The organism is Gordonia sp. 34D (assembly GCF_056682775.1).
In genome coordinates this window covers 3,790,075-3,847,745 of sequence record NZ_CM155293.1, presented here as the reverse complement: position 1 = coordinate 3,847,745, position 57,671 = coordinate 3,790,075, and the positions used below count along the sequence as shown (strand labels likewise).

The following is a 57,671-nucleotide window of genomic DNA, read 5'->3' as shown; positions in this document are numbered from 1 at the left end:
CCTGGAAGTCGGCGCGCCCCACATATTCGAGATCACCGGTGTTCGTTCGACGAACGAGGTCACCGGTGGCATACATCCGGGTGCCAGGCCCGCCCTGTGGCGCTGCCACAAATCTGCTCGCGGTCAATCCACTGCGGTGCAGATAACCCAGCGCAAGCTGATCACCGGCAAGGTACAACTCGCCGACGACCCCGACAGGTACCGCATGGAGTCTGGCGTCGAGGACGGTTGCGGTGACGCCGGAGATCGGGCTGCCAATGGTGACCGTTTCGTCGCGGCGCACTGGGCCCGCGGTAGCCCAGACCGTTGTCTCCGACGGTCCGTAGAGGTTAACCATCCGATGTCCAGTCGACCATCGAGCTGCGAGCTCTGGAGGACATGCTTCACCTGCCACCGTCACGGTACGCAACGACGGCAAACTGTCGGGATCCATGGTCGCCAACACCGTCGGCGTCAGCACCAGTTCGGTCACCGCTCCATCGGCGATGACCCGCGCGAGATCTTCGCCGCCGTAGACCGAAGCTGGCGAGACGATCAGCGCCGCACCGCGCGCGTAGGCCCAGATCATTTCGAAGAACGCCGCATCAAAACTCGGGGACGCGACGTGCAGGACCCGACCGTCAGGCTTCGTACCAAATACTTCCGTTTGTGCTGCAACAACGTTCGCAATGCCTCGGTGCGACACCGCCACGGCTTTGGGCAGTCCAGTAGAACCGGATGTATAGATCAAGTAAGCAATGTCATCGAGCGTCGGCTCACCCAGGCGATCAGCAGCGGTCAAAGGCGCCGATGACAGATCGGGCAATCGCTGGGCGAGTTCGGTGCCGTCGATGGAAATCCACTCGCCGACATTGAGTCGCGGCAGATCCGCTTCGGTTGTCAGGCCGAAGTCGGTACCGGCATCGCGCAGCATGTGCATGACGCGATCGTCGGCCAGCGCCGGATCAACAGGTAAGTAAGCAGCACCAGTCTTCACCACGGACCACACTGCCAAGACTGATTCGACGCTGCGACTGATTCCGAGTGCGATCACTCGTCCCGGCCCCGCACCGCGCGTAATCAACTCCCGTGCGAGTTGGTTGGTCCGGGCTTCGAACTCCCGGTATGTCAGGGTGGTGCCTTCGCATTGGAGCGCCACCGATTCAAGGTCGAGGTGCCGCCGATCAAGCAACTCGATCACCGTCTCGGGGTGCGCCGACATCGCGACGTTCCCGAGCACCGGCAACGGATCCGAGGCAATCGCGAGGTTAATGTCACCGACCGCAAGGGTGGGCTGATCAACGATGGCCCGCAAGATCACGACGAGTCTCGCTGCGAATGAGGCGACGGTTTGCTCGTCGAATAGGGCTGTCGCGTAGTTGAAGAGGCCGGTGACATCCGATGTGCCATCGGCACGTTGGGACCGCGACCAGCCGAGTGACAGATCGACCTTGGCGGTCTTGTCGGGCGGATCGAGAGGGGTCACGGTGACGTCGGCAAGTTCCAGCGCCTCCAGGGCAGCACCGCGACTGCCGTTGCTCGCCTGGTAGGTGAGCCCGACTTGGAATAGCGGAGGTATCGAAAGATTGCGCGCCGGTGCCAAGACATCGACTAGTTCTTCGAACGGCACATCGGCTTGTGAGAACGCTGCCACGTCGACATCACGAATTGACCGAAGGAGACTTGCCGACGGCTCGTTGGGATCAATCCGTGTGCGCAAGACCACTGTGTTGACAAACATTCCGATCAACTGGTCCACTGCCGCGGCTCCGCGACCGGCCACTGCGGCACCAACTGCGATGTCGGTTTCACCTGACAATCGAGCCACGAGAATGCTCAGTGCGGCGTGCACCACCATGAACTCGGTAATCCCATGCTCGCGAGCCAACTGCTCAATCGCCGCAGCGAGTTCGGCATCGATGGCGAATACGTAGTCGTCACCGCGCGGATCTATAGTCGCGGGTCGCGGCCTGTCGGTGGGTAGCGCGATGGCGGCGGGTAGCCCCTTGAGTTGCTGTGTCCAGTACGCCAACTGCCTGCCGACGACCGATTCAGGATCGGTAACCGTTCCGAGGGTCTCCCGCTGCCACAGTGCATAGTCGGCCACTTGCAAAGTCATTGGCTGCAGCATCGAAGACTGCCCTCGTGAACGCGCTTCATAAGAGGCAAGGAGCGCTTCGATCAACGGACCCAGCGATTCACCGTCGCTGGCGATATGGTGAACCACAATCGCGAGCGTGTAATCGCGTTCGCCTGTCAGAGAATCATCACGGAGCAGGGCCGCTCGTATCGGCCACTCATCAGAGACATCGAAGCCGAGAGTCAGCAACCGTCGAAATTCCCCGGGGTCACCAGTAACCGTCCAGGCAAGTCGGTGATCGACCTGTTCAACGGGCGAGATGACTTGCCGAGGCGTCCCGTCGGGGTCGGCGACAAACACAGTTCGCAGGACCTCGTGCCTGCGGACCACATCGGCAACGGCCCCGGCGATTGCCACCTCGTCAAGATCGCCGGTGAGCGCCAGCAGGATCGGGATGTTGTACGCGCTCGATGTCGTGTCGAATTGGTTTATGAACCACATCCGCTGCTGGGCGAAGGTCAATGGCAATACATCCGGGCGTGGGACGACAGCTCGCAGCCGATGGCGCGCGCGGTCGTGTTCGCCGGTGCCATCGAGCAGTGCGGCAAGTTCGCGGACGGTCGTCGACTCGAAGACGTCCCGGACTCGGACCTCCGAATCGAAGGTGTCACTGACGCGCGCCGCGACCCGAGCGGCGCTGAGCGAGTTGCCCCCGATCTCGAAGAAGGATGCGGTCACCGACACGGTCTCGAGTCCCACAATCTCGGCGACGATGTCGGCGATCAGCTGTTCAGCGACGGTTGCCGGCGCGACAAGTTCCGCGACAGCGAAATCTGGAGCGGGCAAGGCCCGACGATCGATCTTCCCCGCAGCGTTCAAGGGGAGCTCATCGAGGAGCATCCAACCGCTGGGCCGCATGAAGGCCGGTAGGACCTCGCTGGCGTATGCCTTCAGCTCATCGAGATCCAGCGAACTGCCCGATACATAGGCAACGAGTTGCTGGCCGGCAGGCAGGTCAACAACGGCCGCGGCGGCGTTCCCGACGTGGGTGTGACGTGCCAACGTCGATTCGATCTCGCCCAGCTCGATCCGTTGTCCGCGTAGCTTGACCTGGAAGTCAGCGCGCCCGAAATACTCGAGTTCTCCGGCCTCGTTCCAGCACGCCAGGTCACCTGTCCGATACATTCTGGCCCCCGGCTCACCGAAGGGATCAGCGATGAATCTCTCGGCAGTGATCGTTGACCTGGCTTGATAGCCGCGTGCCACGCGGACGCCGCCGTGGTAGAGCTCGCCAACTACTCCCACGGGTACCGGCCGCAAGCGGCTGTCGAGGACGTGGGCTGACGTGTCCAGAACTGGTCGCCCCAAGGGAATCGCACCGGTAGATTCGACGACGACGTGGACCGCCGAATAGATCGTGACTTCGGTCGGACCGTAGAGGTTAAATAGTCGAACATGCGGGAGTCGCTTATGAACTGCGGCCGCCAGCCCAGGTGATAGCGCCTCACCGCCAACAGCGAGCGTTCGCACCGATGCGAAGTCCGCTAGTTGCTCATCTGTCGCGAGGTCGAGAACCGCAGCGAGGAGCGATGGCACCAACACGACATTGGTAACGCGCTCGGCACCGATCAGTGACAGCAGGTACAGCGGGTCCCGTTCCCCGTCCGGGCGCAGGATGACCGAACGTCCCCCTTCGGATACCGGCCGGAGGAAGTCAATGATTGAGGGATCAAACGTCGTCGCCATCGCTGACAGCACCGAGTCCCGCGGCCCAAATCCAAACCGAGCAAAGTCGTCGTCAATCATCGACCGCAAGGAACCGTGGGTGACGGTGACACCCTTTGGCTTGCCCGTCGACCCCGACGTAAACACCGTATACACCGCGGTCTCGGGCGTAATTGGACCGAGCCGCTCCGATGCCTCCAGCGGCGGCACAGGAAGCTCGGGCAACGGCGAATCGGCGTCAATTCGCAATACTTCGACGTCGCCCAAATTCCCGGGGAGCGTCGCGTCTCTACCGGTGATGACCACCTTCGCACCAGCGGTTTCCACGACGTATTCGAAGCGCTCCACTGTCGCTGCCGGGTCCACCGGCACGTACCGTCCACCTGCGTCGAGAATCGCGTGGAAGGCCACGGTCAACTCGATCGACCGTGGCAATACCACCGCTACTGCATCTTCCGGTCCGATCCCAGCGCTAATCAAGGCGCGGGCAACGAGCGTAACTCGCTGGTGCAACTCCCCGTAGGTCAAGGTGCGGTCGCCGTAGGTGAGGGCAGGCATTCCCGGAGTCATTAGCGCATGCTCGGTTAGCATTTCGGAAACGACCTGGTGCTGGTCGAATACACGCATCGCGGCGCGAGCACTGGTCGCGCCCGACAACAGTGCCAGACGCCGACCTTCGGTTGGAAGAACAATCTCCGCATCGCCGACTGCCGCTTCCGGCGTGCTCGTTAGCTGGTCGACAAGCTGAACAAATCGCTGCGCGGTCCGTTCAATTGTTGCCGCATCGAAGAGATCGGTCGCGTAGACGATCGATGCCTCCCAATCAGCGTCCCGCGCAGGTGCCACCGCGAACATCAGATCGACCTTTGCCGGCACATCTGACTGCTCGATCGCTGTCACTCGGAGGCCAGCTCCGCCAGCATCGGTCCCGGCATCAACCTCCGTGCCAGCCAACTCCGCTACCACGCTTCGCTCAACCGTGAGTGCCACCTGAGAGAGAGGCGCAAACGATTCGGAACGGACTGGGTCGACGGCGTCGACAACAACCTCAAACGGCACATCGGCGTGCGCATAGGCGGCCAGGTCGATTTCTCGGACACGCGACAGCAGTTCCGTGAACGATTCCTGCGTATCGATCTCAGCTCGCAGTATCAGCGTGTTGACGAACATGCCAACGAGATCATCGAGCACTCGATCTCCGCGTCCGGCGATCGGGGTGGAAACGGCAATATCATCGGTCGATGACAGCCGTGCCAAGAGCACCGACAAGGCCGCGTGCAGAACCATGAACTCGGTGGATTCCGACGCCGCCGCGATCCCGCGGATCTGCCCGGCGACGGATGAGGGAATCTCGAATCGGTGAGCGGCACCCCGCTGAGTTGAGACGTTCGGCCGCGATCGGTCGGTCGGCAGTTGCAAGACGTCCGGAAGTCCCGCCAACTGCTGAGCCCAGTACGCAAGTTGCCGACTAAATTCGGAGTCCGCATCGTCTGAGCTACCGAAACTTGACCGCTGCCACAGTGCGTAATCAGCGAACTGAACGGTTAACGGAGGCAGGATACTGGGCGAGGCACCGGCAACTCGCGCGCTATATGCGCCGACCATGTCCCGAACGAATGGAGCCATCGATTCACCATCAAACGCAATATGGTGCAGGACGACGAGGAGCACGTGCTCGGCAGGTCCGCTTGACTGCAGACGGACTCGGACGGGCCATTCGGTCGTCACATCGAAGCCTGCTGCAGCATCTGCAGCTAAGGCATCTGCGGTGTCAACAACTCGCCAATCGAGCCGATCTGCAATGTCGGCGACGTCAGCGATCGCCTGGTATGGAACTCCACCTTGCTCCGGGAATGTTGTACGCAGTACCTCGTGACGCGCCACCACGTCGCCTACGGCAGCCCGAAGCGCCTCCACGTTGAGCGGTCCAGTCAGGGCAAGCGCTAGCGGCACGTTATATGCGGGCGATTGGCTGTCGAATCGATTGATGAACCACATGCGCTGCTGAGCAAAGGACAACGGGATGAAAGCCGGTCGCGGCGATACTGCGACAACCGACCCACCGAACGCCGTCGAACGGGACGCGTTCCCGATTCGCTGCAAGAGCGCACGAACTGTCGGAGCTTCGAACACATCCCGCACTGTGACATCGGTGTGCGTGACAGCGGCGACCCTCGCTGCCAATCGTGTGGCGGACAGTGAATCACCGCCGACCTCGAAAAAGCTCTCAACGGCACTCACCCTGTCGAGGCCGAGCAGATCGGAATAGATCTCCGCGATCTGTTCCTCTGCTTCGCCTTCAGGTGCCACGAAGTCACGCCCCGAAGCGAAATCGGCCGTGAGCGCGGGGAGTGCAGTGCGGTCAAGTTTGCCCGACGCGGTCAATGGCATCGCGTCCAAGACCAGGAAGGCCGCGGGCACCATGTATCCGGGTAGCCGTTGCGACAGGTACTCGCGCAGCTCCTCAATCCCGAGATCGATACCGGCCTTCGCCACCACATACCCGCTTAAATGCGAGACTCGACCGTCGTCGGTTACTGCGATTACCGCAGAAGTTTGAACCCCGGGGTGGCCGTCGAGAACGTGCTCGATGTCGCCGAGTTCGAGTCGCAGGCCGCGCAATTTCACCTGGAAGTCGCTGCGCCCCATGTGTTCGAGGACAAGGCCTTCATCAGCAACCTCGATCCACCGAACGAGGTCGCCGGTGCGGTACATCCGCCGTCCGGGGTTGCCGAACGTGCTCGCTACGAACGACGCGGCAGTCAGTCCGGCGCGGTGCAAGTAGCCGCGAGCCAAAGCTGGCCCCGCGATGTACAGTTCCCCGACAGCACCGATCGGCACCGGGGCAAGCTGCGAGTCAAGGACGGCCAGCTCGACAGCGCCAAACGGTCCGCCGATATCCATCTTGCTTCCGGGATGCTTTGCCGAGCTGCCCGTGCCAACAATGGTCGTTTCCGTTGGTCCGTAAACATTGTGCAGGTGCGCACGCTCGGCCCAAGTATTGATGAGATCGAGCGGCACATTCTCACCGCCGACAGCCAGGATTCGAAGAGGTGTCCGTTCTGGCCGAAGGGTCTCTGCGACGCGTGGGGTCAGGAATGCATTCGCGATCCGGCGTTCGGTGAGGAAGTCCTCCAACTCGACGCCGCCGACAACCGACTGCGGCCTGATGTGGAGAGTTCCACCTACCTGGTAGGAGGTCAGCATCTCAAGTAACGAGGCATCGAAACTGGGTGAGGCGAACGAAAGCATGGCAGAACCGTCGACGACGCCCGTGCGATCGACATACGAGGCGGAAAAATCCGACAGGCCGCGATGGGTGACGGCAACTCCCTTGGGCTTCCCCGTCGAACCCGACGTGTAGATCACGTAAGCAATCGAATCGAGGTAGCGCCGCCCAACGATCTCTTCACGGCTCAGCTGGGCCGGCGAAGAACTCGAAAGCTCTGACCTGAACTCGACACCGTGCAGGTCAATCCATTTCGTGGCTTGATGCGGGAGCGCACTGAAGTCCGAGTTGGCAGTGAAGCCGAGCCGCGCGTTCGAATCTTCGAGCATGAACGCAATCCGGTCTGCGGGATACTCAGTGTCGACGGGCAGGAATGCTGCGCCAGCCTTCGTAATCGCCCAAATGCACAGATGCAGTTCCAGCGACCTATTCATCGCCACCGCGACTACATGCTCGGGCTTCACGCCGCGATTGATGAGTTGTCGGGCAAGGCGATTCGAAGCCTCGTCGAGTTCCCGGTAAGTCATCGCCGCGCCGTGGTCATCAACTACCGCGACGCGATCCGGACACCGGCTTGCGACGCTTGCCAGGAGGTCAGCGAGTGTCGATGGTTCAACCAGTGACGGTGACTTGACCGGCATCAAACGCGCACGATCGGCCTCGCCGAGGATTGTCAACGACCCGATGAGTTGGGCCGGTGATTCGACGAATTCGCCCAAGACCACCCGCATCGAGTTGACTGCGGCTTCGGCCAAGCCTGCGGGGAGGAGGTCGGGCCGGTACTTTGCCGTCAGAGTAAGTTCACTACCTCGGCTCGCAGCGGCGATGCTCAGCGGATAGTGGGTGGAGTCATTAGTCACCACGGACTTCACGGACAAACCGGCGAGCTCGCCCGCAGACGCGAGCGAATCCGCGTCGACTGGATACGACTCGTAGACAACCAGGGTGTCGAACAAGACAGGCTCGTCCAGCGCAGCCGAGATCTCCGGTAGGCCGACGTGCTGATGATCGAGGGTCGTGAGCTTTCGCTTCGCAAGTGCTGCCAACGCATCGGTCACCGAAGCACGGTCGTCAATGTCGACCATCACCGGGATCGTGTTGATAAAGAGGCCGACCATTTCGTCGATCCCCTCGACCTCCGGGGTGCGGCCGGAAACTGTCTCGCCGAACGTGACCGACCGCTGTCCGGTATAGCGACCGAGAACGACCGCCCACGCCAACTGCAGAATGGTCGCGACGGTGCTCCCACTCGTCCGAGCGAGTTGTTCCAGCCCGGCGAACTCATCCGGCAGCAAGACGATTGTGTGATCGATAGAAGCCTGCTTGCCGGCTCCGCGCTGCCCAGCCGCGACCAGCGTCGGCTCCTCGAATCCGTCAAGCGCCTTCTGCCAGGCACGCACTCCGGCATCACGATCTTGTTGGCTTAGCCACGACAAGTAGCTATCAAAGTCAACGCCGCGCCGTAGTTGCGCGACATCGGCTCCGGCGTATGCGGCAAATAGTTCGGCCAACAAGATTGGTCCCGACCAGCCGTCGAGAATGATGTGGTGGTTGGTCACAACGAGCGTCGCGCCCGCCGTCGTTTGAATGAGCACGAAGCGGATCGCGCCAGGCTCGCGCAGATCGAACGCTTCGGCAGCGGTCAGGTCCGCGACTTCGCGTACCTTGCGCGCTGCGGTGGCGTCATCGAGCGTCCGCAGGTCTACCTCTCTCCAGCTAAGGCGAGCTTCGGGCGAGATGACGGCAACCGAAGTCCCGAGCTCAGTGCGAACAAACGCGGCGCGAAGCAGGGCGCGATTAGCCAGCACCGTTTCCGCAGCGGCACGAAGGCGTACGCCGTCAACGGCGCCTTCGAGGTCGATCCGAACTTGCGAGAGGTAAAAATCTATCGGGTCGGCATCGGAGTCCTGGTCAGATGTTGTTGCGAGTTCGGACTCGAAAAGCAATCCGGCTTGCAGGGGTGTGAGGGGCCAGATATCCCACCGCGGATATGCGTTGTCGAGAATGTCCAGTTCGCGCTGGGATAGCTCGACCCCGGTGATGTCGGAGGGGGTCCTTCCGACAGCGACTCCAGATGAGACTTGCTCAGCAGTGCTTGTCAGTTCACGCATCCAAAGCTGCGCGATCGTTTCGGCGTCCTCCGCGCTGACTGCCCCTGGAATATAGGTCAGCTCACCTTCCAGAGCATACGATTCGCCCACGATATGGACCGAGAGATTGGCGGCCAGGGCAGCCGCAGGTACGAGGCCGCCGCTCAATGACCCCGGCAAACGCTCAGACTCGGTGACCGGACTAAAAGGCGGAAGCGGTTCTCCAGCATCTGCGTCGGGCGCGCGGCGCACACCCAGGAAATTGAATACGATCTCAGGCAGCGCCCGGGTCTCCGCACTCGGCACGGAGCGCTGCATTGTCGACTCGTCCAGCCACAGTGCCCCGAAGCCGATGCCTTGGTCGGGAGCCGAGGCAATTTGCTCCTTGACTGCCTTAATCGTGCTGACAAGCGATTCCGGCTCGAGATCGCTCGACGGAACACGCACCGCTGAAACCGCGGTAAACCAGCCGACCGTCCGCCCCAGATCGGCACCGGGGGCAACGTGCTCGGCGCGTCCGTGGCCCTCGAGAAGGATCGGCACTCCATCTACATTGCGCTTCCCACCGATTGACCGTCCCCATAGGGCAACCGCGCGGCCCAAAGTGGCAACCAGCGCATCCTGGACCGTGCCGCCGAAGGCTGCGGGTACGGTATCGGCGAGTGCCCGCGCGACGTTCGAATCGAGTCTGATCGCGAGGGTTCGGGCATCGCGTTCTCGATCGATAGCGGGGTCGATTCGTCGGCGCAACAAGGAGCGGTTCGCTGAGCGCGCCCGTTGCTCCCACAGCTCCGCCTCGTCCATACGCAATACGGCCTGCTCTTGGAGAACCGTTGCCCACCGACGCGCTGTGGTGACTTCTGGCGCGAGGGCGAGTTCGGTGCCTGCAGTCGCCTGCGCCCAGGCGGTGGCCAAGTCGGCAACTATGACCGACCAAGACACGGTGTCGCACGCGAGGTGATGCGCGACCACGACGATGCGATTCTCGTTTGGCACCGTCACCGCGGCAAACATCGCCCCGACAGCGGGATCGAGCAATGCCAAGGCTTCTCGATGCCCTGAGAAGGTATCGGTGGCTCCGAAGCGGAGGGACGCGCTGCAGTCGAAGTCGGCTGCGCCCGCCGTAAGAATTTGCTCCCCTTCCACATCGTGGAGCGTCGCGGTCAACATTGGGTGGTTCTCAACGACCGCTGAAATCACCCTGCCGACAAGGTCAGAGTCCGCGTTCGCTGGGAGTTCGAGAATCGCAGCCTGCGAGTAGTCCGCAAGATCCGCCAGTTGCGGGCTGCGCCTCATCAACCACTTCATGACCGGCGTCATTGGCACCTCACCGACACCGCCGCCCGGTAGTTCGGCTAGAACATCGTGCACGATCAGCCGGTTTGCCTGAGCTAGTCCGCGAGCCGTCCGGTACTCAAAGATATCGCGAGGCCTCAAATCGAATCCGCTAGCACGCAGCGCCGATGACAACGAAATCGACATGATTGAATCGCCGCCGAGTTCAAAGAACGAGTCGGTCGCAGAAATCTTTGGCACGCCAAGCAACGAGGCAACGATTTCGGCGATACGTGCTTCGTCTCCGGCGAGCGGTTCAACGAACTCGCTGTGCCCGGACAACTCCGGCAGTGGCAATGCTCGCCGGTCAAGCTTGCCCATCGAGGTGCGCGGCAATTCCTCCAAGATGACGATCGCAGACGGAACCATGTAGTCCGCCAGTAGTTCTCGAAGGCGACGGTCAATGGACTCGACGTCCAGTTCACCAACTGCACCATCAGCTGATTCGGCGACGACATAGGAGACGAGGAGTGCGCGGCCGGCAGGCCCCGGAACGCCGACAGTTACTGCTTGGGCTACGCCGTGGCACGCGATCAACGCCGCATCAACCTCGGCAAGTTCAACCCGCTGCCCACGTACCTTGACCTGGAAATCCGTGCGCCCCGCGAACTCTAGGTCTCCATCTGTCCCCCAACGAACCAAATCCCCGGTGCGATACATCCGGGCACCTGGCTCACCATAGGGATCCGCGACGAAGCGTTCAGCAGTGAGGTCGGGGCGCAGAAGGTACCCGCGCGCAAGCCCATCAGCAGTCACGTAGAGTTCGCCGACGACGCCGACCGGTACGGGCTGCAGTCGAGCGTCCAGAACCAGCACCGCCACGTCGTTGATAGGGCGACCAATGGTCACTGCACAACCCGGCCGCATCTGAGAGTAGGTCGCCCACACCGAAGTCTCTGTTGGTCCGTACAGGTTGAACATCTGGCGGCCGCCGGTGGCCCAGCGGTCAACAAGGTCTGGCGGGCAGGCTTCACCCGCAGTCGTCAAGCGACGAAGCGATCCTCCGTTTGTGGTTGGAACTGTCGCCAACGCGGTGGGAGTAATCACTGCATCGCTCACACGATGACGGTCAATGAGATCGCCGAGGTCGGGGCCGCCATAAACGTCCGAAGGCGACACCACCAGCGGCACCTGTTGGGCCCGAGCCCAGATCATCTCGAAGAAGGCCGCGTCGAAGCTTGGTGAAGCGACGTGAAGAACACGAGCATCCACGTCGCCACGGGTCAAATTGCCCTGCGCCTCGATCAGCGCGGCAAGCCCTCGTTGAGGCACCACGACGGCTTTGGGTCGACCGGTCGAACCCGAGGTATAGATGACATACGCGGCATCATCCACGTGGGGTGGACGCACCAACTCGTCCACTGCGATCGAGTCGGGTGACAACTCTGCCATCTGCGCTGCGATGAGCGGATCGTCTAAGACCGTCCACCTGGTCGAAATCTCTTCGTCGGACTCGTGGACAGCCCCCGCCGCATCACCAACCTCCGAGAGAGTCAGCCCAATCCGAGTCCCGGAATCAGCGAGCATGTACCGCATCCGATCAGCCGGAAGCCGGGGGTCGATCGGCAAGTACGCCGCGCCGGTCTTAATCACTGACCACACCGCGATCACCGATTCTCGAGAACGGGGCACCCTGATGGCGACGACGTCGCCGGGCCCCACTCCGTCGGCAATGAGCCACCGCGCCAGCCTGTTTGTCGCCGCCTCAAAAGCCAGACCGTCGACTTCACCGTGCTCATCGATAATTACCGGGATACTCGGTGCCAGCCGCCGGTCAGCGAGAATATCTATCAGGGTGGAGGGCCGTGCCACTGACGGACCTCGCGCTGGAACCAACTCTCGGCGGGCAACCGGGCCCAGCAGATCAATATCACCAACTCGACCGTCCGCATCCGATGCGATCGCTTCGAGCACCCTCAGGAAAGTATCTCGGAACCGCTGAGCCGTCGATTCATCGAACAGAGCGGTCGCATAGCTCATGTGTCCGGTCAGCCCGACACTGCCTGCTGCGGTCCGGCGCTCTACGAGACCGAATTCCAGATCGAAACGCGCAGTACTGGTGGACAGGTCGTCTCCACGCACTCGCAAATCCCCGACTACGTACTCCTGGCCGTCGAAACTGGCGTCGCCGTCACGACGCTGGTATGTCATGCCCACTTGGAACAGCGGCGCATAGGCCGTCGAACGGTCCGGTGCCAGCAAGTCCACCAATTGCTCGAAGGGCAGGTCAGCTTGTCCAAATGCTTCGATGTCCGACGCGCGAATAGCATCTAGCGCCGCGGTTGCGGGCTGTCCCAATCCGATCTTGGTACGCAGGACGACGGTGTTGACGAACATACCGATCATGTCGTCTAGCTCGGGGCGACCGCGACCGGCGACCGCAGCGCCGATACTGACATCGTCGGTCGAGCCAAGCCGACCCAAGGTCACTGCCAACGCCAGATGGACCACCATGAATGGGGTCGCTCCGCGGCGGGCAGCTAGGTCAAGGACGCCCTCGACGGTCGCTGCGGGCACGTCGATTGGCAGTTGCCCGCCGGACGGGTCGAAGACCGCGGGACGCGGACGGTCGGTCGGTAGCGCGAGCAGTTCAGGGGCACCTGCCAGCGCGCCCCGCCAGTAGCTCGCTTGCTGAGCTGCAGCGGACTCGTCAGAGGCAGGATCGCCCAAGAAGTCGCGTTGCCACGCGGCAAAGTCCGTGTACTGCACTGGCAGGGGCTCAAGGTTGGGTGCGGTCCCCGCCGAGCGCGCCGTGTAGGCCACCAGGAGGTCACGGGCAAAAAGTGGCACCGACTGACCATCAAATGCAATGTGGTGCACCACCACGAGCAACGTGTGCTTGGAAACTCCGTCGGTCGCCAAAGCCACCCTGAGTGGTAGATCGGTAGTGACGTCGAAGCCCGCCATTCCCGCTGCCCGCGCTCCTGCTTCGGAGGAAAACACGCCCCAATTCAACGAGCGAACAGCCTCAGTGGGAGGGATGACGCGCTGGTGGGGGTGCCCGTCGCCATCCGGATCTACGGGGAAAACCGTACGTAGGATCTCGTGTCGCTCGACCACGTCGGTCAACGCATCGCGGAGTGCGTCAACGTTCAGTTCCCCGTCAAATTGCAACACCATCGGGATGTGATAAGCCGTCGAATCGGTGTCGAACTGGTTGATGAACCAGAGTCGCTGCTGCGCTGGCGACAGGTGGGGGCGATCTCCATGATCGCGCCGTTCCAGTACGTTCGCTGCTGTCCGAGGCCCGACGCGCACCGCCAGTTCACGAGGCGACGGGGCATCGAAGAGGTCCCTGATCGGTATGTCTGATTCCAACGCATCACCGATTCGCGCGATGACACGCGTCGCTGATAGCGAGTCGCCCCCAATATCGAAGAACGATGCGGTCGCGGACACTTCAGGAATGCCGAGGACGTCAGCAAATACCCGCGCGATTGCGTGTTCGGTTACGCCGACGGCAGGGACAAATTCCTCGGTGGTGAACACTGGCTCGGGCAGTGCTTTGCGGTCGAGCTTTCCCGCCGAGTTCATCGGGATGGATTCGATTTCACTCCACACGGTCGGAACCATGTACTCGGGAAGTTCGCGTTCGGCAGTCGCGCGCACAGCGTTGACGTCGAGCAAATGTTCGGGGATGGGTGCGAGGTAGGCAACCAGGTGTTGCCCGCCGCCCGGCGCGGTGGCGACAGTAACTGCCGCATGCATCACGTCATCAATGCTGGTGAGGACGGATTCGATCTCGCCCAACTCGATTCGCTGGCCGTGGAGTTTCACCTGGAAGTCGGCGCGCCCCAAGTACTCGAGTTCGCCGCTTTCGCGAGATCGTACAAGGTCGCCGGTGCGGTAGAGTCTCGCGCCCGGTTCTCCGAACGGATCAGCGACAAACCGCTCAGCCGTCAGATCTGCCCGCGCCGCATAGCCGCGAGCCAATTGAACTCCACCGAGATACAGTTCGCCCACCACTCCCGGAGGGGTGATGTGAAGGCGACTGTCAAGAACGTAGGCCGTCGAATTCCACATCGGCAGACCGATCGGAACCGTCAAGGGCAATGCCCGCGCGTCCTCACCTGAGAACTCCACCTGGTGATAAGTGATTTCGACGGCGGCTTCCGTGGGACCGTACAGGTTATAAAGCACCGCCTGCGGCAATGCGGCGCGGACCTGAGCGGCCAAGGTCGGAGGCAACGCTTCGCCGGTCGTCGAGACGATGCGCAGCCCATCCAGCTTCGCCAACCGATCCGGACCGAGGACATCGACAAACACCGACAAGACCGACGGTACGAAGTGGATCATCGTCGCACCCGATCGCATCACCAGGTCGGCCAAATACAGCGGTTCTAGGTGACCGCCGGGACGCGCGATCACGACGCAGGCGCCCGACAGAAATGGCGCGAAGAGTTCGGGCACCGAACAGTCGAATGTAAACGGCGTCTTAAGCACCACCCGATCACCGGGCAAAGTGTCCAGGCCCCAGCGCAGTCGATTCACGACCGCAGCGTGCGACAGCGTGACTCCCTTGGGCTTACCAGTGGAGCCGGAAGTGAATAGTGTGTAGATCGCCGAGTCCGGCGTCAGCACTCCGTTAAGTTCGTCTGCGGCTACCGCAGGGATATTCCGGCTGGGAATGTCGGCCTCGGCATCAACCTCTAGGATGCTGACACCGCCGGTCGCTGCCAGCACTCCCCGCACAACTCCGGCGACATTGGAATCGGCAGCGAACACCGCGGCTGCTACGCCGGCCGTCTCCGCCATGTATTGCACGCGGTCGGATGGCGTGTCTTCATCGATCGGCACATACTGGCCGCCCGCCGTGACGATCGCGTGTATCGCGACGACCAGTTCGATCGACCGAGGAATTACCACTGCGACTGCAGTCTCCGGCCCGACACCCGCCGCGATCAACGCCCGCGCGAGCAACGCTACCCGCGCGCCAAGTTCGTGATAGCGGACTTCCCGGCCTTCAAACATCAAGGCCACGGCATCCGGTGTTTCCGCCACCTGCCGCGCCAAACAATCCCCGACCAGTTCCGGTGTGAGATCGACCCGCGCTCCTGTTGCGGCGCGCAAAGCCTCCGACTCGACCTTGTCGTTAACTACCCGGACATCCCCGACTGGCAGTGAGTCGTCAGCGAGCAAGGTTCGTGCCACCCGCTCGAACGTCTCGACAAATCCGGTGACGGTTGCGCTGTCAAAGAGATCGGTCGCGAATTCAACAACACCGGTCAGCGACACCCCGTCGTTGGCGGCGCTATCGCTCTGGAGGAAGGTGATCGCCAGGTCATGATCGGTGAGTTCGCGGTACTGCTCAATCCGTTCCACGCTCATCCCGGGGAGTTTGATGTCAGCGTTTCTGGTGTCCTGTAGAACCAGCAGGACCTGGAAGAATGGTGAGTGCGCCGTGCTGCGAACAGGATTGAGATCCTCGACGATCAAGTCGAAGGGCACGTCGGCGTGTCCAAAAGCGGACAGGTCGGCCGCCCGGACGTTGTCGAGAAGTTCTGTCAAGGTATCCGCGGGATTAATCTCCGTGCGCAGCACAACTGTGTTGACGAACATTCCGATGAGGTCGTCGAGCGCGGTGTCACCACGCCCGCCAAACGGAGTGCCAACGGTGATGTCCTGACTCCCCGAAAGCCTGGACAGTGTCACTGCCCACAGTGCGTGCAACACCATAAACAACGATGTGTTGTGTACTCGGGCAGCCACCTCCAACCTTGAGCCCAGTTCTGGGTCAATATCGAAGGTGACGGCTTGCGCCCTGTGGCTCTGGGTGCCGGGCCGGGGGCGATCGGAAGGCAGCGCAAGGACCTCGTCCGCGCCTTTAAGTCGGTCACGCCAGAACTCCAGTTGGCGCCCCGCCAGGGAACTCGGATCGGATGGATCGCCGATTGACCGATGCTGCCAACTTGAATAGTCGGCGTACTGGATTGGCAGGGCGGCCCACGATGGTGCTACGCCTGTACTTCGGGCAGCGTATGCCGTCATTAGGTCACGGGCCAGTGGGGTTAAGGAAGCACCGTCGACGATGATGTGATGCGCGACCAGAATAAAGAGGAATTCGGAATCTTCCGGCGCGTTCGGTCCGCCCTTGTCTTCGACCCTGAGAAGTGTGGCCGACAACGGTGCTCTGCGGCTCAGATCGAAACCCTGTCCGAGAACGCGGTTTAATTCAGCGTCGACACGGTCCGCCGCGACAGACAGCGGTGGCAAGATCTGTACGTCCGCACCGTGCGCGGGGTCATCGACGCCAGCAATAACCTGCTCCGGCACCCCGTCGGAAGCGACGAATCGCGTGCGTAGCGATTCGTGACGTCCAATAACGTCCTGCATCGCTTGGTCCAGCGCGGCAACATCGACATCGCCGCGCAGTCGCAGCACCAGCGGAACATTGTAGGCCGGGCTTCCCGGTTCAAACTCAGCGAGGAACCACATCCGGCGCTGTTCCAATGCCAGTGGGATTGGGCTGTCATCGATGGCTCGGGGCTCCAGTTGCGGGCCATCGTCCTGGCCGCGTAGGGCCAGTACTGCACAAAGTTCACGAATCGAGGGATTATCAAAAATATCTCGGACCCCGACTCGGACACCGAGCGCTCGGGACGCACGAGCCGCCACCTGTGTCGCCGCTAGGGAATTTCCACCGAGGTCAAACATCGACGCGGTGACGCTCGGATCGTCGACACCCAAGACCGCCGCGAAAATCTTAGCGACTACGACCTCGATTTCCCCCTCCGGTGCTGCGTACTCACTGCTACTCGTCAGGACCGGTTCCGGAAGTGCCCGCCGATCGAGCTTGCCGTTAACCGTGAGGGGCAACTGATCCAGCACGACAATGGCGTCGGGAACCATATAGCTGGGAACATGCTCACCTGCGAGACGTCGAATCTCGGCCGGTTCAAGATCATCGGCTCGGACCGCTGGGACCACGTAACCGACAAGTAAGTCTCGTCCGAGACCGTCCGCTTCGGAAAGCTCGTCCCCGCCACGGCGAGTCTTCACTGCGACCGCGGCGGCGGCCACACCTTCGGCGTTCAGGAGTGCAGCCTCGACCTCCCCCAACTCGATACGGAAGCCTCGCAACTTGACCTGTGCATCGCCACGACCCAGATATTCGAGATTTCCCGATCGCCACACTCCGAGATCTCCGCTGCGATACATCCGTGTGCCATTGCCAGCAAACGGGTCGGCGACAAAGCGCCCCGCGCTGAGGTCGAAGCGCCCCAAATACCCGCGAGTGACCTGGCTGCCACCGATATAAATTTCGCCGGGAACGCCCTCCGGTACCGGCTTAAGCCTCGCGTCGAGCAGATAAAGCGACAGCCCCGGAAGTCCCACGCCCACATCGGATGCCGCTGTCGCTGCCACCAATTCCGAGTCAAGCGCCCGAAAGGTTGAGTGGACAGTGGTCTCCGTGATTCCGTACATATTGACTAGAACAGGACCATCGCCACCGGAAGTCGCGGCACGGTCGGAATACCAACGACGTACTTGTTCAAAGTCAAGTGCTTCACCGGCAAAGATCATGTATCGCACTGACGCCGAGAAATCCCGCGAGCCTGGCCTGACAGCAGCGGCAAGCTGGTAGTACGCGGAAGGTGTCTGCGAGATGACCGTGGCTTGTTCATTGATGATTAGCGCCGCGAAATCGTCGGGGCTGCGCGTGGTAAGAAAATCCACCACCACCAGCCTCCCGCCGAACAGCAGGGCACCCCACATCTCGAAAACCGAGACGTCGAAGGCGTACGAATGGAACATGGTCCAGACATCTGTGTCGCCAAAGTCGTACTTCTCGTCCGCAGCCTTCATCAACGCGACAACGTTGCGGTGCTCAACGACCACGCCCTTCGGGCGTCCCGTCGACCCCGAGGTGTAGATCAGATACGCCGCGCACGACGGATCGATTGTCGCGGGAAGCTCCGATCCCGGCTGAACACCTGAACTGAATGCCAGCTCATCAAGGGTCACCCGCTCGACATCGAGGAACCCCAGCTTTTCGACGTCTTCGGGTTCGACGATCACCAGGACGGGTCTGGCATCTTCGACGACGAATCCGAGCCGGTCTTCGGGGTGAGCCGTGTCCAACGGCAGGTACGCCGCACCTGATTTGAGTACGCCCAGGATTGCGACAAGCACGTCGACAGTCCTACCCAACGCCAAGCCGATAACGTCTTCAAACCCGACCCCGCGCGCGGTGAGACCGAGTGCCACCGCGTCGGATTGGCGATCGAGTTCTCGATATGTCAGCTCGTGACCGGTTGCGTCGGAGACTGCCACACCATCCGCGTTCGTGCGAGCGATGGAGCGGAAGATACCGGGAAGTGAGGCCCATTCCCTGGTGCCTGCGAGCACGCTCGCCCGCTCACGGATTGTCGCGACTGCATTCTGCACGGCGGCGGCGACCGCGTCCGGCCCGCCAACAGTCCCGAGAGCAGCGGCGGCCGCAGCACCTACTGCTGCCTCTGGATCGAGCCCCTGCGCCTGGAAGATCTGCGCTGTCGCAGAGACTTGCGCGTTCAGCGTGCCGAAGCTGACAGGGCCGGCACCTGATTCGAACGCAACCGCCGTGGCGTCGATCGCAGCCCCCACCGCGACCAGGTGCGGAGTCGATGGCCGAAGGCCCCAGCCCTGCCGCAAGGTTGCTGCTATCGAATCAGCCGACACTGACGTTCACCGCCTTCCGCACGACTTTGACGGTCGTGCTTGTACTTACCCAGTTGGCTAGCGCACCCCGCAGCGACTACTCCTCCCCCAAGGACTATCTCAACTCAGGGGATCCCCGTTACCGAAAGACCACCCCCATCAGTTCCCCGCAATCCCAGGCCCAAAACAGTTTCGGCGTTTGTCCGGATCTGCTCGAGAATTGCGGCAAATGCCTCGGCACCGGCGGCCGCGAGAGAAGGCAAGGAACTCATCAGCACCATCGTCAATGCCGAGTCTGTGTCGCCGACGACTGCTGCCATCGCGGTCAGCGACGCGTGAATCTGCTCAAAGGTCAGAGCGTTTCCCGAATCAGATGCTGCGGCAGTGCCCGGCGCAATTTCGGTCGCCCGTGAAATCAATTCGGGGAGCGACAGCATGACGGGTTCTACGTCGACGACGTCGGCGATGTCGCGTTCATCGTCGAGGCGGATGTCCACATCCCCGACCGCCAGCGAGTCATCGGCCACCAATGCCTCGAGGACTCGTAGGTAGCGCTGGGCGAGCTTCTCGACCCGGTCGCGATCAAACAGATCGACCGCGTAGGAGAACCGCCCTTCCAAGTTGCCTGTCGAGTCGCTTTGAGGCCGCAGCGTCAATTGCAGGTCGACTTGTGCCGCAACCTCCTCCGGATCCCGGCCGACGATCCGCAGATCCGCAAGTTCCAGATCGGGAATCACGAAATTCTGGAATGAGAACATCACCTGGAAAATCGGATTGTGTGATGCTGCCGGACGTCCGACCACTCGTCCAACGATCGCCTCGAATGGCACATCGGAATGCGCCATGTCGCTGAGGTCGTCGGAATGAACCTTGCGCAGCAGTTCACCGAGGGTGTCGTCCGGCCGCACTCGAGTGTGAAGCGGAACCGAATTAACGAACATTCCAACGACGTCGTCGAGGACGTGTTCACTGCGTCCGGCGTGGGGCGTGCCGATCACGATTTGTTCCTGACCGGTTATGCGGTGCAGCAATATCGCGAAAGCCGCATGCAGCACCATGAACATCGTGGAACCGTCGCGTCTGGCAATCGCGTCAATTCCTGTCGCGAGCGACGCCGGGATGTGGACCGGTACCTGACCGCCAGTGAACGTCGGCGATTTGGGCCGCCGACGGTCAGCCGGAATACCGAGGACTTCGGGCGCATCCGAAAGCCGTTCGTGCCAATACTCAAGTTCTGCTTCCTGACGGGTGCGACCACCAGCGTCCGTCGTCGCCAATCGGTTGGCATGCCAAACCGCATAGTCGACGTATTGAATTGGTAGCGGCAGCCACGTCGGCCTGTCGCCCGCGGCTCTAGCGGCGTAAGCAGTCATGAGGTCGCGAGCCAGCGGTGCCATTGACGCACCATCTGCGGCAATGTGATGGACGACGAACGCGAGGACGAAATCGGCCTCGCCTCCGCTGTCCTTCGTGACTACCGGCAACAAGTCCAGTCGCACCGGTGGTTGATCGGCCAGAGTAAAGCCCCGAGAAGCGAGGCCGTTGACCGTCTCCGCGACGTTTTCGACATCGTCGGCCACCCGCAACTGAACAGTGCGCAGTGCTTCCTCCGGTGACATGATTCGCTGGACGGGCAGACCATCGACGCTCGGATACACCGTGCGTAGTGCCTCGTGCCGCACAACGAGATCGGCGACGGCGGCACGCAACGCCTCCACCTGAAGGTTGCCCCGAATATCAAATATCAAGCCGATGTTGTACGCCGCAGAATCCGGATCGGCCTGGTTTAACAGCCACATCCCTCGTTGCGCCGACGAGACCGGCAGATCCTGTGCACGACGCTCATCGGTTAGTGGGGCAATCGGGGAAGTGGATCCGTCCTCGTTCAGCATCGGCAGCGAGTCCACGGCAGCAGCCAACTCTGCTGGCGACGGGGCTTGGAAAACATCCCGCACGGACACGTGTCGATCGAGTACCGCGGACAGCCTCGACACCAGTTTGGTCGCGGAAAGGGAGTTGCCCCCGATTTCGAAGAAACTGTCGGTCACGCTGATCTCAGCTAGTCCCAGGATCTGCGCCATTAGGCCCGCAACCACGGACTCGGTGGCATTGCGTGGCGCGACGATCTCGACATCCGAAGATAGATCTATCGGCGGCAGCGCCCTTCGATCGATTTTTCCGACCGAAGTCACCGGCAACGAATCCAGGACCGTAATCGCCTGGGGTGTCATGTACTTCGGTAGCTTGGCGCGGGCAAACTGCATCAACCGATCCGCATCAGCATCGGCCCCTCGTCGGAGCGAAACGTACGTGGCGAGGACAAGTTGGCCGTCGCGTCCGGGCACTCCTAGGCTCACTGCGGAATCGACCTCGGGATGCGCAGCGATGACTGCATCGACTTCGCCCGGCTCGATACGCAAACCGCGGATCTTCAATTGGAAGTCGATCCGCCCGTTGTAGACGAGCCGACCGTCGTGGAGGCGAGTGACACGATCGCCCGTCTGATACATCCGTTTGCCCGTCGCGAATGGATTGGCCACGAAGCTGCGTGAGGTCAGGGCCATGCGACCCAAATAGCCGAGCCCCAGCTGATCCCCAGCGAGGTAGAGATCACCCGGTACTCCAATCGGAGTGGGCAGCAACGCCGAATCGAGTACGAGCGCCTGAACACCGGGCAGAGGCAATCCGATGGTGACACGATCGTCGGGCACCAGTGGGCCGTCGGCGGTAGCCCACACCGTTGCTTCGGTGGGCCCGTACAGGTTAAAGATTTGGCCGTTTCCGCGCCCCGCCCACTCTCGAGCGAGCTCTTCTGGGATCGCTTCACCGCCACTAAGTACCGTCGTCAACGACGGAACATCCTTCGGTTCGACTGTTGCCAACACTGCTGGAGTCAGCAGCGCGTGCGTGATCCTTCGTTCCGCGATGAGCTCCGTCAATGCTTCACCGCCGTAGACGTCAGCCGGTGACACCACCAGTTCCGCACCTGCCGAAAACGCGAGCATTAGCTCAAGAACTGAAGCGTCAAAACTCGGCGATGACACGTGCAAGACTCTCGCACCCGGTCCAGCTCGGAAATTAGTGCGCAGATTTACCGCAAAATTGGCGAGGCCGCGGTGGCCGATCACCGTCGCCTTTGGACGGCCTGTCGACCCCGAAGTGAAGATCAAATAGGCAGCATCGTCGATTTGTACCGGGCGTACACGGTCAGCATCTGTGATCCTGGCTCCAGATAGTTCAGTCCAAGCGGCCGATATTTCGGGGCCCTCGAAATCCAGCCACGGCACCGATCCATGTGCCTCGGCCAATGTCGCGCCTTCAGCACAAATGCCCAGTACCGCACCCGAGTCGACGATCATTTCGGTTTGCCGCGCTCTGGGCTGCAATGGATCGATCAGGACGAAGGCCGCACCCGCAGCGATCACTGAAAGTGTCGCGAGAACCGACTTATCCGAGCGGCTGATTGCCACCGCTACGACGTCGCCCGGCCCGATCCCGCGATTAATGAGCACCCGCGCCAACTGATTGGTAATGCGGCCGAGAACTTCGTAGCTGATCGACTGTCGACCGTAGGTGATGGCGGTTGACTTTGGGTTTGCGGCGATGGCACCTCGTTCCAGAATCGTCGCTAACTGCGCCGGTTCGGCTCCCCGAACGACTTCCTGGAGCGCCGATTCCAGCTGCAAACTGCCCAGCGACCGGTTCTCATTGGCGGCCATCTCGCCGAGCACCCGCACGAAAGACTGGCCAAGCAGGTCGATGGTCGAGGCGTCGAACAGATCGGTTGCGTAGCCGAACTCGACAGCAATCTGGGGTGTGTCGTCACCATCCTCAGCAGGCAGGACGGTGATCGCGACTTCAAGGTCAGTCTTAGCGACAGGGAGTCGAAGAGGTCGCGCCGTCGCTGCTACGGAGTCGCTCATCGGGTCGTCCAGCCACGTCATCGCTACCTGAAATAGCGGTGTGTGCGCCAGCGACCGCTGCGGTGACGCATCGGCGACGACGTCTTCGAAGGGCAGTTCGGAATGGTCGAGTGCCGCACCGAAACTGCGTCGCCCGACGATGAGAAAATCCGCCACACTCAACCCGTGGGCCAGCCGACTGCGCAGCACCACGGTGTTGACAAACATGCCAACCATGTCATCGAGTTCCGGTGCACCTTGCCGGCCGTGAACGGCAATCCCGATCGCGACGTCGTCTGTTGACGCCATGCGCCCCAACACCACGGCCAAGGCTGCATGTGCGACGAGGAAACCCGTCGACCCGGTGCGGTCGGCGAGTGCGAACACGCTCTTCGATACATCGCGGGGAAGCACCCGGGTTCGGTAATTTCCGTGTCCGGAGGCAACTTGTGGCCGCAGGCGATCCGTCGGCAACTCCAAGAGTTCTGGCAAGCCCCGCAACGTGCCACGCCAGAACTCAAGGTCGCGATATGCACGCGACGAGGGGTCAGAGATGTCACCGAACTCAGCCCTTCTCGCCATGGCGTAGTCCGCATAGTGCCCGGTGAGCGGACGCCATTCCGCGGCCCGTCCCTGCTCGCGTGCGGCGTATGCCAGCGAAAGATCGCGCGTTAGCGGTACCAGCGACGCCCCGTCACCGGCAATATGATGCAAGACGATCAAGAGGGTGTCGGCCGACGCGTCACCAGAACAAAAGACCGTCGCCCGAATCGGCAGATCCGTGGTCAGATCGAAACCTCGTGATGCTTCAGCGACCAGTGCCCGGTCGAGGCCATCGGACGGGACCTCGCGCACGCTCACTAAGTCTTCAATCCCGATACTCTCGACGGGGAGAATCTGCTGCGCGGGCACTCCGTTGACTGCGGGGAATGTCGTCCGCAATGGCTCGTGTCGACCGATGACATCTCGGAGCGCGGCGCGCAAGACGTCGACCTCAATCGAACTCTCGAAGGTCACCGTGCCGGCCATGTTGTAGGTCGCCGAATCCGGGTCGATCCGGTTGACCAACCAAAGCCGCGATTGCGAAGGGGAAAGGGGAATCTGCGCGGGGCGAATTCCGTCGATCGCGTCCCCGAATAAGCCACTGGCGATCGAGTCGTCACGAGATTGGTTCGCCAGATCTGCGAGTGTTGCACCATCGAAGATCTCGGTAAGCCCGAAATTCATGTCGAGTTCACGCCGCGCGCGGGAGACCAGTCGTGCTGCCGACAGTGAATCACCCCCGAGCGCGAACAAGTTCTCGACCACACTCGGAGTCTCATTCAAACCCAGCAGCGTCGACACAAGGTCAGCCAACGCATGTTCGGCAGCATTCCGCGGGGCGACGTATTCTGCCCGACTGGATGTCAGCGAGGGTTCTGGCAGGGCGTTCCGATCGAGTTTGCCATTGTCCGTGACGGGAAACTCGTCAACAACAACAATGGCAGCAGGCACCATGTGCGAAGGCAATTGGCGGCGACATAGGGCACTCAACTCCTCAAGCCTCGTCTCGGTTTCCGACCGCAGGCGCACGTATGCCACCACAATCGGCCCGCCGGTCGGTCCGGTTCGGGCCAACGCTACGACCGCCTCAACCTCCGGACTGTCGCGCAAGACCCCTTCGATTTCGCCGAGCTCAACGCGCTGGCCCCGAATCTTAATCTGGAAGTCGGTTCGGCCGAGGTACAGGATGTTTCCATCCGCACGCCTGCTCACCAGGTCGCCCGTGCGGTACATCCTCGTCCCGCTCTCGCCGTACGGATTGGAGACGAACCGGTCGGCTGTCAGGTCCGGCCTCGTGATGTACCCGATAGCTAGCTGGTCACCCGCTAGGTACAGTTCGCCAGCCACTCCTACAGGTACTTGGCGCAGGTGATTATCGAGCACCAGCACCTCAGTGTTCGGCACTGGTTTACCAATCGGGATCTCATCGTCACCCGGTACAACCACGTACTCGGTGACATCAATTGCAGCCTCAGTTGGACCGTAGAGGTTGACGATCCGCGCCGCCGATCGCTCGGCGATGGCATTCGCCAATGTCGGGCTCAAAGCCTCACCCGAGGCGAAGACTGTGGCTACGTGATTAGGCAGGACCTCGCCGCTGTCCGCGAAAAGTTCCAACATCGACGGCACGAAATGCAGCGTTGTAACCCCGCCACGGCGAATCAGCTCGACTAGGTACGTGGGGTCGCGGTGACCACCGGGGCGAGCGATGACCATGCGCGCCCCCCTGGTAAGCGGCCAGATGAGCTCCCAAACGGACACGTCGAAGGTGAACGGGGTCTTGTAAAGTACGCCGTCGCTCTGCCCGATGGGGTAGTGGTCCTGCATCCATTGCAGCCTGTTCCGCAACGCTCCATGGCTGACCTCGACGCCCTTGGGAGTCCCTGTAGAACCCGAAGTAAAAATGACATAGGCCCCAGTTCCTGGATGAACTGGGCCGATCTCTCTTGAACCACTGTCGCCCACCTGATCGCCGATCGAGGCCAGGTAATCGTCGTCGATGATGACCGCCGGCGCGACGGTGCCGATAATAACCGCACGCCTGCCGACCGGTAGTTCGACGTCGACCGGGACATACGCCGCTCCACACGCGATAACCGCATGGATTGCAATAACCTGCCCGATTCCCCGCTCCAGATTTACCGCCACGCGGCAACCGGCGCCTACCCCGTCGGCACGGAGACGCGCCATCAGCGTTTCGCGACGTTCACCAAATTCTCGGTAAGTTAGCTCGGTATCGTCGGACTGGAGCGCCACTAGATCCGGATAAGCTGCAATTGCTTGGTCGACTAATTCGAGGACTGTCTTGACTGAGTCCTCGCCTGAGGTTGTCTCCCCGCGCCCCATGGCACAGAGATCCGCCGATTCCTCCGGCATGAGCAGGTCGATCTCACCAATCGGACGATCGAAGTCGCCTAGTAGCCGCGGGATGAAAGCGATGAACCTACCAACGTGGGACTCCAACTCTGCGTTGTCATACAGATTCGGATTGCCGTGCAAATCTACTGCCAGTTGCGCACCCGGCGCGGATTGGTACAGGTTAAGCCGCAAATCCTCCAGGATCCCTGAGGACAGAATATGGTAGCTTACCTTGGCCCCGCTCAGCTCGATTGGCTTGTCGAAAAACATCATGTTGACGATCGGCCCGAACGATGAGCTGTTGCCTTCGCCCATGCCTGCGTCTAATCGAATGTCCTCAAATCTGTACCGCTGGTGACGCAACGCCCCGATCATCTCGTTCTGAACTTGGCGCACCAAGTCACCCATCGATACCTGTGAGACGTCGCGCGCGCGAACCGGGAGCATATTGGAAAGCATGCCGCCAGCATTCTTAATGGCTGCGGTCGCACGGCCGGTGACGGGCAAGCTCATGACGACATCATCGGTGCCTGTCATCCGCGCCATGAAGGCTGCGAAGGCCGCCACCAACAGCGCGGCAACAGAACAATCCGAGTCCTTGGCGAGTCGCTCAATCTGCTCTTGCAGTTCGGCACTCAACCAATCCCCCGCCACCACATTCTGAGGAGCCAGCGCTACCGTCCGATCGTGGCGGGCAAGGCTCACGCGCTCCGGAAGTCCAGCCGCGTGTTCCATCCAGTACTGGCGGTCGCGCTCTCGACGAGGACCAGATCGATACGCCTCATCGTCTGCGACCAATGCCGCCAGATCGGCGTGCCGCGTCGGCGAAAAATCCACCCCGGCACGTGCGGCGTTGTAGCGCTGCAACGCCGAAAGCAAGCTGGTCAGGGACGAATAACCGTCGAGCAGAATGTGGTGACCCCGCACATAAAGCAAGGTGTGATCGTCGTGGACCCTGAGCAATGCGATTGATGCCAATGGCCCAACCAGTAAGTCAACATTGGCCTGGTAGTCGTGATTCATCCATGATTTCGCGGCCGACATCGGATCTGGCGCATTCCGGAAGTCGACTCGCCGCACTGGCATGTCCATGGTCGGATCCACAACCTGCATTGGAATTCCGTCAATATCGACCAATCGGGTATATGGCGACTCGAATTCTCGACACGCAGCGATGACGCAATCCGCGAGCAAATCGGAGCGGAGGGAGACGCCTTCGTCGTCCCGAATGCTCAGGTAGTAGGCGATGTTTACCGAATAGTCGGGCGACAGACTCTCGGCGAACCACATCCCGTGCTGGGCGGCGGTCAACGGCAACATTTCGCGTTGACCCCCTACGACTCCAGCGATCTTCACAAAATCAACTCCCCGTCCTGGCAACTCTCTCCGTGTTAATTGCCGACCGCCCCCTGAACCCCAGCAGCACCTTAAGACCAATCTAATATAGCTGCAGCGCGTCTTCGCGACATCGCAACGATGCCTTTACCCATCGTTCACCGTGCCGCCCTCAACGAGCAAATGTGCATGTCAGTGACCTGTCGCAGCCTTCCGATAGCCGCGTAAAGCGGGGTAAAGACTGCAGGCAACGAGGACAACGGTCCAAATTGCAACCTTCACCAACGCGATTGTTATGGGTCCACCCACCGCGAACGACCGCATGAGGTCGATCGCGGGAGTCATCGGCTGGTTCGCGACTATCGGTTGCATCCAACCCGGGTACGCATCAACCGGCGAGAAGCCAGAATTGAAGAACATGAGAACGCTCATTAGGAGACCCAAGTACTGGACCAGTGGAGCCCCCGGCGGGGAGTTCACTGCGAGCGCCAACCCGAACACCGCGTAGGCACCACCGAAGATCACCGGGACCGCGATCAGCCCCAAGGCACCGAGCACCCCCTGCTCGAAGCGGAATCCCATGGCATATCCGACAGCCAACAGGACGATCGTCAGCACGAAGATTCGGATCACCTCGGCAACTACCCTCGCCGTAAGGTCCGCAGCACGATTGATTGGCAACACGTAGAGGCGGGCCAGCAACCCCGTCGAACCTTCCTTGTTCAACCGCACGGCCGAAACCATCGACCCGCTCATCGCACCGACAAGAATCATCAGCGGCACAGTGCCATACAAGCTGTTTTGCCCAGTAGCGGAACCGACCGCATCCCCGAGGACAACCTTCAGCAGAACCATCGAGATCGCCGGGATGACGAAAGACTGGAGCACCGTCGGGACGTCCCGAACATAGACAAGGACCTGCCGCGCGGCCAGAATTACGGAACCACGAATCCAAGCGCGGGACGATCCTTCCGGAGGACCGTCAACCACCGGAATTTCGGTCGCTATCGCGAATGTCATCCCGCCACCTTTCGTGAGCCCTTAACGAGCAGTGCCCCGGCCGCGATCGCAAGTCCGACGCTCCACCAGACAGAGGCCTGCACCGTCGACCAAGTCAGCGGAAGTGGCGAGTCCGCCGCCCTCATCACCGAAACGAACTGAGAAATCGGTTGATTTCGGGCAAATCCGCGGATCCATTCTGGGAACTGCGCCTCGGGCACAAAACCGGTCGACACCATGCCAAGAATCATTGTCGGCAAGCCGAGCATTTGACTCGTAGCCTCAGGACTTCCCGCGACCAGGCCGACCCCATCTGATAGCAGCGATAGGAGCGCTCCAATTAGGAGTGCAACGCCAAACAATCCGATGGTCCCGAGAACACCGCCGGACGGTCGCCAACCGATCAACAAGCAAGCGATCCCGCTGCACACGAGCGACACGACGAGCAGCACCGTGTTGGTGGCTTGCCGCGAAAGGAACGGCACCGCGCCCGGCATCGGCAGAACTCGAAATCGTGCGTTGATCCCCTCCTTGACATCGAACGCCGAGCGCATGGCAGCAGAAGTCGCAGCGAAGCTAATCGACATCAAGAGGATGATCGGAGTCAGGAAGGTTGCGTAATCCATGTTCGGCGACGAATCCATCACCTTGCGAAGCGGGATGTAGAAGCAAACCGCGACGAACGCGGGGGCAATGAAAGCAAATACGAATTCGCCGTTCCGAAGCACCGTGAGAAGTCCCCGCACGGTCAATGTCCACCATTGACGCAGATACAAGGCACCCCCGGCAGCGCGCCTTTCCTGCACCAGTTGAGGCGCTCGACCCGGAGTCGTGCCAGTCACTCGGATTCGTCCAATACGTGTGAGGACGGTGCCGATCGGTCGGCGGTCAGCGCGAGAAACACCTCGTCCAACGACGGCCTACGCAACGCAATATCCGCCAGTGGGATCTCTGCCGCCTCGGTCCGTCGCATCACTTCCGCCAATGTCTTCGGGCCGTTCGGCGCGGGAATCGATACCGTGCCTGAGGATTCTTCCCGTTCTACCGCTCCCATCATGTCGCGGAGTTTCGCCCTCAGGCGAGGCAGGTATGCCGGATGCGCCGGTGTGATCTCGCAGTACGCAGCACCGGTCTCAGCCTTCAATTCATCTGACGTACCTTCGGCAATGACACGACCTCCGTCGATAACGACGATGCGGTCCGACAGCATGTCGGCCTCTTCGAGATACTGCGTCGTGAGCAGGATCGTCACCCCAGAATCACGCAGTTGTTCCACAATATTCCACACGTCTTGTCGACTGCGTGGATCAAGTCCCGTGGTCGGCTCATCGAGAAAGACCACCTCGGGTTGGGTCACAAGACCACAGGCGATATCGATTCGCCGACGCATACCGCCCGAATACTGCATCACCCGCCGACCGGCAGCATCGGTCAATCCAAACTCGGCGAGCAGTTCGTCGGCTCGCGCCGTCGCACGCTTCTTCGACATCCCAAGGAGACGCCCGAACAGCACGAGGTTTTCTCTGCCCGTCAGTGATTCATCAAGCGCCGCAAACTGCCCGGTCAGCATTATTGAGCGTCGGACAGCTGGGGCATCGCCCGCCACATCATGGCCAGCGACGTGCGCCGAACCGCCATCAGGCTTCAGCAACGTACAGAGCATATTGACCGTGGTCGTCTTCCCGGCACCATTCGGCCCCAGAAGCGCTACGATCCGCCCTTTCGGCACCGCGAAGCTGACGTCGTGGACTGCGACCACATCCCCGAATCGCTTATGGAGATTCGATGCCTCAATCGCGAACCCGTCGGCCGACTGGGCGCTCGCTGCCGCCTCGACCGGCAGGCTGGGAAAAGCAACCGTACGGGCCGCCGCGTTCGAGACTGCTTCGGCTCGATCGGATACTAGTTCGATCGGGTCGACTGTCCGAGGCGACAGGACATCCCACATCGGATGGGTTGGCGGCGAGACTCGTTGGACGTCAATACGTTCGGCAGGCGCCGGCAAGGTCGCGGATTCGGGAGGGGACGGTGTCTCTACGCCACTGAGTTCCGTTCGCCACGCGCGCAACTCCTTGAGAACTGGATCGTCCTCGGGAACCCAGGGCATCGTGTCTCGCAATGGATCAGACACGATCCGAGAATGTCTGGGACCAGTCGTTTCACTACCGGGCGTACGTTCCCACATGCGTTTCCTCCACTAACTCCATGGCCAAAACGCAGAATCGACCGACCGTACAGGCATTCGACAAGGTGCAAATACCCGACACGTTCGACCCAACCTCTGCGCCACAGATGCGACTCCCCAGCCCTCAGCTAGCCTAACAAGTGCCATCCGATCGAGAGGATTGCATTCGCGCACAGCACTTTCCATCAGCCGGTTGGCGGTGGTGCTGCCGAATCACTACCGCCCAAATCTCGGCCAGTTGTGATCAATGCACGCTCACGTTCCAGCGGCACAAACAGGCGGTGCGGTCGCCACGTTTTGCTGTCGTTATCCCAGGGTCGCAGGACGATCCAAAGGAAGAACGCCATGATGAGCCGGAATGGCAGGTCCAGTCGCATCCGACGCAAGGCCACGTCATTTCCGCGCGCTTTCGCAGTCCGGACGCCGCCCGACAAATAGTGCCAGTTCCGGACCGGTGAAAACCGCAGTTGCCGACCGGAGGTGTCCACGACCATTCCGGGATGCAATCTACTCCGGACCCCCTGCTCAGCAAGCGCAAGCGAGAGGTCGAGGTCATCCCAAATGTCTGGCCTTCGGGTCAACTTGTCGCTGACTAGTTCCCAACATTCTCGGCGCATCGCAAGGTTGGCGCCCGCAAGCGATTCAATGTCGCGCCCTTCGGCGAACTTCGCCGCCGCCTTAGTCTGCATTGCCAATAATCGCTCACGTGCTGGTCCGTCCGACAACATCACCAGACCCGTGATTGCACCGTAGTCGGTGTTCTCTGGGTCGCTGAAGAAATCCATCATCGCTTCCGCCCAATTGGCCGTCACGAGGCTGTCTGCATCGGTGCGACCGATGATCTCTCCGCTGGCCGTGGAAAATCCAGTTGCCACCGCTTCAACCACCCCTTTGGCGGGCTCCGACACTAACCTCACCCGGGCAAACCCGCTAGCGGTACACGCGCCACCGTAGTGATCCACGTACGTCTTGACGACGCTCGCGGTTGAGTCAGTGGACCCATTGTCGATGACGACAATCTCGTCGATTGGATGAGTCTGGTTCAGCAGATTGTCCAGGCATGCCGCAATCGACGCCTCTTCGTTAAACGCGGGAACCAGTACGGAGAGTGTTTGCATAGTGCCCTCCAAAGAATGGATAGATGATCACAATAGCCTCATAGCTCTCGCCCATTCAGACAATCAACGGCTGCGGCCCGTTGGCTTGAGGCCGCGACGTGATCTCCCGGTACCGATGATGCCTGGTCGTTCATCAAACCAAAAGCAACAAACCGCCCGTTCCCGGACTTCTCCGGAAACGGGCGGTTTGCTTGTTTAGTTCGTCGCTGTGAAGCGCCGATCGGGCCTACTTGGCCTTCTCGAGCACCTCGACGAGACGCCAGCGCTTGGTTGCCGACAGGGGTCGGGTTTCCATGATGCGGACGCGGTCGCCAATGCCGGCCACCTGCTCCTCATCGTGCGCCTTGACCTTGCTGGTCTTGCGGATGATCTTGCCGTAGAGCGGGTGGCTCTTGCGATCTTCCAGCTCGACCGTGATGGTCTTGGTCATCTTGTCACTGACGACGTAGCCGATCCGCTCTTTGCGGCTGGCGCGATCTTCGGTGTTCACCTTCTGGTCCTCACTCATGCGTCTTCACCCTCCGGTCCGGACGCCAGGCCCAGTTCACGCTCACGCATGACCGTGTAGATGCGCGCGATTTCGCGACGCACGGTACGCAGACGGCGATTGTTGTCGAGCTGACCGGTTGCCATCTGGAAGCGAAGGTTGAAGAGCTCTTCCTTCGATTCCTTGAGGCGCGCGACCAGGTCGGGATCGCTGAGCTCGCGGAGCTCAGTTGCTGCAACTCCGAGTGCCATCAGAACTGCTCCTCTCGGGTCACGATACGGGTCTTGATGGGGAGCTTGTGCTGTGCGCGGCGCAGGGCCTCGCGAGCGGTCTCCTCATTGGGGTAGCTCATCTCGAACAGCACGCGGCCCGGCTTAACCGGGGCCACCCACCACTCGGGCGAACCCTTACCGGAACCCATGCGGGTTTCGGCAGGCTTCTTCGTGATCGGGCGGTCCGGGAAGATATTGATCCAGACCTTGCCGCCACGCTTGATGTGGCGGTTGATCGCGATACGAGCAGACTCGATCTGACGGTTGGTGATGTATGCACCTTCCAAAGCCTGGATGCCGTAGTCACCGAAAGTGACCTTGGTTCCGCCCTTGGCCCGGCCCTTAAGGCTGGGGTGGTGCTGCTTGCGGTGCTTGACCCTGCGAGGGATCAACATGGCCTCAGCCCTCCTGGTTTTCCGCCGGCGCAGCAGCCTCAGCAGGCGCAGCTGCGCTTGCTTCAGTAGCCTGCGCCGCCTCGGGACGACCGCCCTGGCCGGCACGCGCATCGCGGCGCGGACGGCTCGGACGACGCGGACCGCGGCGGTCCTCGGCAGGTGCAGCAGCGGCCAGCTCACGACGGCCGCCGACGATGTCACCCTTGTAGATCCACACCTTCACGCCAATGCGGCCGAAGGTGGTGCGTGCCTCGTAGAGCCCGTAGTCGATGTCGGCGCGCAGCGTATGCAGCGGCACGCGACCTTCGCGGTAGAACTCCTTGCGGCTCATTTCCGCGCCGCCAAGACGACCCGAGCACTGGACTCGGATGCCCTTGACGCCCGGCTGACGCATGGCCGACTGAATGGCCTTGCGCATGGCGCGACGGAAAGCAACACGGTTGCTGAGCTGCTCGGCCACACCCTGTGCGACGAGCTGAGCGTCAGCCTCGGGGTTCTTGACCTCGAGGATGTTCAGCTGAACCTGCTTGCCCGTCAGCTTCTCCAGGTCTCCACGGATGCGATCGGCTTCGGCGCCACGGCGACCGATGACGATGCCCGGACGGGCGGTGTGGATGTCGACGCGGACGCGGTCACGGGTGCGCTCGATCTCAACCTTCGAGATACCTGCGCGCTCGAGCCCGGTGCTCAACAGCTTGCGGATGGCGACATCTTCCTTGACGTATTCCGCGTACTGCTTGTCGGCGTACCAACGCGAATTCCAGTCAGTGGTGATGCCCAGCCGGAAGCCGTGCGGGTTGATCTTCTGGCCCACGGTTAGGCTCCCTTCGTCTTCGGCTGCTGCTTACGACGGCCGTTTCCGCTGCTCTTTTCCACAGCCGACACAACCACGGTGATGTGGCTGGTGCGCTTGCGGATACGGAAGGCACGGCCCTGTGCACGCGGCTGGAACCGCTTGAGGGTCGGACCTTCATCAGCGAAAGCTTCCGAGATCACGAGGGTCCGACGATCCAGACCGACATTGTTCTCGGCGTTAGCAATCGCGCTAGCCAGCACCTTGTAAACGGGCTCGCTCGCGGCCTGCGGAGCAAACCGCAGGATATCGAGTGCCTCGTCCACGTTCTTACCGCGGACCAGGTCGATCACGCGGCGTGCCTTCATCGGGGTGACGCGAACAAACTTCGCAGTCGCCCGTGCGCTCTGCACGTTCTCAGTCTCAGTAGTCATGATTACCGGCGCTTCGCTTTCCGGTCATCCTTGATGTGACCCTTGAAGGTGCGGGTGGGTGCAAATTCGCCCAGCTTGTGTCCCACCATCGAGTCCGACACGAACACGGGCACGTGCTTGCGGCCATCATGGACTGCAAAGGTGTGACCGATGAAGTCGGGGATGATGGTCGAGCGGCGCGACCAGGTCTTGATGACCTGCTTGGTGCCCTTCTCGTTCTGAACATCCACCTTCTTCAGGAGGTGGTCGTCGACGAACGGGCCTTTCTTCAGGCTGCGTGGCATTTTTTACCTCCTCCTATTATCGCTTGTTCTTGCCGGTACGACGGCGACGGACGATCATCTTGTCGCTGGCCTTGGTCTTGCGGGTGCGGCCCTCAGGCTTACCCCACGGGCTGACCGGGTGGCGACCACCCGAAGTCTTGCCCTCGCCACCACCGTGCGGGTGGTCGACCGGGTTCATCACAACACCGCGGACGGTAGGACGCTTGCCCTTCCAGCGCATGCGGCCGGCCTTACCCCAGTTGATGTTCGACTGCTCGGCGTTGCCGACCTCGCCGACCGATGCGCGGCAGCGCACGTCGACGCGACGGATTTCACCGGAAGGCATACGCAAGGTCGCGTACGGACCTTCCTTGCCCAACAGCTGGATCGAAGCACCGGCGGAGCGAGCCATCTTGGCACCGCCGCCCGGACGCAGCTCCACGCAGTGGATCTGGGTACCGGTCGGGATGTTGCGCAACGGCAGGTTGTTACCCGGCTTGATGTCGGCGTTCGCGCCCGACTCGACGACGTCGCCCTGCTTCAGGTTCTTCGGCGCCAGGATGTAGCGCTTTTCCCCATCCACGTAGTGCAGCAGCGCGATGCGCGCCGTGCGGTTGGGGTCGTATTCGATGTGCGCGACCTTGGCGTTGATGCCGTCCTTGTCGTTACGACGGAAGTCGATCAGACGGTAGGCGCGCTTGTGACCGCCACCGCGGTGACGGGTGGTGATACGACCGTGTGCGTTGCGACCACCAGTGCTGTGCAGCGGGCGCACCAGCGACTTTTCCGGGTGCGAGCGGGTGACCTCAGAGAAGTCGGCACCACTCGAACCGCGGCGACCGGGGGTCGTCGGCTTGTATTTACGAATTGCCATGAGAATTAGTACCTACTCTTCTTCGCGGGCGGTCAGGAGACCGCGCCCCCGAAGATCTCGATGGGCTTGCTGTCAGCGGACAGCGTCACGATGGCGCGCTTGGTGTTCTTGCGCTTGCCGAAGCCCGAGCGGGTGCGCTTGCGCTTGCCCTGACGATTGGCGGTGTTGACGCTGGTGACCGTCACATCGAAGATCGCCTCAATGGCAATCTTGATCTGAGTCTTGTTCGACTCCGGGTGCACCAAGAAGGTGTACACGTTGTCTTCGATCAGCCCGTAAGCCTTCTCCGAGATCACCGGCGCCAGGATGATGTCACGCGGGTCTGCCTGCGTAGCCATTCCTAGGCCTCCTTCTTCTGGTTCTGCTCGATGAAGGCGTTCAGAGTCTCAACGCTGAACACGACCTCATCCGAGTCGAGGACGTCGTAGGTGTTGAGCTGATCCGGCGCGATCGGCAGGACGTTGTCCAAGTTCGCGACGCTCTTCCAGCCGGTGATGTCCTCACGGGACAGCACGACGAGGAACTTACGGCGCGTGCTCAGCAGCTCCAAGAACTTGCGGGCAGCCTTGGTCGACGGCACCTGGCCGGCAACGAGTTCGGTGACCACGTGGATGCGCTCGTTACGAGCACGGTCGGACACGGCGCCGCGCAGTGCAGCAGCCTTGACCTTCTTGTTCACCTTCTGTGTGTAGTCACGCGGCTGCGGACCGTGGACAGTGCCACCGCCAGCGAACTGCGGAGCGCGGATCGAACCCTGACGGGCGCGACCGGTGCCCTTCTGGCGGTAAGGCTTTGCGCCACCGCCAGCGACCTCGCCACGAGTCTTCGTGGAGTGCGTGCCCTGACGGCCTGCGGCCTGCTGGGCGACGACAACCTGATGCATGAGCGCAATGCTTGCGGTCGCATCGAAGATCTCGGCGGGCAGATCAACGGTTCCGTTGACGCTGCCATCGGCATTGCGGACGTCGAGCGTCAGCTTGGTTGCGGTTTCGGTGCTCACTTGGCGCCACCCTTCACTGCGTCGCGGACCACCACGATGCCGCCCTTGCGGCCGGGGATCGCGCCCTTGATCAACAGCAGGCCGGCTTCAGCATCCACCTTGTGGATGGTGAGGTTCTGCGTGGTCACCTTGTCGGAGCCCATGCGACCTGCCATGCGGGTGCCCTTGAAGACACGACCGGGAGTTGCACAGCCGCCGATGGAACCCGGCGAACGGTGAACGCGGTGCGTACCGTGGCTGGCACCCAGACCGGCGAAGCCGTGACGCTTCATGACGCCGGCGAAGCCCTTGCCCTTGGAAATGCCGGTGACGTCGACCTTCACACCGTCGGTGAAGATGTCAGCGCCCAGCTCCTGACCAACCTCGAAGGCCGAGGTGTCATTGACACGAATCTCGGTGAGGTGGCGGCGCGGGGTAACTCCGGCCTTGGCGAACTGACCGGAAACCGGCTTGTTTACCTTGCGGGGGTCGATGGCACCGTAGGCGAGCTGAACTGCCGTGTAGCCGTCACGGTCTGCAGTACGCAGCTGAGTGACGACATTGGAGCCGGTCGCGATAACGGTGACCGGGACGACCCGGTTGTTTTCGTCGAAAACCTGAGTCATACCGAGCTTGGTGCCCAGGATGCCCTTGGTTGCTTTCTGATTGCTCATTTAGTCCAATCCCCCGTCACTGAATATTGACGTCGACACTGGCCGGGAGGTCGATACGCATGAGCGCGTCAACCGTCTTCGGCGTCGGGTCGAGGATGTCGATGAGTCGCTTGTGAGTGCGCATCTCGAAGTGTTCGCGGCTGTCCTTGTACTTATGCGGCGAACGGATAACGCAGTACACATTCTTTTCGGTCGGCAATGGCACCGGCCCGACCACACGTGCACCCGTGCGGGTCACGGTCTCCACGATCTTGCGCGCAGAAGCGTCGATCGCCTCGTGGTCGTAGGCCTTGAGCCTGATGCGGATCTTCTGTCCCGCCACGCTGTGTCCTCTTCCGTCTGATCATCTCTCGAGAGCAGAACACCGCGTGACTTCACACCCGTACACAAAATGCACGAGCGGCAACTGATGCCACATGACCACGCCATATGACATTTGGCGGATCGACGCTGTTCTACTGTCGTTGTACGTGCCGGTCTTTCGTCCGGCTGTCGGCAATTGCCGACTGAGCCTCCGGCACCCGCGGTCGGGCGTGTCGGACCGGTCCTTCGGACCAAATGATCCGAATTCTCCACCGAGGTGGTTCCGCGTTACACGCCCAGCGCCGCGTTTAGCGGTCCTGGAAGTTTGTACGCCTCTACGCGAGGCAACCTGAATAGTATGCACCAGCGTCCCGGCGACATCAAATCCCCTTTCCTCGCCGAAGCGAGGCGTTCGTCACAGGAAGTCCGTCGCCTCGCCCATCTTCAAGCCCCGCCAGTGACGGCTACCGCGAGTAACAGATACCTATTAGCCTTGCGGGCATGACTGACCACACCAACGGCCACACCAACGACTCGCAGACCAAGTTGAGTCCGACGTACGCGCTGCGCAAGAAACTCCCCGCGGGACGCATTGGTAATGCCTTGTTTAGCCTCGGCATGGTGGCCCGCGTTCCCTACTTCGGGACCATCTTTCCGCTCGTGGAAGAGATGACGCCCGGATACTGCCGGGTGTCCGCACCCAACTGGTTCGGCGTCCACAACCACATCGGCACCTTCCACGCGATCGCGGCATGCAATCTGGCCGAGACCGCCATGGGGATGCTGATGGAGTCGACCGTCCCGACCACCCATCGCTGGATCCCCAAGGCAATGAACACCCAGTACCTGGCAAAAGCAGGCACGCGTCTGACTGCTCATGCTGAACTCGCCGAACCAGTGCTCTTCGACGAGATCACCGAAGGCACCGATGTCGTGATCGCAATCCGCATTCTCGACACCGCGGGCACCGAGGTCGTCCACTGCGACATCACCACCTGGGTAACTCCGGCATGAAGCGCTTCCGCACTGCCCTGGTAGGGGCTGCAGCCACCGTCGCACTGCTTTCCGGCTGCAGCGTGGACGGCTCGGCCATCAAGGCCGCAGGCAGCGAATCGACCGAGACCTCCACCGACCTCTTCCCATCGCAACCGACACCAACGTCGTCACCGTCGGGTGCGCCCATCACGGCAGACGGCGCATTCCGTATCAGCGAGTCCGACAACGCCCGCGTCGTCGTCACCATCATCGAAGACCTCGCCTGCCCGGCATGCAAAGCCTTCGAGGGCGCCTACCGCGAAACGCTCGGTACCATCGCCAACTTGCCCGGTGCCGCCGTCGACTACCGGATCATTTCGTTCCTCGACCGCATGAGTTCCGACGACTACTCATCTCGGGCGGCGAATGCTTCGCATTGCGTGTGGAATCGTCCCGGTGACAACACCGCGCGCCAAGATACGTGGCTGAAGTTCCACGAGTCGCTGTTCACGAAGCAGCCCAGCGAAGGCGGCCGCGGCCTTCCCGACTCCGAGCTGATCGCTTTAGCAAAAGCCGCAGGTGCCAACGACGTCGCCAACTGTATTACGTCGAAGAAGTACGCCGCAGATGTCGCCAAGACCACCTCGAACACCATGGATCAGCCCGGATTTAGCGGCACCCCGACCGTGATGCTGAATGGTCAAGACGTGGACATACGGTCCGTGAGCACCCTTCTCGAACAGGTCGAAAAGCTCCTACCCCGGTAGCTTTGGACCCTAATCATCACCTCTGTAATGCGTTTCTTAGGAGACGGCAAGTAGGGTTGCACCAGAAATGTCTGGGCACCTCCATGCCCGGAACTCCTTGAGACCTACCGGAGGAAGTCAATCGTGGCGCAGAACAAGCGGACCGTCATCGACCCCAGGCAGGCCGATCGCCGCCGTTCCCTGATGTGGAAGATCCTGTCGGTCGTCGTGCTGATTATCCTCGCGGCCATCGTCGCGTTCTGGGCGATCAGCTCCAACTCGGAGGACTCTGCGACCGGCGGCACCGACGTGCCAACCGTCTTGACCGACAACGGTTCCATCCGGATCACCGGCGCACCCGCAAATACCGAACCCAAGGCCGTCGTCACGGTCGTCGAAGACTTCCAGTGCCCGGCCTGCGGAGCCTTCGAGCAGTCGTCGGGCCAGACCCTGACCGAACTCGGCAAGCGTGCGGACGTCGCCGTCGACTACCGGCCCATCGCCTTCCTTGACCGCGGTCAGACCTCGTACTCGACAAACGCGATGAACGCCTCCCTCTGCGTTGCCGAATCCATTGGTAAGGACGGCGACAAGAGCAAGTGGCTCGCCTTCCACAACAGCCTCTTCGTGAACCAGCGCCCCGAGGGCAGCGCGGGCTTCGACGACGGCGAACTCAACAAAATGGCCAACGACGCTGGCGTCGAAGGCGTAAAGACGTGCATCTCCGACAAGCAGTTCGGCAAGTGGGTCGCCACCCAGACGCAAACCGTTATGGAGACCCCCGGCTTCACCGGCACGCCGTTCGTCACTCTTAATGGCAAACCCCTCGAAGCCAAGGATCCGGCATCGCTGACTGCGGCGGTTGATGCCGCTGTGGCCGCGAAGTAACGCCATGAGCGACGACGCCAAAGATCTGGCCACCGACCCGGGGCCCGTGGTCGTCACCGAGACAGCGCCCGACGACGCGGTCGCAGCCGGAAACTTCTGGACACAACTGCGCCCCGTCTCCACCGTCGCGGCGTGGGTCCTCCTGGTGTGCGGCATCCTCGGCCTCGCCGCCGGGATTGCGCTCACCTTGGACCGCATCCAGATCCTGATTGACCCGACGTTTGTCCCGGCGTGCAGCATTAATCCGGTCATCTCGTGTGGATCAGTAATGGTCACTGAACAGGGCAAGTTCTTCGGATTTCCGAATCCGCTCCTGGGCCTGCCAGCATTCACCGTCATCATTGTGACTGCCGTGCTGTCGATTGGCCGCATCAAACTGCCACGCTGGTGGTGGGCAGGTCAGGCCGTCGGCAGCGCTTTTGGCGTTGTCTTCGTCGGATACCTGATTTTCCAGAGCATCTACCGCATCCACGCCTTGTGCCCGTACTGCATGGTGGTCTGGACGATCACGCCGATCGTGCTGATCTTGAGTCTGTCGCGGGTACTGCCCGATACCGAACGCGGACGGTCGGTCCGCGAGACGATGTGGCTGACCTTGCCGTTGTTCTACGTGGTCGTGATTGCGATGGCGACCGTCAAGTTCTGGGACTACTGGCGCACGCTCTTCTGATCATTCCACCGAAACCAACTAGCGCGGCACCCGACATTTCCGTCGGGTGCCGCGTCTATTTGGTTTCACAGTTGCTCGACGATGAGCGCCGCTCCGGCCATCACGCTCAGGTGCGGTCCCGACCGCAAGGGCGAGGCCAGAACGGACCCGTCAACAACGGTCAGTCCGTCGATACGCGGGGCGGTCGCGAGGGCACCCCACGCGTGCGAGGACAAGCCAAACGTGGGGTCGACGGTCACCGATCCCGGTGCCACCAGGTCGGCAAAGTCGGGGGCCGCGAGCATCGCCTCAACGATCTCGACACCGGCGTCGATTCGGGCGTACGACGCCGCATCGGGTTCACCGAGGTCGACCCGCAGCGTGCCGTCCCACCGCAGGGTCCCGACAACCCCCGTCCCCATATCGGCGACGCCGATAGGAATGCCGGCAGCGGGGACGCCGTCGATGAACGCGGCGAAATCGTTGCCATAGCAGCGGATCTCGAGTCGATTCTCGGTGTGAAGAACGGTTTGCAGCAGGGCCGGTGCGGTGATCTCGCGGCGCGGGCGAAAGCGGACCAGCCGTTCCGCGTGTTCAAACACCGTGAGTTCGCCCCCGATGAGGGGCAGCACCAGCGCAGCTGAACCCAGCGTGCCTGCCGCCAGTACGACAGTCCCAGCGTCGACCCGACCGCGAGCGGTCTGCACCCCGCTGGCACGACCACCACGTACGACGATCTCCGTCACCGCCGCGCCACCGACCACCCTCAGGTTGGGCCGCGGCTCGGCAAGGAACGCGTTAGCGGCAGTGAAGCGACCGCCGTCGGCCCGATTGCTCCGCACCCGATTGAGTCCGACAATCGGCCACGCCCCACCATCACTGGCGGGCCCGCGCCGTCGCCAGTAGGCGTCGAAAGCCGATGCGACCGAACCCAACTCGGCATCGTCGAAGGCACTGACCGACATCGCGCCCCCGCCGGCGTCGCCGCCATCGAGTTCGTCGAGCACGGCGTCGATGCGCGCCTGCGGGTACGGCCAACTGTCGTAATCGTCCCGGTGCCCACGCAGAAAGTAGCCGCCGTTGATGGTCGACGATCCGCCGAGCCCCCGACCGCGAACCACATCCCTGCCGCGCAATTCCGGTAACCGAACCGTCCTCGGTGCACCCGGAGAAATCGGCAGCCGATCAAGTCGGGTTTGTTCCCATCCGGGGAGCACTGCGGCGCCCGCGTCGAGCAGCAGCACCTGGCGGTCGGAATCCCGCGAAAGTCGTTCCGCGGCAAGACAACCCGCGCTGCCCGCACCCACAACCACCACATCGGCCGTCGCGAACGCTGAACCGTGCATGGGAGTCAGGACTTGATGACCGGGCGTAAGGCCGAGAAATCCCGACGCGATACTGCCCCCTGCCACAGACCGAGTCCGTACGCGAAGTCATCGAGTCGGTGAATCACCGAGAAACCGATCGGATCGACCATCGGAGACGCCGGCTCATCCATCCGCGAACGCAGCCACATCACGGCGGCCTCGGCGACCGCCGCCTGAATAAACCACCGCCGGAAGCGGCCCGACACCAGCAGGCACACTAGCGAGACCGGCCAGTAGTGCCGCAGCGCTGCCGACCAAATCTGCAAAACACCGAAGCCCAAGGCGCGACCCACGTTGCGGGCGGCAATCACATCCCGCTGCGGAACTCCGTTGAGCGGCTTACGAATTCGAGTGAAGATCCATCCGGACAGGAGGGTCGTGATCAGCAAACCAATCTTGGTGCGCGACAGCAGCGCGAGCACGGCCGCCGCAATCGGCACGCTCATCATCACCGGGGCAGCAAGGGCACCGTGCCTGCTGGCGAGCTCGGCGGCACCCGTCCCATAGAAGCGGCGGCGGTCGAGCAGCGCCCCCAACGACTCCCGATGGTCGTGCCCGACGTGCGCGATCGGGTCGTAGCGGACGGTCCAACCGTCGGCGTTGGTGCGCCAACACAGGTCGACGTCTTCGGCCACCCGGAGCGACTCGTCAAACCGACTAAAGGCTTCGCGTCGAACCACCATCGCCGCACTCGGCACGTACGCGAGCGACGTACCCGGGCGGACCAAACCTTCACGCGGCCCCATATCGAGCGACGAGTAGCGATTCGCGTAGGCGGCGACGGTGTCTTTGCTGTCGTCGCCGAAGCCGACAATGCGCGGCGCCACAATCCCGACCGCCGGATCCGAAAAGTGACTCAGGAGCATCATCAGCCAGTCGCCCCGCGGCACCGTATCCGAGTCGAGGAACGCAACAAAGCCGGTGGTGGCCGCATCAAAGCCAGCGTTGCGGGCTGCGGCGGGCCCCGCGTTGACATCGAATCGGATGAGCTGAACCAGATCGCTTCCGGGGACAGTCACTGGAACCGGCGACCCGTCGTCGACGACAATCACCTTCAGTCCCGGCAACGCGGCAATCAGTCGGTCGACGCCAGATTGATTGTCGCGCACCGGAATAACGACCGTCACGTCGTCTTCGCAGGGGCCGCGCATGGGGCGCGGCTGCGCGATCCCGGCCTCCAGCAGCGTCCGCGCCAGGCTGCGCGTACCGGCGTCGCACACCTCGATCCGGCCGTCGTCGGAGGTCATGCCGAGCGCGGCGTCGGACAGTTTCAGGACCCGCAGCGGCGACCCGCCAATGAGGTTGCGAAGGTCGCCGCGCTGCACACACCGCTGATCAATCTGCACTTGAAAGCCGACAGGTAGGTCCTTGATCGGTGGAGGGGTCACCGAAGTCTCCCCGCCTCGTCGACGGTCCAGCTTTGCAACGACTGCGCCAGCGACGCGGCGAGCCCGTCAAGCAAGTCGGTGCCGCGGTCTGCGACCGCGGTGGTCGGATCGCCAAGCACCCCGTTCGACGACACCGCCGCAACCCCGCCCGCGCGCATCGATTCCAGAAGTTCGCCGACCGGTGCGGTATTGCCCACCTCGGCGCGGTCGAGGTGCACGCCCGACGGTGCCAGGGCCAACATCACGCTGGTTTCGGTATGCCCGGCATGAGGGTCGGCCCCGGGGAAGCCGCACGGGAACCAGGCCGCGTCGCGACCCTCGTAACGGAGTCGGGTAACGGCCGCGGCGACGGCGTGCGCATTGCCACCGTGGGCATTGACGAAGACCACCTTGGGTGCCCACCGCATCGCGCTGCGACCGAACTCAAGCAGCATTAATTCGAGTACCTCGCGACCAATCGAGATGGTGCCGGGAAATCCTTCGTGTTCACCCGACGCACCATAGGTGATTTCGGGGGCCATCAGCACTTCGCCCGAATCAGTAAGCGCACCAACAGCTTTGCGCGCGACGGCGACCGCGATCTGCGCGTCGGTGTTTAACGGCAGATGCGGCCCGTGCTGCTCAAGGGACCCAACGGGCACCACTAGCAACGGTTTCGCTTCAACTAGTTCGCGCCACGTCCGGGACGCCAATTCGGTCGCCGGTCTCATTGCGACCACGATACCGATCCGGACACGCAATCGGGAGTAGACAGCCCCCAAAGAATTGAACCCGGGGACCAACGAACTGAACCGGGCACCAATTTCCAGGACCCGCCATCACCTTCCGAACCACCGACCCCACGAGTCCTATTTCGACACCTATGTAAGGTGACGAACGTTCAGTGATACGTGCCACTCACCGGTCCCCAATGAGACCGAAGATCGGAGTTTCGACCCTCATGACTACTCCCTCGCGCCAGCCCTCCGGCCGCTCCGGCCCGCTCGCGGGCGTCCGCGTCATCGAGTTCGCGGGCATCGGCCCGGGCCCGCACGCGGCGATGCTGCTTGCCGACCTCGGCGCCGACGTGCTCCGCGTCCAGCGCCCCGGAACACTGCCCGACCCGAACCGCCACGCCGACGCCCTACTGCGCGGTCGGCGCGTGGTCGAAGCCAATCTCAAGAATCCGGCAGACCGGGAAACCATCCTTAACCTGGTCCGCAAGGCCGACGTCATCGTCGAAGGGTTCCGTCCCGGCGTCATGGAACGCCTCGGCTTTGGCCCCAGCGATCTAGAAGCCGTCAACCCGGCGCTGATCTACGGCCGGATGACCGGTTGGGGCCAGGACGGCCCGCGCGCCGACCTCGCTGGCCACGACATGAACTACATCTCGCTGACCGGCATGTTGCACGCCATCGGTCGCCCCGACGAGAAGCCGACCCCGCCGCTCAACCTGGTTGGCGATTTCGGCGGCGGTTCCATGTTCCTCGTCGTCGGCATCCTCGCCGCCCTCGTCGAGCGTGCCTCCTCCGGCAAGGGCGAGGTGATCGATGCTGCGATGTGCGACGGTGCCTCGGTGTTGGGCCAGATGATGTGGGCGTTCCGCGGCACCGGGCTGTGGCAGGACCGTCGCGGCGTCAACCTCCTCGACACGGGAGCACCGTTCTACGAGGTGTACGAGACCTCCGATGGCAAATGGATGGCGGTCGGAGCCATCGAACCGCAGTTCTATGCCGAACTGATTAAGGGTCTGGAGCTGGATCCGGCGTCCCTGCCCGGCCAGATGGACGTCTCGAAGTGGGGCGAATTGCGTCAGATCTTCATCGACACCTTCAAAACCAAGACGCGCGACGAGTGGGCGGCGATCTTCGACGGCACCGATGCGTGCACCTCGCCGATCCTCGACTTCACCGAAGCACCGGCCGACCCGCACCTGGCAGCACGCGGCACCCTCGTTGAGATTGACGGCGTGATGCAGGCGCAGGTCGCTCCCCGATTCTCGCGGTCTGCCACCGAAACCCCCACCGGGCCGGCCCGCACGGCCACCGACCCGGCTGCCGTCTGGCAGGACTAACCCGACCACAAATTGGGGAGGTGTTGGCTTCGGGTGCGGAGCCAACACCTCACCAATTTCGTTCGTCTAGAGACGTAATTATGCGTCGGCCCGCGCGCGAGGCGCTGACCTCGAATTAGAACGTGTTACTGTGACGGAAAATCAGGTTACGAGAGGTACTACCATGGGTCAGTTCGACGGTCAGGTCGTCTACATCACGGGCATCGCCCGTGGACAGGGACGCAATCACGCCATCCGTTTTGCACGTGAGGGCGCTTCCATTATCGGCATGGACATCGCGGGACCGGTCGCCGATCACATGACTTACCCATCGTCGACAACCGACGATCTCGCCGAGACCGTGCGCCTGGTCGAGGCGGAGGGCGGCAAGATCCTGGCTCGGCAGGGCGATACCCGCGACCTCGCTTTCCAGCAGCAGTTAGTCGCCGATGGCGTTAAGGAGTTCGGTCGCCTCGACCACATCGTCGCCAATGCGGGCATCTTGACGTGGGGCCTCACGTGGGAGCTCACCGAGGAGCAGTTCACCGACGTCATCGATACCAACCTCGTCGGCACCTGGAAGACGCTGAAGGCTGGCATCCCGGCGATGCTTGAGGCCGGTAACGGCGGCAGCATCACCATCATTTCATCGGTCGCTGGCCTCAAGGCGATGCCGGTCCAGGCGTCGTACTCGGCGTCGAAGTTCGGCCTGCGCGGCCTAGCCCAGACCGCCGCTAAGGAACTGGGCCCCAAGCACATTCGCGTCAACACGGTGCACCCGTACGCGGTCTTCACGCCGATGGGCCTGGAAGATACCTCGGCCATGAAGGCCTTCGAGGAATACGGCATGCACTTCCCGTCGATGCTGAACCATTACCCGGTCGCCTCCGTCGACGACCTCTCCGACGCCGTCCTCTACCTCTCCACCGCCAAGTCCGTCACCGGCGCCGAATTCCAAATCGACATGGGCCACTCCAAGGTCTAGTTCGGAGCCCGGGCCTCCGGCCTCCGGCCCTGCATTTCCCTTTTCTGTCACGATTCGACCAGACCGTCACCGATCGCCACGATCGGTGACGGTCTGGTCGTTCCGGATTCCGGATTCGCGACAGAAAAGGGACAACGAACCTGTGGACAACCTCGAAAGACCCGCGAATCCGTCCACAACCAGCCCTTTTCAAGTTCGACGACGACCCGCAGCAGCGACCCTATCGTCATGGATTACCACGGGGGAGTTCTTAGAAGACGCGCGCTCTTCGCTCAGGGTGCGACGAAACACCAGATCGACAGGGCTGTCCAAGAAGGCCTCGTCAAACGCCTTCGCTGGGGCTGGTACGCAATGACCGACGCCGACGAGACGGTGGTCGAAGCAGTTCAACGCGGCGGCGTCCTCAGTTGCATCTCGGCCCTAAAGTGGCACGGCGTATGGGTCCGCGATCTCACTAACAAGCTCCATATCCGAGGCAATTCGCAGGCGCATCGAAAGCACAATGGCTTCTGCACACAATTTGGGCGTCCGGAACCCGAGGACACCGCCGTCGACAGCGTCTACGTCGCCCTGCGCCACGCGGCCCGGTGCATGGATGATGAGTCCTTTGTGGCCGCCTGCGACTCGGCGCTTAACCAAGGCATGATCTCACCAGAATCGCTCTCGTCAGCCTTCGACAAAGCGCCACCGCGAATTCACCGGCTCATCGAGAAGTGCGACCGTCTCGCCGCCTCGGGACTGGAAACCATTGGCAGACTGCGTATTTCGAAGATGGGCGTGCCGTACCGGTCGCAGGTATATCTGCCTGGCGTGGGTTACGTCGATGGCCTCGTGGGCGACCGCCTGATTATTGAGTACGACGGCCGACAGCATCGCGAAGACCCCAACCAGTACCACACCGACCTCGATCGAGACTTCGTCTCCGTCAGCGACGACTACATCACCGTCCGACTGACGTCGAAACATCTTTTCGATCACTGGCCCGTCGTCGACCGTCGGCTACGTAAGATTTTCCAGGCCGGCCTCCACCTGAATAGGCGTGACTGAGCCGACGAAGGTGCGGCGTCGTCGTGTGTCATTAGGCGACTAGAGCCTCATCCGCACCATGGGCCCCGTCGCCCCGTGTCGCTTGTCCCTTTTCTGTCCCGAAACCTGGCCGCGAGACGACCAGACCGTCACCAATCGCAGTGATCGGTGACGGTCTGGTCGAATCGTGACAGAAAAGGGAAATTGGCCCCGACCTACGCGCCGAAGGTGCGTTCGAACCCTTCGGGGATGATGAGGTCGTCGCGGCTGAGGTCGGCGACGTCGGACTTGCCGAGGCCCATGAGTGATGAATCGACACCCATGCGCATCAGGTCGAGGACGTTTTCGACGCCGGTCTGGCCGTTCGCGGCGAGGCCCCACAGGTAGGCGCGGCCGATCATGACGGCCTTCGCACCCAGCGCGAGGGCCTTCGTGACGTCACTGCCGCGGCGGATACCGCCGTCAAGGAGCACGTCGACGTCCTTGCCAACCGTGTCCGCGATGGGGCCGAGGACGCGGATGGTCGCCGGGGTGCCGTCGAGGTTGTTACCACCGTGGTTCGACACCGAGATGGCCGTGGCACCGATGTCGACGGCACGCTTGGCATCGTCAATGCGGGTGATGCCCTTAACCATGAACTCGCCACCCCACTGCTCGCGCAGCCACTGCAGGTCTTCCCAGGTGGGAGGCGGGGTGTTCATCCACTGGCCATAGACGTCGAAGAACGTGGGGCCGGGCTCGCCGCGGTGGGCGATGTTCGGCGCACCCAAGTCCGGGATCAGCAGCTTGCCGTCACGGAACCAACTCATCGCGTAACTGGGCTTGGTGATCATTTCCGGCGCCAGCTTGGCGACCGCCCGCAAATCCACCTGCTCCGGGATTTCTGGACTACCCCAGTCACGACCGACGTTGAACACCCAGTCTGTGGTGACGATCAAGCCCTTGCAACCGGCTTCGCGAGCACGGTTAGCGCGCGCCAGAATGTCTTCGCGGCTGCCCAGCCAGTAAATCTGGAAGAACACCTTGTCGTTGACGGCGGTAACTTCCTCCACCGGCTTCGACGCGAAGCTCGACAGTCCCATCGCGGTTCCACGATTGGCTGCGGCTTGGGCCACCGCGACCTCACCGTCCGGGTTAACAGCCTGGACGCCGGTCGGGCTAATCATCACCGGGAATGGGAGTTCCTGCCCCATCACCGTGGTGGTGAGATTGCGCTCGGGGGTGGCGCCGATAACGTGCGGTGCAAAGCCGAGCTCGTTGAAGGCCTCAACGTTGTCGTTGACGGTGATGCCTGCCTGGGTACCCGCCACCAACGACGAGTAGACGGTCTTCGGCAGTCGCTTCTTGGCACGACGCTGGGCTTCCCCGACGGTCTCGAACCAGGGGTTCCGACGCCAGGGGTTCTTCTCCATCAGTTCGGAGAATTTGGACATGATGAGATCTCCCTCAGGGGGTGTGGTGATGAAAACAGGTGCGGTAGAACGCAAGCCCTACGGTGTTTACCTTGTGCGTTTACCTACGACTGGGGCGCAAACCCGGCGAGCGGGTTCTCGTCGCAGTCGCGTGACGGCGGACGCGTCATTAAGGTCAGCGGAACTCCGCGCGAGTGGTCCTTGTTGGCGGTCGGTTTCGACCGGTCGCCAGCCAGGAGTTCCTCGCCATAACCCTGCACGCATTCCGGGTCGGGACCGTCGAGTGGCAGCCCGGTGAAGAATTTCGCCGCCATGCAGCCACCGCGACAGGAGTCGTAGTGATTACAGCTGGCGCACGCCCCGGCACTCTGCGGTTCACGGAGTTCAGTGAACAGTTCGGACCGCTGCCAGATTTCCTGGAAGCCCCCGTCGGTCGTGATGTTGCCAGCGAGAAAGTTCTCGTGGATGGCGAACGGGCAGGCGTAGACGTCGCCGATGGGGTCGATCAGGCACACGACTCGACCAGCGCCGCACAGGTTGAGGCCCGGCAGGGCTCCGCCGGCTCCACCGAATGCCGACAGGTGGAAGAACGAGTCGCCGGTCAACACGCGATCACCGTGCGCGACGAGCCAGTCGTACAGTTCACGCTGCTGCTCCGGCTGCGGGTGCAGGTCGTCCCAGACGTCGGCGCCACGGCCGGACGGACGCAGACGAGTGATGCGCAGCGTCGCACCGTAGCGGTCGGCGAGAGCCTTAAACTCGTCGAGCTGCGAGACGTTGTGGCGGGTCATCACCACGCTGATCTTGGCGTCGCCGAAGCCAGCATTGGACAGGTTCTCGAGTGCCTTGACGGCCATGTCGAACGAACCGGCACCGCGCACGGCGTCGTTGACCTCGGCGGTCGCGCCGTCGAGCGAGATCTGCACGTCGACGTAGTCGGACGCGGCCAACCGCTCGGCAACTTCTGGAGTAATACGCAGCCCGTTGGTCGAGAACTTCACACCAACCTGGTGGTCGGTCGCGTAGTCGACGAGTTCCCAGAAGTCCGGGCGCACGGTCGGCTCGCCGCCACCGATGTTGACGTAGAAGACCTGCATGCGCTGCAGTTCGTCGATGATCGCCTTGCACTGCTCGGTCGACAGCTCACGCGGGTCACGCTTGCCCGAACTCGACAGGCAGTGCACGCACGACAGGTTGCAGGCGTAGGTCAGTTCCCACGTCAGGCAGATCGGCGCGTCGAGACCCTTTTCAAATTGGTCGACGAGACGCCCAACCTGGGGGGTGACCCCAACTTGGGAGGTGACGGGGCGGGTTTCCACAGTGGTCACGGGTCACTCCTCGGTGAGGGATGGTTCTGCGGCGAGCGAGGGCTCAGCCGGGATGATCATTCCGGAGTCGGCGAGCGCCGAGAGCGCTTGCACGTACAGCGGACGGTCGGCGTCGACAATGCCTGCGGCAACGAACGCCGCCTCAGCGCTGTCGGCGCCGTCGAGCGACTTTACGAGCGAGACGACGACAAGGTTTTTGAGGAACGACAGCTTGCGTGTTCCGAAGTGGTACAGCAGCGCGCCGAAGGGTTCGGGGCGCAGCGCCACCTTCGGGTTGAGCCGCCAGGCGCGGTCGAGATTGAAGGGAGCACCGCTTCCGGTAGCCGCAGGGCTACCGGAAGCAGGCTTTGATGGTGCCGTCATCAGTAGACGCCACACATCCCGTCGATGGACACTTCTTCCACCAGTGATTCAGCAACGAGATCGTGCTGAGTCGTGTTTGCCTGATCGGCCATTTGAACCAACCTCCTTAATGGGTCCTGATGTGGTTCGCTTCACACCATAATGGCACTGGGTGCATAATCTCTAGTAGTTGGGCAAGAAAATTGTGACCAGACCCCCGCAAAGGGCGAATAACCTGGAAGGATGCCAGCAATGACCAGATCTGGGCGGAGCGGAATCCTCGGCGGTCGGCCTGCAGCCACCACGCGAGGACGGTTGTCCAGCATCGCGATTGACCTGTTTACCGAAAATGGGTTTGACGAGACCAGCGTCGACGACATCGCCTCCGCAGCCGGCATCGCCCGTCGCACACTGTTCCGTTACTACCCGTCGAAAAACTCACTTGCCTGGGGCGAGTTCGAGGAACACCTCGACGGACTACGCGACCTCCTCCACACCAGTCCCGACGATGCACCCCTTGGCATCGCCTTGCGCGACGCGCTCATCGCATTCAATGTGGTGCCCGACTCCGAGCGCGAAGAGCATCGTCGTCGTATGTCGCTACTACTGGAAGTCCCTGCACTGCAGGCACATTCGATGCTGATGTACGCGGATTGGCGACACGTGATTGCCGAGTATTGCGCCGACCGCCTGGGAACGGCCCCCGAGGCCCACCTCCCCCAAACCATCGCGTGGCTAACTCTCGGCACCGCATTGTCTGCTTACGATCAATGGCTACTCGACCCGGACTCCGACCTCACCGAGCTCCTGTGGGCGGGCAGCGAGATCCTCATCAACGGTGTGTCGTCCCTGGTGACGACAGCAACCAAGCACGCAGCATCCCACTAGCCGGAATGAACTCGATTGCATCTTTGTTCCACTGATATCCTGTTATAGAACACGTTCTATTTTTGTTCCCGGGCTTCGTGTCGGGATCGATTCCACAGAGAGTCCAGCAATGACCGAACTGACCCCGCACAGCACCCGGAGTGCCATCCTCACCGTTTCCGAGGTGATCGATGAGACGGCCGATGCGCGCAGCATCGTCTTCGACATCCCCGACGTGCATACGGAAAAATTCGCTGACTACCTGCCCGGACAGTTCCTGACTCTCCGCATCCCGAGTGATCAGACGGGTTCGGTGGCGCGCTGCTACTCGCTGTCGTCGGCCCCCGGCCACGACAAGCTCCCGAAGGTCACCGTCAAGCGGACGGCCGACGGCTACGGATCGAACTGGATCTGCGACAACCTCGCCGCTGGCGTGCAGGTCGAGGCCCTACCGCCGTCCGGCGTGTTCACGCCCGCCAACTTCCACACTCCCCTGCTGCTCATCGCGGCGGGTTCGGGTGTGACCCCGGTGATGTCGATCCTGAAGCACGCGTTGCAGACCGGGACCGGCAAGATCACCTTCTTCTACGCCAACCGCAGCGAGAACGACGTCATCTTTGCCGAAGAATTGCGCGAGCTGCAGGCCAAGTATCCGGCACGACTGACCGTGCTGCATTGGCTTGAGTCGGTTCAGGGCCTGCCCAGCGACCGCACCTTGGCAACCCTCTTTGCTCCGATGGCTGGCACGCATACCGCATACATGTGCGGTCCGGGCCCGTTCATGGACGCGGCTCACAGCGGCCTGCTGAAGAGCCGCTTCGACACCAAGAACATCCATGTCGAAATCTACAACTCACTCTCTGGCGATCCGTTTGAAGACGTTGAACTGGGAGAGGTTTCGGCTGAAGAAGCCGCGGCCGCCGCTGAGGTCGAGGTGGAACTCGATGGCGAAACCCACACCCTGGCGTGGCCGCGGTCGCGCACCCTCGTCGACGTCATGCTGTCGGCGGGCCTCGACGCACCTTACTCGTGCAAGGAAGGCGAGTGCGGTTCGTGCGCTTGCACCCTCGTCGAAGGCACGGTCGACATGGAGGTCACCGGTGCCCTCGATCCCGACGACATCGCCGACGGCTACATCCTCGGCTGCCAGGCCCGCCCGACGGCAGACAAGCTCAAGATCGAGTTCTAGCCCCCGGTCGATCATCTTCGACGACGTAGACTCCGGCCATGAGCAATGATCGCCTGGCCCGAGTCTTGTCGTTGATCCTGTTGGTGCCCGGAGTCCTGCACTTCGTCGCGCCCAAGCCCTTCGACTCACTGATCCCGAAAGAGATCCCGGGCGATCCACGCGCCTGGACGTACGCCTCAGGTGCCGCCGAAATCGTTTTGGGCACAACGATTCTGAACCCGCGATCGCGGCGAACCGCTGCGGGCCTCGCGGCCATGCTGTTCATCGCCGTCTTCCCCGCCAACATCAACATGGTTCGTACATGGGTCGACAAGAGCCCGACACTCAAGACTCTCGCGTGGGCCCGACTTCCCCTGCAGATCCCGCTGATCGTCATCGCGCTAATCGTGCGGCGCGGAGCACGGAAACCCGCTGCTGACGCCGCGTCTGCGTGATTCAGCGGAGAGCACGAAAGTACGACCGCTGTTCCTTCGACAACCGCTCGATCGAGTAGGACAGCGCGGTCCGACCCATCCGTGCGGCGTTGGCTTCCAGGAATTCCAACAGGACCTGTTCGTCCACGCGCTTGCCGACTTCGCGCAGCATCCAGCCGAAAGCCTTCTGGATGAGGTCGCGGCGGTCGTCGATCACGAGGGTCGCGACGGCCAGGAGCGCGTCGGACCGTCCAGCCAGGATGAACGCCTGCGTGCCGATGATGCCGACCCGACGTTCCCATAGAGCTTCAGATGATGCCCAGACCAACAATTCATCGAAGCTGTCCGAGCGCACCAGCCAATCACCGAGCAGCACCGCGGCCGAGCAGTCGACGAGGTCCCAGTTGTTGACACGTCCCGCGCGCACGGCGTCCCGGTAGAGAGCAACCCAGGCCTCGCGGTCGTCGAGCCGACGATAGTTCTCCGTGGCCACGAATAGCGCGAGCATCCGAACCTCGTGAAAATCGTTGAACAGCAGTTCCCTAACCACCGGAGCTGGAAGCCCACGTAAATGCTTCGCGTACGACCGCAGCGCTGGCACAGCGAGCCCGAGAAACCGATCGCCTTCGCCGTACTCCCCCGGGCCCGTCTTGAAAAATCTCTGCGACGACGCCGCGCGCTCAACGGTGCCCGCCGCTATCAAGGTCGTCACGATGTCCGCAGCACTGGAACTAGACCCCAGCACCTTCTGAGATGTACCCACAACGCACCCCGATCTCAAAAAGTCCGATTTCCACCGACCTTATCGGCACATTTCTGTCACTTGAGGCCGCCCCTCGCCGACCTAACCGTCACCGATCGGGATGATCGGTGAAGGTTAGGTCGAATGGTGACAGAAAAGGGGCGCACGACGCAGTCGTGGGAGGGATAAACGGGAAGCGGCTCGGTCTGTCACGTGAGTGACAGACCGAGCCGCGCCTGTAAGGCTAGTTTCTTACTTCTTCTCTTCTTCGCCTTGGCCGCCGATGACGCCGCCGATGATGCCCGGGAGCACCTCGGAAAGCGAGCCGGTGCTCGAGAGCTGGCCTTCGGCCGAGCCGAGGCCGTTCTTGTCGAGGCTGCCGAGAGCTGCTTCACCAGCGTTAGGAGCGCGGACAGTCGTGCAAACAGCGAGTTCCGGCATGTTGAGGTAGCCCAACGGCGGCTTCGGGGTGGCCTGGAAGGCAGCGCCACCGCTGGTCAGCTTGGCACCAGCCCCGACGCTCTTCGGAAGCGCGTACGTGAACTCAGCGGAGAACGCCTTGCTCGCGAACACTGCCCAACCGGTGTGGCTGATCTTCCAGCGATCGCCGTCCTTCATAACTGCACCCGGAGCGATCTTTTCCTCGTTGATGAGGGGGCCGAAGGCGCCGCCGCCACCAAGGATTCCACCGATCAGGGTGAAGGCCTTGACCTTGACTGTCGGCTTAACGCCCTTGAGCTGCGTGGGAGGAAGGTCCCAGACGTCCTGGACGTACGGATTTCCGGCGCTGTTGGTGCTGAGCGACAGCGAGTAGGTCACCGAGGTGCCCTGGCCGACCGTAACCGGAACGGACTTCTGGAAGGCGTAATCGACCAGAAGCGTCTTCTTGACAGTCGCCTCCTGCTTGCACGGAGCCGCCGCCGAAGCGTTACCAGCCGTAATGCTCGGGACGACGGCGAGTCCGCCGCCGGCGATGGCGGCGGCCGCAGCAATGCTGATGGCGCGGGTCCGCAAGGTGGTCTTGGACATGGGGTAATGCTCCATTCGATCTGTACTGTCTAGTGGCTGCTGCGCCCAGGAGGGAGGTTCCCGGACGCTCGAGTAGCGAACTAGGTGCAGATTGCCGCCCCCGCCGCACTAGCACCCGATTCCATGGACCCAACCATGCAGGGCGTCACCGAGGGATGTCCAACCCCGGAGTGCGACGCAGCGCCGGATTCGACCCAAAGTTGACGCGGGTCACGTGAACGCCCAGCAGGGAGCAGACTTTCCCCAGGTCATTGGCGCAAAAACGTATCACCCAATCGTCCGACAGGACCGCGCAGATTCAGGACGCAATCACGCGTCGAGCAGCGTCGAAACTGGAGTCGGCGTCACCAGGAACTGCCGCGCCTTCATCAGCTTTCCAACTCGGCCAGCCCCAACCACACCGGTCAGCAGACCCTCGCGACTGTAGTACGCGAGAAACTTGCGGCCATCGTCGTCGACGACGTGGACCTCGTCATCTGAGCGCGGCGAACCGAGCATCTGAAACTTGAGCCCGTACTGATCCGACCAGAAGTAGGGCACCGGCTGGTGCGGAATCTCGTGGCCGAGCAGGTGCGCGGCCACCAGCGCAGCGTGATCGACGGTGTGCGTCCAATGCTCGACGCGATGCGGGTGACCGTCCACGTCGCGCCAGTTTGCGCAATCGCCGAGCGCATAAACATCGGGATCGCTAGTGCGACCGACAGCATTGCAGGCGACGCCGCCGCCGTCGGAGCGATCGGCGATCTCAATGCCCGACCCTTGCAGGTAGTCGACGTCGGGGTATCCGCCGATTCCGACCACAATCACGTCGGCATCGACGCGACTGCCGTCCGACAGGGCAACGCCCACGGCACGACCGCCGTCGGTCAGGATCTCGTCGACACCGACATCGACGCGCAGGTCAACACCGGCTTCCTCGTGCAGACGCGTCACCATGGCCCCGATCTCGGCACCGAGCGGCCCGGACAGCGGCGCCGGTGTCGGCTCCACCAGGGTGACGTTAACGCCCAGTTTGTGCAGGCTCGCGGACACCTCGCAGCCGATAAAGCCAGCACCGATCACCACAGCGTTCTTGGCGGCCGCGACGTCAGCGCGCAGGGCGAGGGAGTCCTCGATGGTGCGGATCACGTGGACCCCGGAGACGCCGTCGGTGCCCGGGAATTGACGGGCGACGAGGCCGGTGGCGAGGACCAGGGTCCCGTACTCCAACTTTTCGGTGACACCGTCACGCTCAACGCTGACCACATGTGCGGAGGGGTCGACAGCGACAACGCGCGCCCCCATCTGCAGGTCGATGTCGGCTTCGGTGAAGTAGTCGGCGGGCTTGAGGTCGACGCGTTCGTCGTCGCCGGTGAGAACCGTCTTCGACAGCGGCGGACGGTCGTAGGGCGGATGCTGCTCGGCCCCGAGCAGCATCAGTTCACCCTCGTATCCGCCGTTGCGGAGGTTCTCGGCCAGCCGTATGCCACCGAGACCTGCCCCCACAATCACCATCGGTGATTTCACCACTTGCTTCACATCCCCATCGTCGTTGATCGTGACCGTCTACCTTTGACGGTCACAGAATTATTGCGGCGAAACGTTTTGCAGTCTCGACAGTCGCCAAACGTCGCCGATCTTAGTGACTGTGGCCCACCGGGCAATACCGATGCGAGTCGGATAGTCCTGCGCTTGGCCCACCGTAACTTCCTGCGTGGCAAACACCAGCACCGTCATCAGTTCATCATGTCGAGAACCGGGAGCCGCACTGGACACCGTCGTCTTCATCGAAACCTTGGAAGCGACAGCGTTCGGAAAAACGACGTCGGGGCCGCGAGCAGCGTAATCAGCGGCGAGGATGCCGGTCAGTTGGTTGGCCACGCTCTCTCGTTGCTCGGCAGTTTGATCGGGGCTGAATGTCATGAGGGAGGTGATGGCATCGGCTGCGGCGCGGACGGCCGTTGGATCTTCCGGTGCAGGCTCGGCACGCGATTGCGCTCCGACAGTGAAGGTGAGAGCGGCAATGGCCACTGCGACTAAGGCAATGATGGCCCACAGCATCGTGAATCGACGATCTGCGGCGACTTGGTTGCGCCACCGGTACCCGGGCTTCGCCGGGGGTGTTGGTTGTGGCGGGGTTGGTTCGTGCGGGGTTGGCTCTTGACCGGCTTCCGTTTTTGAATGCGCGCCCATCAGGTCACCGTCCTCGTTTGTTGGACCTTCCATTGATCGCCGTCGCGCACCATCGTGACCGTTAGTCCCACTCGATTGTCATTCCCGGTTCCGCCAACGAGTTCGGGGGTGGTGGTTTGTGCGACCAACAGGATTTCGGTTTTATCGTTGCCTGCCCTGTTGGCTTCAATGCCGGTGACTCCGGATGAAACGATCTGTCCGGTTGTCGGCCCTGCAAGACCTCTCACGAGCGCGGTGAGTTCCTCGCGGGCCCCCTTCACGCGGATCGATTGATCGCCGGTGCTGACAGCAAGCACCCCGTCTATGTAGGAGTTCGCGTGGCTCGGGTCGGCGGTCAGCATGGTGACAATCGCCTGTTCGGCAGCAGCCCGGGCGGCTACCGCATCGGCGGTGACTGCCGCTGAATCGTTGGCGTCACTATGGGCCCACCAGCCCGCCGCCACCAGTCCGATGGCGGCAAGCGCACCGGCGAACGCGGTCAGCCGGGTGAGCAGTCCAGCGCGCCGGGCACGCTGCTCGCGGATCGGTTCGGCTGCTTCACGAGCTCGCTTCTCGGCAAAGAAGGCATCGTCGTACCGTTCGCGGGCGTGCCGCAGGCGTGTGGATTCCTCGGTCATTGGAGTTCCTCCAATCCGCTCAGAAGCCAACGGCCATCGGGTCGCACAAACGAGGCTTGCACCGACTTCATTCGACTTTGAATCTGGCCGCCCCGCTCGGTGACCGTGACTCGGACGACGGCGAGCACTTCGCCCGCGGTGTCGTCGGCCCAGGAGACGGCAACCTGTTCCGGCACCCAATTGACCGATGTCGTCCCGGCCGGGGGTGGCCCGTCGAGCGCTTCACTCGCCGACACCGAAAGCGGCGGCGCAACCAGCGCCTTGGCTGTTCGACGGTCGTTCGACCACGAGCGGGAGTCGACGGAGAAGACGTCAGCGATGATGCCGCCCGCCTCCTTCTGCAGTGTGATGTCGGCACGGAGATCACTGGCTCCGGCTTCTTTGGCACCGAATCCTTGCACGCAGAACGCGATGGCCGCCGCAACGACGACGAGCGTCGCCACCAGCCAGGCCGCGACGACGCGAGGACTCATCGGTTTACGCAAGTACCTCATCACTGTGCTCACGGGACC

Annotated in this window: 41 protein-coding genes (2 of these 41 only partly in view); 10 read left to right on the top strand and 31 right to left on the bottom strand. The window is 62.2% G+C overall.

What is annotated here, in order from left to right:
* The 17 genes from AC1L34_RS17895 to rpsJ all read right to left on the bottom strand — a co-directional run.
* Positions 1-19,099, bottom strand: partial view of a non-ribosomal peptide synthase/polyketide synthase gene (locus AC1L34_RS17895; protein WP_480034978.1) — the 5' portion only. Its footprint begins 12,422 nt before the window's first position; 19,099 of the gene's 31,521 nt are visible here — the first part of the coding sequence; the start codon lies at positions 19,097-19,099; the stop codon falls past the left edge of the window.
* A 104-nt stretch (positions 19,100-19,203) separates the two neighbouring features.
* The gene (locus AC1L34_RS17890; RefSeq protein WP_480034977.1) at positions 19,204-27,237 is read right to left on the bottom strand and encodes an amino acid adenylation domain-containing protein; all 8,034 of its coding nucleotides are present in this window, start codon (positions 27,235-27,237) and stop codon (positions 19,204-19,206) included.
* 171 nt (positions 27,238-27,408) lie between these two features.
* Positions 27,409-28,236: an ABC transporter permease gene (locus AC1L34_RS17885; RefSeq protein WP_424323156.1), complete on the bottom strand. Its 828-nt coding sequence runs from the start codon at positions 28,234-28,236 to the stop codon at positions 27,409-27,411.
* Positions 28,233-28,961, bottom strand: coding sequence for an ABC transporter permease (locus AC1L34_RS17880; RefSeq protein WP_480034976.1), 729 nt, complete (start codon positions 28,959-28,961; stop codon positions 28,233-28,235). Before AC1L34_RS17880 ends, AC1L34_RS17885 begins: the two co-directional genes overlap by 4 nt.
* 92 nt (positions 28,962-29,053) lie before the next feature.
* A complete protein-coding gene (locus tag AC1L34_RS17875) occupies positions 29,054-30,400 on the bottom strand; it encodes an ATP-binding cassette domain-containing protein (RefSeq protein ID WP_480034975.1) in 1,347 nt (448 codons plus the stop codon).
* Positions 30,401-30,585: 185 nt separating this feature from the next.
* Positions 30,586-31,518, bottom strand: a complete 933-nt coding sequence (locus tag AC1L34_RS17870; protein WP_424323159.1) for a glycosyltransferase family 2 protein — start codon at positions 31,516-31,518, stop codon at positions 30,586-30,588.
* A 226-nt stretch (positions 31,519-31,744) separates the two neighbouring features.
* Positions 31,745-32,026: a 30S ribosomal protein S17 gene (rpsQ, locus tag AC1L34_RS17865; RefSeq protein ID WP_424323160.1), complete on the bottom strand. Its 282-nt coding sequence runs from the start codon at positions 32,024-32,026 to the stop codon at positions 31,745-31,747.
* A complete protein-coding gene (gene rpmC / locus AC1L34_RS17860; RefSeq protein WP_424323161.1) occupies positions 32,023-32,256 on the bottom strand; it encodes a 50S ribosomal protein L29 in 234 nt (77 codons plus the stop codon). Before rpmC ends, rpsQ begins: the two co-directional genes overlap by 4 nt.
* A complete protein-coding gene (rplP, locus tag AC1L34_RS17855; RefSeq protein ID WP_009681027.1) occupies positions 32,256-32,672 on the bottom strand; it encodes a 50S ribosomal protein L16 in 417 nt (138 codons plus the stop codon). The genes rpmC and rplP overlap by 1 nt, the downstream gene beginning before the upstream one ends.
* A gap of 4 nt (positions 32,673-32,676) precedes the next feature.
* Positions 32,677-33,486, bottom strand: a complete 810-nt coding sequence (rpsC, locus tag AC1L34_RS17850) for a 30S ribosomal protein S3 (RefSeq protein ID WP_424323162.1) — start codon at positions 33,484-33,486, stop codon at positions 32,677-32,679.
* 2 nt (positions 33,487-33,488) lie between these two features.
* Positions 33,489-33,899: a 50S ribosomal protein L22 gene (rplV, locus tag AC1L34_RS17845; protein WP_424323163.1), complete on the bottom strand. Its 411-nt coding sequence runs from the start codon at positions 33,897-33,899 to the stop codon at positions 33,489-33,491.
* Positions 33,900-33,901: 2 nt separating this feature from the next.
* Entirely contained in the window at positions 33,902-34,183 is a 282-nt protein-coding gene (rpsS, locus tag AC1L34_RS17840; RefSeq protein ID WP_045823701.1) for a 30S ribosomal protein S19, read from the bottom strand.
* Positions 34,184-34,199: 16 nt separating this feature from the next.
* Positions 34,200-35,036 (bottom strand): 50S ribosomal protein L2, encoded by an 837-nt coding sequence (gene rplB / locus AC1L34_RS17835; RefSeq protein ID WP_424294982.1) that lies wholly within the window; start codon positions 35,034-35,036, stop codon positions 34,200-34,202.
* A gap of 32 nt (positions 35,037-35,068) precedes the next feature.
* Positions 35,069-35,374, bottom strand: coding sequence for a 50S ribosomal protein L23 (rplW, locus tag AC1L34_RS17830; RefSeq protein ID WP_424294980.1), 306 nt, complete (start codon positions 35,372-35,374; stop codon positions 35,069-35,071).
* A gap of 2 nt (positions 35,375-35,376) precedes the next feature.
* Positions 35,377-36,036 carry a 50S ribosomal protein L4 gene (rplD, locus tag AC1L34_RS17825; protein ID WP_424294978.1) on the bottom strand — a complete coding sequence of 220 codons (660 nt, stop codon included), beginning with the start codon at positions 36,034-36,036 and terminating at the stop codon, positions 35,377-35,379.
* Entirely contained in the window at positions 36,033-36,689 is a 657-nt protein-coding gene (gene rplC, locus AC1L34_RS17820; protein ID WP_424294977.1) for a 50S ribosomal protein L3, read from the bottom strand. Before rplC ends, rplD begins: the two co-directional genes overlap by 4 nt.
* Before the next feature lie 16 nt (positions 36,690-36,705).
* The gene (gene rpsJ, locus AC1L34_RS17815; protein WP_003938093.1) at positions 36,706-37,011 is read right to left on the bottom strand and encodes a 30S ribosomal protein S10; all 306 of its coding nucleotides are present in this window, start codon (positions 37,009-37,011) and stop codon (positions 36,706-36,708) included.
* Positions 37,012-37,493: 482 nt separating this feature from the next.
* Between rpsJ and AC1L34_RS17810 the strand changes: the two genes are divergently transcribed.
* The 4 genes from AC1L34_RS17810 (at position 37,494) to AC1L34_RS17795 (ending at position 40,271) form a co-directional block, all read left to right on the top strand.
* Positions 37,494-38,006, top strand: a complete 513-nt coding sequence (locus tag AC1L34_RS17810; protein ID WP_424294962.1) for a hotdog fold domain-containing protein — start codon at positions 37,494-37,496, stop codon at positions 38,004-38,006.
* Positions 38,003-38,734 carry a DsbA family protein gene (locus AC1L34_RS17805; RefSeq protein WP_424324938.1) on the top strand — a complete coding sequence of 244 codons (732 nt, stop codon included), beginning with the start codon at positions 38,003-38,005 and terminating at the stop codon, positions 38,732-38,734. The genes AC1L34_RS17810 and AC1L34_RS17805 overlap by 4 nt, the downstream gene beginning before the upstream one ends.
* Before the next feature lie 123 nt (positions 38,735-38,857).
* Positions 38,858-39,601, top strand: a complete 744-nt coding sequence (locus tag AC1L34_RS17800; protein WP_424294958.1) for a DsbA family protein — start codon at positions 38,858-38,860, stop codon at positions 39,599-39,601.
* A 4-nt stretch (positions 39,602-39,605) separates the two neighbouring features.
* The gene (locus AC1L34_RS17795; RefSeq protein WP_424294956.1) at positions 39,606-40,271 is read left to right on the top strand and encodes a vitamin K epoxide reductase family protein; all 666 of its coding nucleotides are present in this window, start codon (positions 39,606-39,608) and stop codon (positions 40,269-40,271) included.
* Between the two features lie 65 nt (positions 40,272-40,336).
* Here AC1L34_RS17795 and mftG read toward each other — a convergent pair whose 3' ends face one another.
* From mftG to mftE, 3 genes are read right to left on the bottom strand one after another with little or no spacing between them, the layout of a single operon-like run.
* The gene (gene mftG, locus AC1L34_RS17790) at positions 40,337-41,596 is read right to left on the bottom strand and encodes a mycofactocin system GMC family oxidoreductase MftG (RefSeq protein ID WP_480034974.1); all 1,260 of its coding nucleotides are present in this window, start codon (positions 41,594-41,596) and stop codon (positions 40,337-40,339) included.
* A 5-nt stretch (positions 41,597-41,601) separates the two neighbouring features.
* Positions 41,602-43,005 (bottom strand): mycofactocin biosynthesis glycosyltransferase MftF, encoded by a 1,404-nt coding sequence (mftF, locus tag AC1L34_RS17785; RefSeq protein ID WP_480034973.1) that lies wholly within the window; start codon positions 43,003-43,005, stop codon positions 41,602-41,604.
* Entirely contained in the window at positions 43,002-43,715 is a 714-nt protein-coding gene (mftE, locus tag AC1L34_RS17780; protein WP_424293941.1) for a mycofactocin biosynthesis peptidyl-dipeptidase MftE, read from the bottom strand. The genes mftF and mftE overlap by 4 nt, the downstream gene beginning before the upstream one ends.
* Positions 43,716-43,945: 230 nt before the next feature.
* Between mftE and AC1L34_RS17775 the strand changes: the two genes are divergently transcribed.
* The 3 genes from AC1L34_RS17775 (at position 43,946) to AC1L34_RS17765 (ending at position 47,069) form a co-directional block, all read left to right on the top strand.
* Complete coding sequence (locus tag AC1L34_RS17775) at positions 43,946-45,058, top strand: CaiB/BaiF CoA transferase family protein (protein ID WP_424323971.1); 1,113 nt, start codon at positions 43,946-43,948, stop codon at positions 45,056-45,058.
* Positions 45,059-45,221: 163 nt separating this feature from the next.
* Positions 45,222-46,022 (top strand): mycofactocin-coupled SDR family oxidoreductase, encoded by an 801-nt coding sequence (locus AC1L34_RS17770; protein WP_424293082.1) that lies wholly within the window; start codon positions 45,222-45,224, stop codon positions 46,020-46,022.
* A 228-nt stretch (positions 46,023-46,250) separates the two neighbouring features.
* Positions 46,251-47,069, top strand: a complete 819-nt coding sequence (locus AC1L34_RS17765; protein ID WP_424294470.1) for a hypothetical protein — start codon at positions 46,251-46,253, stop codon at positions 47,067-47,069.
* 194 nt (positions 47,070-47,263) lie between these two features.
* Here the strand turns inward: AC1L34_RS17765 and mftD are convergent, their stop codons facing one another.
* From mftD to mftA, 4 genes are all read right to left on the bottom strand, one after another.
* On the bottom strand, positions 47,264-48,481 hold the full coding sequence (mftD, locus tag AC1L34_RS17760; RefSeq protein WP_424294469.1) for a pre-mycofactocin synthase MftD: 1,218 nt from the start codon (positions 48,479-48,481) through the stop codon (positions 47,264-47,266).
* A gap of 83 nt (positions 48,482-48,564) precedes the next feature.
* Positions 48,565-49,788 carry a mycofactocin radical SAM maturase gene (gene mftC, locus AC1L34_RS17755; RefSeq protein WP_424294468.1) on the bottom strand — a complete coding sequence of 408 codons (1,224 nt, stop codon included), beginning with the start codon at positions 49,786-49,788 and terminating at the stop codon, positions 48,565-48,567.
* Between the two features lie 3 nt (positions 49,789-49,791).
* The gene (gene mftB / locus AC1L34_RS17750; RefSeq protein ID WP_424294467.1) at positions 49,792-50,151 is read right to left on the bottom strand and encodes a mycofactocin biosynthesis chaperone MftB; all 360 of its coding nucleotides are present in this window, start codon (positions 50,149-50,151) and stop codon (positions 49,792-49,794) included.
* A complete protein-coding gene (gene mftA, locus AC1L34_RS17745) occupies positions 50,151-50,243 on the bottom strand; it encodes a mycofactocin precursor MftA (protein ID WP_424294466.1) in 93 nt (30 codons plus the stop codon). The genes mftB and mftA overlap by 1 nt, the downstream gene beginning before the upstream one ends.
* 139 nt (positions 50,244-50,382) lie before the next feature.
* On the opposite strand from mftA, the gene mftR reads away from it, so the two are divergent.
* The 3 genes from mftR to AC1L34_RS17730 all read left to right on the top strand — a co-directional run bounded on the left by mftR (position 50,383) and on the right by AC1L34_RS17730 (position 52,620).
* Positions 50,383-51,018 carry a mycofactocin system transcriptional regulator gene (gene mftR, locus AC1L34_RS17740; protein WP_424294465.1) on the top strand — a complete coding sequence of 212 codons (636 nt, stop codon included), beginning with the start codon at positions 50,383-50,385 and terminating at the stop codon, positions 51,016-51,018.
* Positions 51,019-51,127: 109 nt separating this feature from the next.
* A complete protein-coding gene (locus AC1L34_RS17735) occupies positions 51,128-52,186 on the top strand; it encodes a 2Fe-2S iron-sulfur cluster-binding protein (protein ID WP_424294464.1) in 1,059 nt (352 codons plus the stop codon).
* A 38-nt stretch (positions 52,187-52,224) separates the two neighbouring features.
* Complete coding sequence (locus tag AC1L34_RS17730; protein ID WP_424294463.1) at positions 52,225-52,620, top strand: DoxX family protein; 396 nt, start codon at positions 52,225-52,227, stop codon at positions 52,618-52,620.
* A 1-nt stretch (position 52,621) separates the two neighbouring features.
* Here AC1L34_RS17730 and AC1L34_RS17725 read toward each other — a convergent pair whose 3' ends face one another.
* The 7 genes from AC1L34_RS17725 to AC1L34_RS17695 form a co-directional block, all read right to left on the bottom strand.
* Entirely contained in the window at positions 52,622-53,314 is a 693-nt protein-coding gene (locus AC1L34_RS17725) for a DNA alkylation repair protein (protein ID WP_424322651.1), read from the bottom strand.
* A 279-nt stretch (positions 53,315-53,593) separates the two neighbouring features.
* Complete coding sequence (locus AC1L34_RS17720; protein WP_480034972.1) at positions 53,594-54,370, bottom strand: hypothetical protein; 777 nt, start codon at positions 54,368-54,370, stop codon at positions 53,594-53,596.
* 309 nt (positions 54,371-54,679) lie between these two features.
* Positions 54,680-55,879 carry an NAD(P)/FAD-dependent oxidoreductase gene (locus tag AC1L34_RS17715; RefSeq protein ID WP_424294159.1) on the bottom strand — a complete coding sequence of 400 codons (1,200 nt, stop codon included), beginning with the start codon at positions 55,877-55,879 and terminating at the stop codon, positions 54,680-54,682.
* A 57-nt stretch (positions 55,880-55,936) separates the two neighbouring features.
* Positions 55,937-56,542, bottom strand: a complete 606-nt coding sequence (locus AC1L34_RS17710) for a hypothetical protein (RefSeq protein WP_424322767.1) — start codon at positions 56,540-56,542, stop codon at positions 55,937-55,939.
* Positions 56,542-57,159: a hypothetical protein gene (locus AC1L34_RS17705; RefSeq protein WP_480034971.1), complete on the bottom strand. Its 618-nt coding sequence runs from the start codon at positions 57,157-57,159 to the stop codon at positions 56,542-56,544. The genes AC1L34_RS17710 and AC1L34_RS17705 overlap by 1 nt, the downstream gene beginning before the upstream one ends.
* Positions 57,156-57,632, bottom strand: a complete 477-nt coding sequence (locus tag AC1L34_RS17700) for a hypothetical protein (protein WP_424294154.1) — start codon at positions 57,630-57,632, stop codon at positions 57,156-57,158. The genes AC1L34_RS17705 and AC1L34_RS17700 overlap by 4 nt, the downstream gene beginning before the upstream one ends.
* A gap of 29 nt (positions 57,633-57,661) precedes the next feature.
* Positions 57,662-57,671, bottom strand: the 3' end of a protein-coding gene (locus AC1L34_RS17695) for a hypothetical protein (protein ID WP_424294153.1). It continues 584 nt past the right edge of the window; 10 of the gene's 594 nt are visible here — the last part of the coding sequence; the start codon falls outside the window, past its right edge; the stop codon is at positions 57,662-57,664.

Excerpts from the sequence above, each read along its gene's own strand:
- AC1L34_RS17720 (WP_480034972.1), bottom strand. The coding sequence starts at position 54,370 with ATGTCCAAGACCACCTTGCGGACCCGCGCCATCAGCATTGCTGCGGCC.
- rplB (WP_424294982.1), bottom strand. The coding sequence starts at position 35,036 with ATGGCAATTCGTAAATACAAGCCGACGACCCCCGGTCGCCGCGGTTCG.
- rplV (WP_424323163.1), bottom strand. The coding sequence starts at position 33,899 with ATGACTACTGAGACTGAGAACGTGCAGAGCGCACGGGCGACTGCGAAG.
- AC1L34_RS17705 (WP_480034971.1), bottom strand. The coding sequence starts at position 57,159 with ATGACCGAGGAATCCACACGCCTGCGGCACGCCCGCGAACGGTACGAC.
- AC1L34_RS17710 (WP_424322767.1), bottom strand. The coding sequence starts at position 56,542 with ATGGGCGCGCATTCAAAAACGGAAGCCGGTCAAGAGCCAACCCCGCAC.
- mftR (WP_424294465.1), top strand. The coding sequence starts at position 50,383 with ATGACCAGATCTGGGCGGAGCGGAATCCTCGGCGGTCGGCCTGCAGCC.
- mftD (WP_424294469.1), bottom strand. The coding sequence starts at position 48,481 with ATGTCCAAATTCTCCGAACTGATGGAGAAGAACCCCTGGCGTCGGAAC.
- AC1L34_RS17870 (WP_424323159.1), bottom strand. The coding sequence starts at position 31,518 with ATGCAAACACTCTCCGTACTGGTTCCCGCGTTTAACGAAGAGGCGTCG.
- AC1L34_RS17770 (WP_424293082.1), top strand. The coding sequence starts at position 45,222 with ATGGGTCAGTTCGACGGTCAGGTCGTCTACATCACGGGCATCGCCCGT.
- rpsS (WP_045823701.1), bottom strand. The coding sequence starts at position 34,183 with ATGCCACGCAGCCTGAAGAAAGGCCCGTTCGTCGACGACCACCTCCTG.
- rpmC (WP_424323161.1), bottom strand. The coding sequence starts at position 32,256 with ATGGCACTCGGAGTTGCAGCAACTGAGCTCCGCGAGCTCAGCGATCCC.
- AC1L34_RS17885 (WP_424323156.1), bottom strand. The coding sequence starts at position 28,236 with ATGACATTCGCGATAGCGACCGAAATTCCGGTGGTTGACGGTCCTCCG.
- AC1L34_RS17775 (WP_424323971.1), top strand. The coding sequence starts at position 43,946 with ATGACTACTCCCTCGCGCCAGCCCTCCGGCCGCTCCGGCCCGCTCGCG.
- AC1L34_RS17700 (WP_424294154.1), bottom strand. The coding sequence starts at position 57,632 with ATGAGTCCTCGCGTCGTCGCGGCCTGGCTGGTGGCGACGCTCGTCGTC.
- AC1L34_RS17810 (WP_424294962.1), top strand. The coding sequence starts at position 37,494 with ATGACTGACCACACCAACGGCCACACCAACGACTCGCAGACCAAGTTG.
- mftE (WP_424293941.1), bottom strand. The coding sequence starts at position 43,715 with ATGAGACCGGCGACCGAATTGGCGTCCCGGACGTGGCGCGAACTAGTT.
- mftG (WP_480034974.1), bottom strand. The coding sequence starts at position 41,596 with ATGCACGGTTCAGCGTTCGCGACGGCCGATGTGGTGGTTGTGGGTGCG.
- AC1L34_RS17795 (WP_424294956.1), top strand. The coding sequence starts at position 39,606 with ATGAGCGACGACGCCAAAGATCTGGCCACCGACCCGGGGCCCGTGGTC.
- rplP (WP_009681027.1), bottom strand. The coding sequence starts at position 32,672 with ATGTTGATCCCTCGCAGGGTCAAGCACCGCAAGCAGCACCACCCCAGC.
- mftB (WP_424294467.1), bottom strand. The coding sequence starts at position 50,151 with ATGACGGCACCATCAAAGCCTGCTTCCGGTAGCCCTGCGGCTACCGGA.
- AC1L34_RS17875 (WP_480034975.1), bottom strand. The coding sequence starts at position 30,400 with ATGTGGGAACGTACGCCCGGTAGTGAAACGACTGGTCCCAGACATTCT.
- AC1L34_RS17765 (WP_424294470.1), top strand. The coding sequence starts at position 46,251 with ATGGATTACCACGGGGGAGTTCTTAGAAGACGCGCGCTCTTCGCTCAG.
- rplW (WP_424294980.1), bottom strand. The coding sequence starts at position 35,374 with ATGGCTACGCAGGCAGACCCGCGTGACATCATCCTGGCGCCGGTGATC.
- AC1L34_RS17805 (WP_424324938.1), top strand. The coding sequence starts at position 38,003 with ATGAAGCGCTTCCGCACTGCCCTGGTAGGGGCTGCAGCCACCGTCGCA.
- AC1L34_RS17735 (WP_424294464.1), top strand. The coding sequence starts at position 51,128 with ATGACCGAACTGACCCCGCACAGCACCCGGAGTGCCATCCTCACCGTT.
- mftA (WP_424294466.1), bottom strand. The coding sequence starts at position 50,243 with ATGGCCGATCAGGCAAACACGACTCAGCACGATCTCGTTGCTGAATCA.
- AC1L34_RS17730 (WP_424294463.1), top strand. The coding sequence starts at position 52,225 with ATGAGCAATGATCGCCTGGCCCGAGTCTTGTCGTTGATCCTGTTGGTG.
- rpsQ (WP_424323160.1), bottom strand. The coding sequence starts at position 32,026 with ATGAGTGAGGACCAGAAGGTGAACACCGAAGATCGCGCCAGCCGCAAA.
- rplC (WP_424294977.1), bottom strand. The coding sequence starts at position 36,689 with ATGAGCAATCAGAAAGCAACCAAGGGCATCCTGGGCACCAAGCTCGGT.